Annotated in this window: 49 protein-coding genes (1 of these 49 cut by a window edge); 22 read left to right on the top strand and 27 right to left on the bottom strand. The window is 36.4% G+C overall.

Annotation, left to right across the window (positions count from 1 at the left end; all coding sequences use genetic code 11):
- Together pheT and recG are read right to left on the bottom strand one after the other, a co-directional pair.
- Positions 1-1978: the 5' portion of a phenylalanine--tRNA ligase subunit beta gene (gene pheT, locus ACIGAM_RS15465; protein ID WP_396512376.1), read on the bottom strand. The gene continues 449 nt to the left of window position 1, outside the view; the window shows 1978 of its 2427 coding nt (coding positions 1-1978); the start codon lies at positions 1976-1978; its stop codon lies off the left edge, out of view.
- A gap of 205 nt (positions 1979-2183) precedes the next feature.
- Positions 2184-4289, bottom strand: coding sequence for an ATP-dependent DNA helicase RecG (gene recG / locus ACIGAM_RS15460; RefSeq protein ID WP_396512375.1), 2106 nt, complete (start codon positions 4287-4289; stop codon positions 2184-2186).
- Between the two features lie 203 nt (positions 4290-4492).
- On the opposite strand from recG, the gene ACIGAM_RS15455 reads away from it, so the two are divergent.
- Entirely contained in the window at positions 4493-6562 is a 2070-nt protein-coding gene (locus tag ACIGAM_RS15455) for a M1 family metallopeptidase (protein WP_396512374.1), read from the top strand.
- Positions 6562-7485 carry a patatin family protein gene (locus tag ACIGAM_RS15450; RefSeq protein WP_396512373.1) on the top strand — a complete coding sequence of 308 codons (924 nt, stop codon included), beginning with the start codon at positions 6562-6564 and terminating at the stop codon, positions 7483-7485. Before ACIGAM_RS15455 ends, ACIGAM_RS15450 begins: the two co-directional genes overlap by 1 nt.
- Before the next feature lie 5 nt (positions 7486-7490).
- On the opposite strand, the gene ACIGAM_RS15445 is transcribed toward ACIGAM_RS15450, so the two are convergent.
- The 7 genes from ACIGAM_RS15445 to ACIGAM_RS15415 form a co-directional block, all read right to left on the bottom strand.
- A complete protein-coding gene (locus tag ACIGAM_RS15445; RefSeq protein WP_396512372.1) occupies positions 7491-7889 on the bottom strand; it encodes a hypothetical protein in 399 nt (132 codons plus the stop codon).
- 98 nt (positions 7890-7987) lie between these two features.
- On the bottom strand, positions 7988-9448 hold the full coding sequence (locus ACIGAM_RS15440) for a potassium/proton antiporter (protein WP_396512371.1): 1461 nt from the start codon (positions 9446-9448) through the stop codon (positions 7988-7990).
- Positions 9449-9548: 100 nt separating this feature from the next.
- Positions 9549-10067 carry a DUF3124 domain-containing protein gene (locus ACIGAM_RS15435; RefSeq protein ID WP_396512370.1) on the bottom strand — a complete coding sequence of 173 codons (519 nt, stop codon included), beginning with the start codon at positions 10065-10067 and terminating at the stop codon, positions 9549-9551.
- 159 nt (positions 10068-10226) lie between these two features.
- Positions 10227-10745, bottom strand: coding sequence for a hypothetical protein (locus ACIGAM_RS15430; RefSeq protein WP_396512369.1), 519 nt, complete (start codon positions 10743-10745; stop codon positions 10227-10229).
- Positions 10746-10748: 3 nt separating this feature from the next.
- Positions 10749-12362, bottom strand: coding sequence for an FMN-binding glutamate synthase family protein (locus ACIGAM_RS15425; protein WP_396512368.1), 1614 nt, complete (start codon positions 12360-12362; stop codon positions 10749-10751).
- 242 nt (positions 12363-12604) lie between these two features.
- Positions 12605-13885, bottom strand: coding sequence for an amidohydrolase (locus ACIGAM_RS15420; protein WP_396512367.1), 1281 nt, complete (start codon positions 13883-13885; stop codon positions 12605-12607).
- An 8-nt stretch (positions 13886-13893) separates the two neighbouring features.
- Complete coding sequence (locus tag ACIGAM_RS15415) at positions 13894-14439, bottom strand: DsrE family protein (protein ID WP_396512366.1); 546 nt, start codon at positions 14437-14439, stop codon at positions 13894-13896.
- 198 nt (positions 14440-14637) lie between these two features.
- Here ACIGAM_RS15415 and ACIGAM_RS15410 point away from each other — a divergent pair, with 198 nt between their 5' ends.
- Positions 14638-16965: an ATP-dependent helicase gene (locus tag ACIGAM_RS15410; protein WP_396512365.1), complete on the top strand. Its 2328-nt coding sequence runs from the start codon at positions 14638-14640 to the stop codon at positions 16963-16965.
- A 33-nt stretch (positions 16966-16998) separates the two neighbouring features.
- Here the strand turns inward: ACIGAM_RS15410 and ACIGAM_RS15405 are convergent, their stop codons facing one another.
- Positions 16999-17823, bottom strand: coding sequence for a UDP-2,3-diacylglucosamine diphosphatase (locus ACIGAM_RS15405; protein WP_396512364.1), 825 nt, complete (start codon positions 17821-17823; stop codon positions 16999-17001).
- 158 nt (positions 17824-17981) lie between these two features.
- Here ACIGAM_RS15405 and aroC point away from each other — a divergent pair, with 158 nt between their 5' ends.
- From aroC to ACIGAM_RS15380, 5 genes are all read left to right on the top strand, one after another.
- Positions 17982-19046, top strand: a complete 1065-nt coding sequence (gene aroC / locus ACIGAM_RS15400; RefSeq protein ID WP_396512363.1) for a chorismate synthase — start codon at positions 17982-17984, stop codon at positions 19044-19046.
- Between the two features lie 131 nt (positions 19047-19177).
- Complete coding sequence (locus ACIGAM_RS15395; protein WP_035899716.1) at positions 19178-19591, top strand: MbcA/ParS/Xre antitoxin family protein; 414 nt, start codon at positions 19178-19180, stop codon at positions 19589-19591.
- Between the two features lie 8 nt (positions 19592-19599).
- Complete coding sequence (locus ACIGAM_RS15390; RefSeq protein WP_396512362.1) at positions 19600-20052, top strand: RES family NAD+ phosphorylase; 453 nt, start codon at positions 19600-19602, stop codon at positions 20050-20052.
- 74 nt (positions 20053-20126) lie between these two features.
- On the top strand, positions 20127-21572 hold the full coding sequence (locus tag ACIGAM_RS15385) for a dicarboxylate/amino acid:cation symporter (RefSeq protein ID WP_396512361.1): 1446 nt from the start codon (positions 20127-20129) through the stop codon (positions 21570-21572).
- Between the two features lie 135 nt (positions 21573-21707).
- Entirely contained in the window at positions 21708-22841 is a 1134-nt protein-coding gene (locus tag ACIGAM_RS15380) for a hypothetical protein (RefSeq protein WP_396512360.1), read from the top strand.
- Here the strand turns inward: ACIGAM_RS15380 and ACIGAM_RS15375 are convergent.
- From ACIGAM_RS15375 to ACIGAM_RS15360, 4 genes are all read right to left on the bottom strand, one after another.
- Positions 22821-23483, bottom strand: a complete 663-nt coding sequence (locus ACIGAM_RS15375; RefSeq protein ID WP_396512359.1) for a haloacid dehalogenase type II — start codon at positions 23481-23483, stop codon at positions 22821-22823. The genes ACIGAM_RS15380 and ACIGAM_RS15375 overlap by 21 nt on opposite strands.
- Before the next feature lie 9 nt (positions 23484-23492).
- On the bottom strand, positions 23493-25409 hold the full coding sequence (locus tag ACIGAM_RS15370; protein ID WP_396512358.1) for a mucoidy inhibitor MuiA family protein: 1917 nt from the start codon (positions 25407-25409) through the stop codon (positions 23493-23495).
- Positions 25410-25482: 73 nt separating this feature from the next.
- Positions 25483-25881, bottom strand: coding sequence for a thiol-disulfide oxidoreductase DCC family protein (locus ACIGAM_RS15365; RefSeq protein WP_396512357.1), 399 nt, complete (start codon positions 25879-25881; stop codon positions 25483-25485).
- Positions 25882-28056 carry a DNA mismatch repair protein MutS gene (locus tag ACIGAM_RS15360; protein ID WP_396512356.1) on the bottom strand — a complete coding sequence of 725 codons (2175 nt, stop codon included), beginning with the start codon at positions 28054-28056 and terminating at the stop codon, positions 25882-25884.
- 136 nt (positions 28057-28192) lie between these two features.
- Here ACIGAM_RS15360 and ACIGAM_RS15355 point away from each other — a divergent pair, with 136 nt between their 5' ends.
- Positions 28193-28858 carry a uracil-DNA glycosylase gene (locus ACIGAM_RS15355; protein ID WP_396512355.1) on the top strand — a complete coding sequence of 222 codons (666 nt, stop codon included), beginning with the start codon at positions 28193-28195 and terminating at the stop codon, positions 28856-28858.
- A gap of 81 nt (positions 28859-28939) precedes the next feature.
- On the opposite strand, the gene ACIGAM_RS15350 is transcribed toward ACIGAM_RS15355, so the two are convergent.
- The 7 genes from ACIGAM_RS15350 to ACIGAM_RS15320 form a co-directional block, all read right to left on the bottom strand.
- Complete coding sequence (locus tag ACIGAM_RS15350; RefSeq protein WP_396512354.1) at positions 28940-29101, bottom strand: hypothetical protein; 162 nt, start codon at positions 29099-29101, stop codon at positions 28940-28942.
- Positions 29102-29189: 88 nt separating this feature from the next.
- Entirely contained in the window at positions 29190-30041 is an 852-nt protein-coding gene (locus ACIGAM_RS15345) for a substrate-binding domain-containing protein (protein ID WP_396512353.1), read from the bottom strand.
- Between the two features lie 4 nt (positions 30042-30045).
- The gene (gene ppk1, locus ACIGAM_RS15340; protein ID WP_396512352.1) at positions 30046-32097 is read right to left on the bottom strand and encodes a polyphosphate kinase 1; all 2052 of its coding nucleotides are present in this window, start codon (positions 32095-32097) and stop codon (positions 30046-30048) included.
- A 71-nt stretch (positions 32098-32168) separates the two neighbouring features.
- On the bottom strand, positions 32169-33041 hold the full coding sequence (locus tag ACIGAM_RS15335) for a nucleoside phosphorylase (RefSeq protein ID WP_396512351.1): 873 nt from the start codon (positions 33039-33041) through the stop codon (positions 32169-32171).
- Positions 33022-33978 carry a DUF1835 domain-containing protein gene (locus tag ACIGAM_RS15330; protein ID WP_396512350.1) on the bottom strand — a complete coding sequence of 319 codons (957 nt, stop codon included), beginning with the start codon at positions 33976-33978 and terminating at the stop codon, positions 33022-33024. The genes ACIGAM_RS15335 and ACIGAM_RS15330 overlap by 20 nt, the downstream gene beginning before the upstream one ends.
- Before the next feature lie 10 nt (positions 33979-33988).
- The gene (locus ACIGAM_RS15325; RefSeq protein WP_396512349.1) at positions 33989-34321 is read right to left on the bottom strand and encodes a translation initiation factor; all 333 of its coding nucleotides are present in this window, start codon (positions 34319-34321) and stop codon (positions 33989-33991) included.
- A gap of 3 nt (positions 34322-34324) precedes the next feature.
- A complete protein-coding gene (locus ACIGAM_RS15320; protein ID WP_396512435.1) occupies positions 34325-35275 on the bottom strand; it encodes an isopenicillin N synthase family dioxygenase in 951 nt (316 codons plus the stop codon).
- Positions 35276-35425: 150 nt separating this feature from the next.
- Here ACIGAM_RS15320 and ACIGAM_RS15315 point away from each other — a divergent pair, with 150 nt between their 5' ends.
- From ACIGAM_RS15315 to ACIGAM_RS15260, 12 genes are all read left to right on the top strand, one after another.
- Positions 35426-37435: a thiamine pyrophosphate-dependent enzyme gene (locus tag ACIGAM_RS15315; protein ID WP_396512348.1), complete on the top strand. Its 2010-nt coding sequence runs from the start codon at positions 35426-35428 to the stop codon at positions 37433-37435.
- Between the two features lie 144 nt (positions 37436-37579).
- Positions 37580-37738 carry a DUF1328 family protein gene (locus ACIGAM_RS15310; protein WP_081817355.1) on the top strand — a complete coding sequence of 53 codons (159 nt, stop codon included), beginning with the start codon at positions 37580-37582 and terminating at the stop codon, positions 37736-37738.
- 19 nt (positions 37739-37757) lie between these two features.
- Positions 37758-38243: a lipocalin family protein gene (locus ACIGAM_RS15305; protein ID WP_396512347.1), complete on the top strand. Its 486-nt coding sequence runs from the start codon at positions 37758-37760 to the stop codon at positions 38241-38243.
- Between the two features lie 88 nt (positions 38244-38331).
- A complete protein-coding gene (locus ACIGAM_RS15300; RefSeq protein WP_396512346.1) occupies positions 38332-39036 on the top strand; it encodes an OmpA family protein in 705 nt (234 codons plus the stop codon).
- A gap of 107 nt (positions 39037-39143) precedes the next feature.
- A complete protein-coding gene (locus ACIGAM_RS15295; protein WP_396512345.1) occupies positions 39144-40268 on the top strand; it encodes an NAD(P)/FAD-dependent oxidoreductase in 1125 nt (374 codons plus the stop codon).
- Positions 40265-40966: a methyltransferase domain-containing protein gene (locus ACIGAM_RS15290; protein ID WP_396512344.1), complete on the top strand. Its 702-nt coding sequence runs from the start codon at positions 40265-40267 to the stop codon at positions 40964-40966. The genes ACIGAM_RS15295 and ACIGAM_RS15290 overlap by 4 nt, the downstream gene beginning before the upstream one ends.
- Complete coding sequence (locus ACIGAM_RS15285) at positions 40942-42009, top strand: type III polyketide synthase (protein ID WP_396512343.1); 1068 nt, start codon at positions 40942-40944, stop codon at positions 42007-42009. Before ACIGAM_RS15290 ends, ACIGAM_RS15285 begins: the two co-directional genes overlap by 25 nt.
- Positions 42003-42809: an SDR family oxidoreductase gene (locus tag ACIGAM_RS15280; protein ID WP_396512342.1), complete on the top strand. Its 807-nt coding sequence runs from the start codon at positions 42003-42005 to the stop codon at positions 42807-42809. The genes ACIGAM_RS15285 and ACIGAM_RS15280 overlap by 7 nt, the downstream gene beginning before the upstream one ends.
- 29 nt (positions 42810-42838) lie before the next feature.
- Positions 42839-43855, top strand: a complete 1017-nt coding sequence (locus ACIGAM_RS15275; RefSeq protein WP_396512341.1) for a threonine aldolase family protein — start codon at positions 42839-42841, stop codon at positions 43853-43855.
- A 252-nt stretch (positions 43856-44107) separates the two neighbouring features.
- Positions 44108-47461: a DUF2126 domain-containing protein gene (locus ACIGAM_RS15270; RefSeq protein ID WP_396512340.1), complete on the top strand. Its 3354-nt coding sequence runs from the start codon at positions 44108-44110 to the stop codon at positions 47459-47461.
- An 18-nt stretch (positions 47462-47479) separates the two neighbouring features.
- Entirely contained in the window at positions 47480-50041 is a 2562-nt protein-coding gene (locus ACIGAM_RS15265) for a circularly permuted type 2 ATP-grasp protein (protein ID WP_396512339.1), read from the top strand.
- Positions 50041-50931: a transglutaminase N-terminal domain-containing protein gene (locus ACIGAM_RS15260; protein ID WP_396512338.1), complete on the top strand. Its 891-nt coding sequence runs from the start codon at positions 50041-50043 to the stop codon at positions 50929-50931. The genes ACIGAM_RS15265 and ACIGAM_RS15260 overlap by 1 nt, the downstream gene beginning before the upstream one ends.
- 6 nt (positions 50932-50937) lie before the next feature.
- Here the strand turns inward: ACIGAM_RS15260 and ACIGAM_RS15255 are convergent, their stop codons facing one another.
- The 4 genes from ACIGAM_RS15255 to ACIGAM_RS15240 form a co-directional block, all read right to left on the bottom strand.
- Entirely contained in the window at positions 50938-51396 is a 459-nt protein-coding gene (locus ACIGAM_RS15255) for a GNAT family N-acetyltransferase (protein WP_396512337.1), read from the bottom strand.
- 320 nt (positions 51397-51716) lie between these two features.
- Positions 51717-51947, bottom strand: coding sequence for a hypothetical protein (locus tag ACIGAM_RS15250; protein ID WP_396512336.1), 231 nt, complete (start codon positions 51945-51947; stop codon positions 51717-51719).
- A 274-nt stretch (positions 51948-52221) separates the two neighbouring features.
- Positions 52222-53532 carry a xylose isomerase gene (xylA, locus tag ACIGAM_RS15245; RefSeq protein ID WP_396512335.1) on the bottom strand — a complete coding sequence of 437 codons (1311 nt, stop codon included), beginning with the start codon at positions 53530-53532 and terminating at the stop codon, positions 52222-52224.
- A gap of 2 nt (positions 53533-53534) precedes the next feature.
- Positions 53535-55025 carry a xylulokinase gene (locus tag ACIGAM_RS15240; protein ID WP_396512334.1) on the bottom strand — a complete coding sequence of 497 codons (1491 nt, stop codon included), beginning with the start codon at positions 55023-55025 and terminating at the stop codon, positions 53535-53537.
- Between the two features lie 147 nt (positions 55026-55172).
- Here ACIGAM_RS15240 and ACIGAM_RS15235 point away from each other — a divergent pair, with 147 nt between their 5' ends.
- Positions 55173-55874: an NUDIX hydrolase gene (locus tag ACIGAM_RS15235; RefSeq protein WP_396512333.1), complete on the top strand. Its 702-nt coding sequence runs from the start codon at positions 55173-55175 to the stop codon at positions 55872-55874.
- Here ACIGAM_RS15235 and ACIGAM_RS15230 read toward each other — a convergent pair.
- Both ACIGAM_RS15230 and ACIGAM_RS15225 read right to left on the bottom strand, forming a co-directional pair.
- The gene (locus tag ACIGAM_RS15230; protein ID WP_396512332.1) at positions 55871-57022 is read right to left on the bottom strand and encodes a mechanosensitive ion channel family protein; all 1152 of its coding nucleotides are present in this window, start codon (positions 57020-57022) and stop codon (positions 55871-55873) included. The two genes, ACIGAM_RS15235 and ACIGAM_RS15230, sit on opposite strands and share 4 nt — an antisense overlap.
- A 138-nt stretch (positions 57023-57160) precedes the next feature.
- Positions 57161-57430: a GIY-YIG nuclease family protein gene (locus tag ACIGAM_RS15225; protein ID WP_396512331.1), complete on the bottom strand. Its 270-nt coding sequence runs from the start codon at positions 57428-57430 to the stop codon at positions 57161-57163.
- Positions 57431-57671: the final 241 nt, after the last annotated feature.

The following is a 57671-nucleotide window of genomic DNA, read 5'->3' as shown; positions in this document are numbered from 1 at the left end:
CTTCAGAAAACTGTGCATTTTTAACCGGCTTCACCGACCAATCAGATAAGCCTAAACGGTTTAAGACGCTCTCTACTATGCCTTTTAGATTAAAAAAGCTTGCAGGTTTTTGAGAAGCGTTCCAACTTTCAGAATTTACATTACCGCTTAAAAATAGGGTAAGATGTTTGTGCTCTTCTCTCCCGCCGGGATAGTTGTGATAGCTTTTTCCGAATTCAAAAAGTTTTAAATCGGGCTGGCGTCTATTTGTATTAAACGCTAAAACTTCAAGACCAGAAAATAAAAGTGATTGGCGCATTACCGAAAGATCTGTACTTAACGGATTGAGCATTTTAACGCTATACGCTGCTTTGAAAGCGTCATTTAAAACCGCATACTCAGGATTAGTTAATGAATTATTTAGCATCTCGTTAAAACCCTGAGCAGCTAATAAATTACCAGTAACCTGTTGAATCTTATAATCTGCAAAGCGACTGCTTTTAGATACGGAAGCATTTAGTTTTGCTTTGAATTTTATTTTATTATAACCATAAACGCGCAAAATTTCTTCAACTACATCTACTTCACGGGTTACATCATTGCGATAGGCAGGTATGGTCATACCAATACCAGATTCGGTGATGTTGTTTATTTTAATATCTAGTGATGATAAAATAGATTTGATAGTTTCCTTAGGAATTTCTTCACCTATTAATTTTTCGGCACGCTCAAAATTCAAAAATACCTGATGATCTTCAATCTTCTTAGGGTAGATGTCTATTACGTCACTGGTCACTTCACCGCCAGCTGTTTCTTGAATTAAAAGAACTGCTCGTATTAAGGCGTATTCGGTTAGGTTGGGGTCAATACCACGCTCAAATCTAAAAGATGCGTCTGTATTTAATCCATGACGTTTTGCACTTTTGCGTACACTCACCGGATTGAAGAAAGCACTTTCTAAGAAAATTGCCGTGGTGTCTTCAGTCACCCCGCTATTATCACCGCCAAAAACACCGGCAATGCATAGAGGTTTTTCAGAATCACAAATCATTAAATCTTCTTCGTGAAGATCACGTTCTACACCATCAAGTGTAGTAAATTTAGTGCCGGCAACAACTGTTTTTACATTTATTTGCTTTCCGCTAATTTTAGATAGATCAAAGGCGTGTAGCGGTTGACCCAATTCGTGTAACACGTAATTAGTAACATCTACAATATTATTTTTAGGTGTAAGACCTATAGCTTTTAGTCTGTTTTTTAACCAAGCCGGAGATTCTTTAACAGTAAGACCGCTGATGGTAATCCCACAATAGCGTGGTGCGCGTTCTTGATTTAAAACCTGAACGCTTATTTTTTGAGTGCGGTTGTCTATACGAAATGCACTTGTAGATGGTGTGATAAATTCACTATTAACGCCCATTTGTATCAAGCCTGCACGTAAATCGCGGGCAGTACCCATATGGCTCATCGCATCTGCACGATTAGGAGTTAGGCCTATTTCAAAAACTTCATCATCTTCAATATCATAAACTTCAGATAAGAGTGTGCCTGGCTTTAAATCATTGTCAAGAATTAAAATCCCCTCGTGACTTTTACCCAGACCTAATTCATCTTCAGCGCAAATCATCCCATTACTTACCTCACCACGTATTTTTCCTTTTTTGATTTTCCAGGCTTCGCCTTTTTCATCATAAAGTGTTGTACCTACCGTTGCAACCGGAACTTTCTGGCCCGCATCTACATTGGGAGCACCGCACACAATTTGTACAGGTTCGCCATCACCAAGATCTACGGTCGTGATTTTTAAACGGTCTGCGTTAGGATGTTTAATGCAAGTAAGTACGTGACCTACTACAATACCTTTTAGACCACCCTGTACACTTTGAAATGCATTAATACCTTCTACTTCAAGACCTAAATCTGTAAGTAAATTGCCGGTTTTCTCTGCTTCCCAATCAATATTAATGAACTGTTTTAACCAGTTATAGCTTATTTGCATTCCCCTAATTTTTGAAAGGGCAAATATAACATTTACGCTCTTTTTTTGAGCACATAGTTAAGTTTAATACCGTGTAGATAACTTCCTTTATTATTTCAAATTAAAATAGAAGCATAGCGAAGACCTTTAATAAATAAACTATTGGGTTTAAATAAAGAAAGCTAGTGAATTACGATTTGAATTATGCTTTTCATAAAACCGAAAGCTAGGAGATATAATTCCATATATTTTTAAATTTCATCAACTGCGCATACATCTGGCGTATGGGTTGATTTTCTTCTTTAAGAAGTTGTGGGTCTTCATTGAGAAGAGCAGAAGCATAACTTCTGGAGATTTTCATTATCTCATTATCTTTTATAATATCTGCAATTTTTAAGTTGAGCACGCCACTTTGCTGAGTTCCCATTATATCACCGGGGCCTCTAAGTTTTAAATCAACTTCGGCAATCTCAAAGCCATCATTAGTACTGGTCATGGTCTGTAATCGGGTTTTACTGTCTTCAGACAATTTATGCCCTGTCATTAAAATACAATAACTCTGGTCTGCACCACGACCTACACGACCGCGCAACTGATGTAGTTGAGAAAGGCCAAAACGCTCTGCACTTTCTATAATCATAACAGAGGCATTAGGGACATTTACGCCTACCTCAATAACGGTAGTGGCAACCATAATTTGTGTCTCGCCATTTACAAAGCGGTTCATTTCATAATCTTTGTCGGCAGGTTTCATCTGCCCGTGCACTATAGAAATTTGATAATCTGGCATTGGGAATTCGCGACTTATACTCTCGTAGCCATCCATTAAATCTTTATAATCAAGAGCCTCACTTTCTTGAATTAAGGGGTAAACCACATAAATTTGCCTTCCTTTTTTTATTTCATCTCTTATAAAACCGAAAACTTTAAGACGGTTGTTGTCATACCTGTGAAATGTTTTAATCGCCTTTCTTCCGGGAGGTAGCTCATCTATCACCGAAACATCTAAGTCACCGTAAACGCTCATAGCTAGCGTACGAGGTATGGGAGTGGCTGTCATTATAAGAATGTGCGGTGGTAACTCATTTTTATGCCAAAGTTTACTGCGTTGCGCTACGCCAAAGCGATGCTGCTCATCAATAACAGCCAATCCCAGATTTTTAAATTTTACTTTGTCTTCTAAAAGCGCGTGCGTTCCTATTAAAATATGAAGCGAGCCATTTTCAAGATTCTCGTGAATTTCTCTACGTGCTTTAGTACGTGATGACCCGGTAAGTAAAGCAATATTTATATCAAGACCTTCGCAAAGCTCAGTAAGTCCTTGATAATGCTGTATAGAAAGTATTTCTGTGGGAGCCATCAAACAGGCTTGAAACCCATTGTCTATAGCAATTAGCATAGTTAGTAACGCAACAATGGTTTTACCGCTACCTACATCGCCTTGCAACAGCCTATTCATTTGAGCGGGTTTGCCAAGGTCATTACGTATTTCTTTTACAACACGCTTTTGAGCACCGGTTAGATCAAAAGGTAAATTGTCGTTGTAAAAAGTACTGAAATTCGTACCTATTTGCTCAAAGGGATACCCTTTAATTTTTTGTTTATGTAGCTTGTTTTTGACTAAAAGTTGAAGTTGAATATAAAAGAGTTCTTCAAATTTTAAACGAAACTGTGCCTTTGCAAGATTTTCCTGACTTTGCGGAAAATGAATATTTAAGAATGCCGCTTTTTTAGGCATTAGCTTCAGTATATCGAGCATTGGTTTTGATAGCGATTCTTCAATATCATGCTGTACTTCCTGAAACAGCGTTTGTATAAGAATATTTACAACGCGGTTTGTGATCCCTCGGTTGGTTAATTTTTCGGTAGAAGGGTAGACAGGTTGCATAGCGACCCGAAGGCTTTTCTCGTGTTCTTCTAATAACTCTAGATCGGGGTGCGCAATTGAATATGCACTCCCAAAACGCTGTACTTTTCCAAAAACCACGTATGGAACATTGATTTTTAAACTCTCTCTAATCCATTTTACGCCCCTAAACCAGACCAGCTCCATCGATCCTGTTTGATCTTTAAAGGTTGCAACCAGTCTTTTTGCTCTGCCTTCTCCCGCACTTTTAAGATGTGTGATTTTTCCTATTATCTGCACATCTGCACTGGTAGGTTGCAGTTGACCTACTGTATAGTATTGAGTTTTATCTATGTAGCGGTTGGGAAACAGATTTAAAAAATCTTGATAGGTATGTATGCCCAACTCAGAACGCAGCAATGTCGCCCTATTAGGGCCTACGCCCTTGAGGTAATCTATAGGAGTTTGAAGCTTGCTGGAGTTCATAAGAACGAAGATATAAAACCCAAATATTTTATTCGCGTTTTACTCAATAATCGAGGTTAAAATCTATTATGTCTTGTCTTAAAAATAAGGTTGTTGATTTTCACGAGATAATGGTCTTTAGTCAAGCTAATTTACTTTGTTTTTAAAGGAGTAGTTTTAAAATCAAATCCTTAATTTGGCAGGCTATTAGATAGCATGACTTTATGAAATTGATTATTACGGTTTTTTTCGCTTTTTTAACAAGCGTAATTTATAGCCAGCAGACCGAAACGGTTGACTTTGAACGTATTTACGCACTCCTTGATTTTGATTTTGCAAACGGTACCGTTACCGGCGATATGGAAATTAAATTTACCATGCTTGAAGATGCAGACTTTGTGTACCTTAATGCAAAGAACATTACAAAATATGCTTCTACCTTAAACGGTAAATTAATAAGTACGCATACAGATGATGGGCGTATGATTTTTACTCGAAGTTTTATTAAAGGAGAGACGTATTCATTAATTTTAAATTATACCGCAAAACCAGATAAGGCGCTATACTTTGTAAACAATGGTGGTTTTCAGCAAATCTGGACGCAAGGGCAGGGCAAATACACTTCTAACTGGTTACCTAGTATAGACGATATGAATGATAAGATAGAATTTGACCTATCTATTATTGCATATCCCGGTCAAGAGGTTGTGTCTAACGGTGTTCTTGTAGAGAAAGAAGAAAAAGGAGATAAGTTTATCTGGCACTACGAGATGACAGAGCCTATGTCTAGCTATCTTGTAGCTGTTGTTCTTGGTGATTATAAAAAGATAAAATATGTTTCAGACTCCGGTATACCTATGGAGTTATACTATTATCCTTCAGATTCTTTAAAGGTTTTAACGACATATAAATATAGTAAAGAGATCTTTAATTACTTAGAAGAAGAAATAGGTGTTAAGTTTCCGTGGCCTGTATATAGACAAGTTCCTGTTAAAGACTTTTTATATGCCGGTATGGAAAATACGATGGCTACCATATTTAGCGATCAATTTGTAGTAGACCGTAATGGTTTTATAGATCGCAATTATGTAAGTGTAAATGCACACGAACTCGCACATCAGTGGTTTGGCGATTATGTAACTGAAACTTCAGGGACACATCACTGGCTGCAGGAAGGCTTTGCTACTTATTATGCATTGCTCGCAGAGCGGAAAGTTTTTGGGGATGATTATTTCTATTGGAAACTGTATCAATCTGCCGAAGAATTAAAGACACTTAGTGATAAAGGTAAAGGTGAGCGATTATTAGACCCTAAGGCAAGCTCTCTTACATTTTATCAAAAAGGTGCCTGGGCACTACATATCCTGCACGAAAAAATAGGGGATGAGGCATTCAAAGCCGGAATAAAAAGTTATCTGAATACTCATAAATTTAAAAACGTCACTACCGAAGATTTCCTGAAAGAAATGCGTATTGCAAGCGGCGAAGATTTAATTGATTTTGAAAAAGACTGGTTGCAGCAAACTGCATTTCAGGATAAAGCTGCATTAGAGGTACTAAAAAAGTCACCTTTAATCCAAAAGTATATGCGTGTTGTCGCAATGCGCAATGTTCCGTTTAGTAAAAAGCAAAACAAACTTTTAGATTTGTTGGCTTTACCTGATGAGTACACAGGACAAGAGGCAATTTACCAGCTTTCTGATGTTTCTCCGGGTGCGGCTTCTCGTATTTATGAGCGTGCGTTCTACACTAACAATCCCTGGGTGCGCCAGGCGATTGCTTTAACGGTGCAAAAAGTACCTGCAGAGATGAAAACTAACTATGAGAGACTGCTTAATGATGATTCTTATGTAACCCGTGAGCAGGCCTTACTTAATTTATGGACCTCATTTCCTTCAGATAGACATAAATATTTAAACCAGATGAAGGGCATACAAGGCTTTTCAGATTATAATATAGAAATCACCTGGCTTGCGCTTGCTATATCAACTTTAGATTATGAGGAGGCCTTCATACGTGATCACTTTTTTAGACTCACCCGTTTTACTGGAAGTAGATATTCTTATGCTATAAGACAAAATGCCTTTCAAAAACTATATCAGTTACAATTGTTTGAGCCTAAAAGTTTAGAAAATTTGATTGATGGTTGTTTTCATATAAATTGGAGATTTTCTGAGTCTTGCCGCGGAATTTTAGATATGCTTATAAAAGATCCTGAATGGAAAAAAGAACTTAAAAAGCTGAAGCTAAAAGAAGATAAGCAACAGAAATATCTAGACGAAAAATTGACCTAATGAGAGCTTTGGTAATTTCTGGTGGGGGTAGTAAAGGTGCTTATGCCGGTGGCGTGGCTCAATACCTTATGGAAGAATTAGGTCATAAATATGATCTTTTTTTAGGTACTTCTACCGGAAGTCTTTTAATTTCTCAACTTGCAAATAACAACATTCAGCGTGCGTATGAGGTTTACACAAACGTTAACCAGAACACCATATTTAATGTAAACCCGTTTAATATTAAATCTAAAGGTGATCGGGAATACGTATCTATCAATTACTGGAACACCGTCTGGCAATTTATGCGACGTAAACGCACTTTTGGTGAAAGCAAAAATTTACTTAAGAATATTAAAAAAAATCTTTCCCGAAGTGAGTTTGAACATATAAAAAAAACTGCGGCAGATGTAGTAGTTACTGTATCTAATCTGTCAAAGAATACGGTGGAATATAAGTCTATTCGAAACTGGAATTACGATGATTTTTGTGAGTGGATCTGGATTAGTTGCAACTACGTGCCATTTATGAGCCTGGTAAATAAAAATGGTTATGAGTATGCAGATGGGGGCTTTGGTTGTATTGTGCCCATACGAGAAGCGATACGCCGCGGCGCGACAGAAGTTGATGCCATAATTCTTGAGTCAGAGAATATGGAGTATAACAAGGTTCTGGGTAAAAATCCGTTTTCGTTAATGGTGAATTTATTTGGTTTTTTGATGGATCAGGTAGAATATCATGATGTAATTGTAGGTAAGCTTGCTGCTATTAATAAAGACGTACCTCTTAATCTGTATTACACGCCATCAAAACTTACCGAAAACAGTCTTATTTTTAATAAAAAATTAATGACTAACTGGTGGCAACAAGGTTGGGAATATGCCGCAGATAAAGCAAAACAAGCACAAGATAATAAGCTTAAGGAAATTTCAGAAACAGATTAAGTAGGTTAATTGACTGTGATGGTTTTTTCAATAAATGTATCTGTAGCGCTTTTAAAACGTAATGTATAAACGCCGGTTTCAGTAGGCGTAAAAGTATATAAAGCTACTCGTGTAGGTACATCCATCGTGCAAATACATCCTTTATAAATTGCTTCAACAGTTACGGTTATTGTATTTCCATCTATAGTTTCTGTAAATTCGTTAAACAAACCACAGCCATTAGTCACAGGAAAATACACTTCTAAGATTAAATCTTTATTTACCTCGGTTTCTGTTTGACCTTTAACATCAATGACTACAGCTTCAGCAGTGCTCTCGCAATCTTGATCTTCAGTATCTTTAGTAGTTGAGCATTGCAATGAAAGAAATGCTACAATAGCCAGTAATATAAATTTGAATTTCATTTGTGGTTTTAAAGCAGATGCAAAAATTAGAGAGAGGTTGCGTATTAGTTATTAGTTTATTTTCCGCTTTGCGAAAAAAGCAGTGAATACTTTAAAATTTATCTATTTAAACAGACTTCAACTTCTTCAATACCTTCTTCGTTTTCAGATAAAACAACCAGTGTATCGTTTTTATTGATCACCGTAGAACCTTTAGGCGTTAAAAATTTATCGTTGCGCTTTATCATAGCGATAATTGCAGTTTTAGGAAATCCTAATTCTACAATTTTCTTGTCTACAGCATAACATCGTGGTGTTATTACAATCTCTTTCATTGCAGTTTTTGGTATTTCAGAAATAAAACGTGCAACATCTGCCTGCGAGTCTTTTGCCTCAGGTAGAGCAACACCTAGCCATTTTGCAACTATAGATAGTGTAGTTCCCTGAATTAATACCGAAGTTACAGAGATGAAGAATACAATATTAAAAATCATATTCGCTTTCTCAATACCGGCCAGAAGCGGGTAGGTGGCAAACACAATAGGTGCTGCACCGCGTAAACCTACCCAGGAAATATACAGTCGTCTTCTCAGTTTCATTTTAAAGAATGCCAGACTTATAAACACACCTACCGGGCGAGCGATAAAAATTAAAAATAAAGAAACCACGATACCTATACCAAAGAAAGGAACGATCTCTGAAGGAAATACCAGTAATCCCAAAGTAAGAAACAGTACGATCTGCATAAGCCAGGCGAGCCCGTCAAACATTTTAAGAATAGTTTGCTTATGTATCAAATCTTGATTTCCTAGATAAACCGAACATATATATATTGCTAGAAAGCCGTTACCACCTATTGATTCTGTAGCAGAGAAGGTTATAAACATTAAGGCGATTACTAAAACGGGATATAAACCTTCAAAACCTAACTCAATTTTATTAATAATGAATTTACTGAGTTTACCAAAAACGAAACCGGCAATCCCACCTACAATCATTTGTTGTAAAAGCAAGGGAATAACAGAAAAAACACTTTGATCCTGATTGATTACAAGCGTCAGAAAAGCAATTGTAAGCACGTATGCCATAGGGTCGTTACTTCCGCTCTCTAATTCTAGGGTAGGTCTTAAATTGGTTTTAAGAGCCAGGCTTTTTGATCTTAATATTGAAAATACTGCAGCAGCATCTGTAGACGATACTATTGAGCCCAGAAGCAGACTTTCATAAATGGTAAAATCGGTTAAGTAAAAAACAAACAAACCAAGCGTTACAGCGGTAAAAAGAACGCCCAATGTAGAAAGTAGTAACCCTTGTCGTAAAATAGGTTTAACACTCGACCAGTGAGTGTCTAAACCCCCTGAAAATAAGATGAAGTTGAGAGATACGATACCTATAAATTGGGCGATCTCCATATCGTCAAATATAATACCTCCTATACCGTCTGAGCCGGCAGCCATTCCTATACCCAAAAATAACAACAAGGTAGGAACTCCAAATCTATAAGATGTTTTACCAACTACGATACTTATGAAGAGCAGCAGCGAACCTATTAAAACAATATTCTCAATAGTGATATTCACGTGTAGGGATTTTAAGTTGTAAAAATAGGAATTAAGCGTTAACGTTTAAATCTTAGCAGTAAATACTGAAATTAAGATTATAGTAGCGTTGCTTATAGCCTTATTTTATGCGTTTGCCTTGAGTTGTAAAAGAAAGGCCTTGCTGACCTCGGGTTGATATCATAATGGCTTCAAAAATAGGATCTGTAAGCGTGTCATTATTTAGCCAGTCAAAGATAAAATTTGCGCCGGTACCACCGGTATCATCAGATTCTTCGATAATAATATCTACCGTTTCTAAAGGTTTGATAAATATGGGATAATCAAAATAAGTACGTATAAGTTCGCCGGATGTGCTGTAATACGCTGCTTTCGTAAGGTAAATAGAGTCCTTGTCGCTGGTATTTCGCATACTTACAGTAACGGTAAGATCGTGCGTATTATGTTCTGATGTACTGTAAATCTCAGAGTAGATGCCCAGATAGGTTCGTGCTTCTGTTAATGAATCATCTACAGGTATTGTTGCACTCCTTTTTTTCCAGTTGATAGGATTTATAGAACTCATTTCTTTCTCCTGCTCACAAGAGCAAGTGATTAAAGCAATGAATAAAAATAGACTAAGTGATTTGATGAGTTTCATAAATTCAAAAATAGCATATCAAAAATTAGTAAACTGTTTTTATTAAGTATGTACATCGCTAATTTATAAATTAGTAGGACACAGCAGTTTTAAATTTAATTGAAGAATATAATTAGTCCTTAGATTACAGCGTTTCCCAATACTTCAATAAGCTTCTTTTTAATTCAAAAGTTCCTGTACCTCAGTCTTTAAATAGCTAAGAGCAACACTTATAGGATTTTCAGCCTCAGAAAAATTTGATATCATTTTCTCTCTTAATGCATGAGCATCTGCTACAGTGTTATCTAAGACAAGTTTGCGTAACTGGGCTATCAATGTGTTTTTTGAAGATTTAATAACATTCCAGCATTCATCAGACATGTAAATTTGCTGCGATAAATTATGCTCAAATTCTTGTTGTAATTGTGCGATAACAGATTCTACATAATTTTTTTTGTCTGTAGAATTAGGATGAACACGCAGTAATAATTGAAGCGGATTAGAGCGTTCTAAGAACAAGGTTAATCGCTCATAAGCCTGTAAACGTAAGGGTAGCGTTTCGGTTTGTAATTCTTTGTGTAATAAAAAACGTCTGCGTTTATCTTCATTTTTGAGAAAACCATCAAAAAAATAGTACGCTAATCCACCTACTACTAGTGCCGGTAATACCGGTATTAAAAAATTTAAAATATCATCCATAATCTAATAACGTACTTCTTTTTTAGTTTCTACTTGTATTTTTCTGCCTGCAGTTTCTTTATCATAATTGCCACCTAAATATTCACAATCTAGAATTTCATTCATTCCGTTAAAAGGAACTTCTACTTTGTGATAACTAAAACACGCAGCCAGTGTCTGTGTTAAGTTTTTGTCGCCCAGGCTCAAATCAACATCTTCGGTGGTTAATTGACAGGGATGCTCGTAGCCACAGGCGTGGGTAATTTCTATTAATTCCTTCCTGAAATTTTTAAAATAGAAATTGGTACGTACAGCTTTGTCTTCAATATTAATACCAGATTGTAGCCATTTATTTTGCGTAGCAACACCGCTGGGACAGGTGTTGTTATGACAGGCTTTTGCTTGAATACAACCTATTGAAAGCATAGCCTCACGTGCAACGTTAATAACATCAACGCCCATTGCAAAAGCCATTGCGCCTTTTGCGGGTAGCCCTAATTTACCACTACCTATAAAAACAATACGCTCTGTTAAATTGTGTTTTTTAAATATCTTATAAAGGTCGCTAAATGCATATACAAAAGGAAGAGAAACGTGATCTGCAAAACTAGGAGGTGCTGCACCGGTACCACCTTCGCCACCATCTACCTGAATAAAATCTGGACCTTTACCAGATTTTACCATGAGCTGAGCCAGTTTTTCCCAGTCCTGAAGTTTTCCTATTGCGGCCTTGATTCCTACAGGAAGCCCGGTAGCATTAGCAATATCTTCAACAAATTTTAATAAGCCTTCAACCCCTTCAAATGCAGAATGGGTAGCTGGGGAAATAACATCTTTACCCATAGGTACGTGACGTATTTCAGAAATTTCCTGAGTGATTTTTGACGCGGGCAAAACGCCACCTTTCCCGGGTTTTGCACCTTGTGATAGTTTTACTTCAATCGCTTTAACTTCTGGGTTTGCTTCAACTAAAGCAATTAATTTTTCCATAGAAAAATTACCGGCTTCATCACGTACTCCAAAATAACCGGTTCCTATTTGAAATACAACATCTGCACCCTGTTTATGATAGGGTGAGAGACCGCCTTCGCCGGTATTGTGATAAGCGTGCGCCAGTTTACAACCTTTATTAAGAGATTCTATAGCTCGGGCAGAAAGCGATCCAAAACTCATTGCCGAGATATTAATCGCAGAGCCAGGTCTGTAAGGTTTTCGGCGTTTATTATGAAGCCCCATTACTTTTGCACAAGGTAAAAAATACGGGTTTTTTGAATTGGGATGATCTAAAGGGGCTTTAAAACCCATCATCGCATTGTTTATAAAAATGTAATTGGCTTCGTAAATATTTTGATCTGTACCAAAACCTTCATAGTTATTTTCATTTTTTGCTGAAGCATAAATCCAGCCGCGTTCTATACGGTTAAAAGGAAGTTCTTCACGATTGCTTGCTACTATATACTGGCGTAATTCTGGGCCAATACTCTCAAGCATATACCGCATATGACCTACAATAGGAAAGTTGTGCGTTATGATGTGTTTTTTATTGAAAAAAATATCCCGAACGGCGATTACAATTAAAAACGCGATAAGCCAGATCCACCACGGAATACTAGACAAAAAAGAAAGAATTTCATTCATAGGTAGGTATTCATTACAGTTTTCAAACTTACAGATTTACAGACTTCTTTATTACGAGTTTGAGAAAAATTACTATAGAATAATGCTGCTTAGATCTTACAGATCTTAAAACCCAAGCGATACAAATAATTAAGATTTATAGCTAATGGATATTTGAAGTTTGAATACTTTCTTAAATTAATTAACCCACAAGTAGCATTACTTGTGGGTTAGATCAATGATTAATTACAACAATATAAGACCTATTTTTTATTAAGATAATCTAGCGTCAACTGGCTCATTACTTTAACTCCAAGCAACATACCTGCGTCGTCAATTTGAAAATCTGGTGTATGGTGTGGGTAGGCTTCTTTGTTACCCGGCGTCATCCCACCCAGAAAAAAGTATAAGCCCGGCACTTCTTCCTGAAAATAACTAAAATCTTCGCCGCCTGTTGTAGCTTTTACAAGGTTTACCTTATCTGCTCCTGCAACTTTTTGAAGCGTGGGTAGCATTTGTTCTGTAAGTGCCTCGTCATTATAGGTGATTGCAGTATTTGATTGAAATTCTATGGTCGCACTTCCTCCATAGGCTTTTGCAAGACCTTCAGTCATTTCTGTCATTCTGCGAATAATAAGTTCGCGCATATTAGGATCAAGCGTGCGTACTGTACCTATAAGCTCTGCACTTTCGGGAATAATATTAAATCGTACTCCAGAGGTTATTTTACCTACCGTAATCACTGCAGGTTCTACTAATAAATTTGACTCTCTACTTATTATAGATTGAAAACCGTCTATAATTTTAGATGAAATGTAAATAGGATCTACGCCTCCCCAGGGCTGTGAGCCATGTGTTTGTTTGCCATTTACTTTTACGACAAAGCGTTCTACAGCGGCCATAATACCACCCGGTTTGTAATTGATTTGACCTACAGGTGTAGCACTATTTATATGAAGGCCAAAAATCGCATCTACATCAGGATTTTTAAGAACCCCTTCTTTTATCATTAAAGAAGCACCACCTTCTTCTCCCGGTGGCGGTCCTTCTTCAGCAGGTTGAAAAATAAATTTTACGGTACCGTTAATCTTATCTTTATGCTTTGAAAGTATTTCTGCTACTCCCATTAGAATAGCAACATGGGTATCGTGACCACAGGCGTGCATTACCCCGGTTTCTGTGCCTAGAAAATTTGCAGTAACATTACTTTTAAAGGCTAAATCATTACGTTCTGTTACAGGCAATGCGTCTATATCTGCACGTAAGGCAACTACCTTACCCGGTTTTTTTCCTTTTAAGATACCTACAACACCGGTTTTTGCAATTTCTGTTTGAACCTCAATACCCAGCGATTTTAAATGTGCTGCAATTTTTGCAGCGGTCTCAAACTCCTGATTACTCAATTCTGGATGCTCGTGAATATCGTGGCGCCAGTTTATGACTTTATCTTCAATAGATTCTGCAGCTTTCATTATCGAGGCATCAGGAGACTGCGCAAATGCAGTTAAACCAATACTGAAGAAAAGAATGTTTAGTTTTTTCATATAGATTTTTAAAAAGAGATTAAAGCGTAGTTTAAATTTTGATAGTATATAAGTGCATTCATCGCAGATAATGCAAGTTGCGTATGTTGCCATCTTTTTTCTGATGTTATATCACGCGCTCCAGCAGTTTGACCGCATAGTACTACAGGTATTTTCAATTTATGTAACTGCTCTAAGAGTTCGATATTGGGATTGTCAACACCATATTTTTCTTTGTAAAAATCATTTTTTAGTAGACTAAAAGCAGCACTGCCGTGAATTACTAGCGCAGGTTTTAATTGGTTTTGTGGTACACCTGCAGCGTGGTTCATATTTAAAAAACGGGCTACAGTATTTAAATAAGGGTTGAGTTCTGAAGGGTTTTCTGGAGACTTCGAGATATCAAAAACTACTTCATACGTTTGAGTAATATCTAAAGGAATATCAAGTTTAGGAACAGTATAAGTAGATCCAAAATTAGTAATAAGAGATCCTGTGATTTTTTCTTGCGCTCGTAAATTTTGAGAAAAAACACTTATAAAAATAAAAAGAGCAAAAGCATATTTAAAGCGCATAGTGGATAATTATAGCTTAAAGATATTTAAAATTCATTAAAGGTTGTATCTCAAGTGCTAATTTCATTTTATTACAGAATTGTAGTGTATAGAAATCGTCTGTTTTTTACCTGATACTTTTTTTGATAACTATATGCATTATAGGTCGGGTAAAAAGCTAAGATTCCTTAATTTTCACTTCTTAAAAAATCTATTGTTTTGGAGGCACTTTTAGAAGGATTAAATGAAGCACAACGTGCACCGGTATTACAAAAAGACGGGGCGATGATGGTGATTGCCGGTGCAGGTTCTGGTAAAACGCGTGTACTTACGATGCGTATCGCATACCTAATGCAGCAGGGGGTAGATGCATTTAATATATTATCTCTAACGTTTACCAATAAGGCCGCTCGCGAGATGAAAACGCGAATAGGTACTATAGTGGGAAACAGTGAAGCTAAAAACCTGTGGATGGGTACCTTTCACTCTGTTTTTGCTAAAATTCTACGTATTGAAGGGCATCATTTAGGTTTTCCTCCAAACTTCACGATTTATGATAGTCAGGATTCTCAGCGTCTTATTTCAGCTATTATCAAAGAAATGGGGCTTGATAAAGATATTTATAAATACAAGCAGGTACACAGTCGTATTTCTTCCTTTAAAAACAGTTTGATAACCGTAAAGGCCTACTTTCAAAATCCAGAATTGATGGAAGCTGATGCGATGGCAAAAAAGCCACGTATAGGTGAGATTTACAAAGAGTACGTAGATCGTTGTTTTAAAGCAGGCGCAATGGATTTTGATGATTTACTGCTGCGCACAAATGAATTGCTCGCACGTTTTCCAGAAGTACTAGCCAAGTATCAGAAACGTTTTCAATATATTCTTGTAGATGAGTACCAGGATACAAACCACTCACAATATTTAATTGTAAAAGCGCTGGCAGACCGCTATCAGAATATTTGTGTGGTAGGAGATGATTCACAAAGTATTTACGCCTTCCGTGGTGCAAATATTAATAATATATTAAACTACCAGAAAGATTATGATGATGTAAAAGTCTATCGTCTGGAGCAAAATTACAGATCTACAAAGAATATTGTAGAAGCAGCAAACTCTGTTATTGAACATAACAAAACCAAGCTTGATAAAATTGTCTGGACGGCAAATGACGACGGACCCAAAATAATTGTGCACCGCTCATTAACAGATGGTGAAGAAGGGCGTTATGTAGCAAGTACCATATTTGAGCAAAAGATGAACAAGCAGCTCAAGCACAGTGATTTTGCTATATTATATAGAACTAATGCGCAATCTCGTGCGATGGAAGACGCTTTGCGTAAACGGGAAATACCGTATCGTATTTTCGGGGGATTATCGTTCTACCAGCGTAAAGAGATTAAAGATGTTTTAGCGTATTTACGAGTATTAACAAACCCCAATGATGAAGAAGGTTTAAAGCGTATAATTAACTTCCCTGCACGAGGTATAGGCGCAACAACCATAGACCGTCTGGTAATCGCTGCAAAGACGTATAATAAATCAATTTTTGAGGTGATGGAGAATATTCAGCACCTTGAGATACAAATTAATAATAGTACAAAAAACAAGCTCTACAACTTCGTCAATATGATTAAGAGTTTTCAGATTACTGCTGAAAACGCCGATGCTTTTGTTACTGCTGAAGAAGTAGCCCGTAAAACAGGATTGCTTCAGGAATTAAAAAAAGATGGCACGCCTGAAGGTATTGCACGTATCGAAAATATTGAAGAGCTGTTAAACGGTATTCGTGATTTTGTCGAAGGCCAGAAAGAAATCGTAGATGCGACCGGTTCACTCGCCGAATTTTTAGAAGATGTAGCCCTTGCTACAGATCTTGATAAGGAGGTAGATGATGTAGATCGGGTGTCTTTAATGACGATTCACTTGGCAAAAGGACTAGAATTCCCATATGTTTTTGTGGTAGGTATGGAAGAAGATTTATTCCCTAGCGGAATGAGTATGAATACCCGTAGCGAGCTTGAAGAGGAGCGTAGATTATTTTATGTTGCATTAACGCGTGCAGAGCATCAAGCTTATTTAACATATACCGAATCGCGTTATCGCTGGGGAAAATTGATAGACGCAGAACCCAGTCGTTTTATTGAAGAGATTGATGACTCATTTCTTGATATACAAACGCCTATGGAATCTTACAGGTATAAGCCCCTTGTAGATACAGATATTTTTGGGGAACCAGATAAAACTAAGTTACGACTTAAAAAACCGGTTGCCGGAAGCGCACCCACCGTAGGAAAACCTACACCGGGACAATTACAGAAATTAAGAAAATTAAGACCTGAAAGTACGAGTACACCATCTTTTAAAACAGATGATTTAAATGGAAATTTAAAAGCAGGAAGTAGAGTAGAACACAACCGTTTTGGTCACGGAGAAGTATTAGGAATTGAAGGAATAGGACAGGATCAAAAAGCAGAAATACGTTTTCAAACTGGAGGTATCAAGAAGTTGTTGTTGCGTTTTGCAAAACTGAAGATTTTAGAATAGACTAGAGGTAGTTTTAAAAAATCTAATAGTTTATTAGCTGAACATCTTTATCGAAGCCAAAAGAGCAACGGGATCAATTTCTGTATTCACCGAATCATCATCTGCAGTTACCGGTACGTTTTGCTTTTCGTATTCCATTAAAGACCATACGCCATTGTCATATTCTAAAGCAGTAAGATGCTCAATCCAGTCTCCACTGTTTAGGTAAATACAGTCTTTTTCTTTATAGAAAACTTTGCGTATTTGTGGTTGATGTATATGACCGCAAATCACGTAATCAAAGTCATTTTCAATAGCGAGCTGTGCAGCGGTCTCTTCAAAATTTGATACGAAGCTCACCGCTTTCTTTACACTGTTTTTAATTTTCTTAGAAAGAGAATATTTTGGTTTACCAAGTTTTGCAAGCCACCAGTTTATGAATCGGTTAAAAACTATTAGAAAGTCATAACCCCAGCCACCTAACTTCGCAATCCATTTAGTATGTTGTATAGAGGCATCAAAAACATCCCCGTGAAAAATCCAGGCTTTGCGACCGTCAAGATTTAAAACTAGTTTATCTACTATTGAAATATTCCCCAGATTCACAGGGCTAAATTTGCGTAATTTTTCATCGTGATTCCCGGTGATGTAAAATACTTCTGTTCCCTTAGCAGCAAGTGAAATTATTTTTTTAATCACCTGTAAATGCGATTTTGGGAAGTAGCGTTTTCTAAATTGCCATATATCTATAATATCCCCGTTAAGAACCAGCGTTTGTGGTTTAACACTTTGCAGATAATTCACGAGTTCTTTAGCGTGAGATCCATAGGTGCCTAGATGTACATCAGAAAGTACTACAAGTTCAACATTACGTTTCAAAAACTGTTATTTTAAACAAATAAAAGCCACGGATGTTACTACAGCTTTACGTGAATATTAAATTATTTTTTAGAATTAGTATTTAAGTGGTTAATTAGATGCCTTATCCCGCTAGTTTTTGGCTAAAACATTTTAATTTCGCCATTTAAATTTATGATATGGCAGGTAATACATTTGGTAAACTATTTACGCTAACAACTTTTGGAGAATCACATGGTGAAGCTATAGGTGGAATTATAGACGGTTGTCCCGCAGGAATAGAATTAGACTTAGATGCTGTTTACCGCGATATGGAGCGTCGCAAGCCGGGTCAGTCTAAAATTGTAACCCAACGAAAAGAGCCGGACTCGGTTCAGTTTTTCTCCGGAATTTTTGAAGGTAAGACTACTGGTACGCCTATAGGCTTCAATATTGTAAATACCAATCAAAAGTCTCACGACTACAGCCATATAAAAGACACCTACCGCCCTTCTCACGCAGATTATACTTATGATCAAAAGTATGGAGTACGTGATTACAGAGGTGGTGGCCGTTCTTCTGCACGGGAAACAGCAAGTCGTGTTGCGGCAGGGGCCATAGCCAAGCAAGTTTTAAAAGATGTAAAAATAAATGCATTTGTAGACTCGGTAGGCGAGATACATATGACAACCCCGTATCAGGAGCTTGATTTTTCTTTAATAGAATCTAACGATGTACGTTGCCCAGATCAGGCATTCGCCGAAAAAATGATTGATAGAATAAAAGAAATACGCAAAGAAGGAAACACTATAGGTGGTACCGTAATGTGTGTTATACAAAATGTACCGGTAGGACTGGGCGAACCTGTATTTGATAAGTTACACGCTGAGCTAGGTAAAGCAATGCTTTCTATAAATGCGGTTAAAGGTTTTGAGTATGGTAGCGGTTTTCACGGAGCTTCAATGAAAGGAAGCGAACATAACGATTTATTCAACGCAGACGGAAGTACCAAAACAAACCTGAGTGGAGGTATACAAGGGGGTATAAGCAACGGTATGGATATCTATTTCAGGGTAGCGTTTAAACCAGTAGCAACCATAATGCAAACACAGCCTACAATTGACAAAGATGGTAATGATGCAGAAATGCAAGGTAAGGGACGCCACGATCCTTGTGTAGTGCCCAGGGCAGTACCTATAGTTGAAGCAATGGCGGCTCTGGTATTAGCCGATTTCTTTTTAATTAATAAAGCTTCTAAAATTTAAGAATAACTTGATAAAGCATTAAAAACCTGAATATTTGTTCAGGTTTTTTTACGCACAGAATAAGGAAAAAATACTTTTTTGCTTAGGTAATTTTACCTAAATTTGAATAATAACAGTTAAAGGTCATAATTATGAGTTATTCAAAAATAGATCAGGATATTAATGAGGTCAATGAAGCTGCGGTTATGTATTACTTAGATAATACAGAGGTTAATTTAGCAACTTTAGATGCCTTGCGGGAGCGTTCTTTTTTTAATGAAGCTACACTTGCTGATTGGTTAAATATTAATGTAAAAACTCTTCGTAATTATAAAAATAACAACAGTGTTATTAAGGAACATGTGCAAGAAAAAATCGTCCTCTTAATGGCGTTATTCAATCACGGTAAAATGGTTTTTGGCTCATTTGAAAAATTTTCAGAGTGGTTAAAAAGTCCTAATTTCTTCTTTGATAAAAAGGCTCCTGCGGTATTTTTAAATACTTATAGTGGCACAAAGTTTATAGACAATCGCCTCACCGGGATGCAATATGGAGATAATGCTTAATTATTAATATGGAGCTTTACCGTATTGCAACAGAAAAATACGCCAATATACTTACTGCTTCTGGTGCTGCTGCAAGGTGGAATAAAGCCGGTGAGCAAATTCTGTATTCTTCATCTAGCCGAGCTCTGGCGACCCTAGAGCTTATTGTAAATTATCGTTCTATTGAGCCTGATGTAAAGTTTAAGGTTATGATACTTTCTTTAGCAGATGATAGTTCACTTATAGATTTTTTAGATAAAGAACGACTTCCTTTAAATTGGCGCGGAATTTTCGCTTATCCTGTTTTACAAAATCTGGGTTCATCTTGGTATCGCACACAAAATAGTCTCGCTTTACGTGTTCCTTCAGCTGTGATTCCTCAAGAATACAACTATCTTTTAAACACATCGCATCCTGCTTTTGCCTCAAAAGTCAAATTAGCTCATATTGAAGATTATTTTTGGGACGATAGGCTGGCATAAGCACCTGCTTCAGATTTAAATTCTGTTGATTTTGTTTATCTTTCCCAACAAGGAAAAAACACCTCTATTTTTATATGAAAAAACTAGCATTGCATTGGAAGATTATTATTGGTCTTGTCTTGGGTATTATCTGGGCTTTAATCTCTAGTCAAATGGGATGGAGCCAGTTTACTATAGACTGGATTGCTCCCTTTGGAAAAATCTTCATTAACCTTCTAAAGTTAATAGCTGTTCCACTTGTGCTTTTTTCAATAATAAGTGGTGTGGCAAATTTAGGAGATCCGGCTAGTTTAGGTAGAATGGGAGGGAAAACCCTTCTCGCTTATCTTATCACTACCGTGTTAGCCGTAAGTTTAGGTTTGCTTCTTGTTAATGTGATAGAACCCGGTAAGCTTGTTGATGAGCAGAGCCGTATAGATAACCGTATTAGTTATGAAATCTGGGCTGCAGATGAAGGTTATGTTATTAAAGACGGAGTTAATTATTTACAGGATCCTGAGTTTATGGAGCGTGCCAGAGAGATCTCAGATTTATCGCATAGTGAGCTTAAAGATGCTGCCGTAGATGATAAAATGAAAACCGCAGATGCAACTAAAAATGCCGGTCCGCTGCAACCACTTGTAGATATTGTACCTGATAATTTTTTTAATTCTCTTGCCGATAATGGTTTGATGTTACAGGTTATATTTTTCGGTTTATTTTTTGGGGTAAGCATGTTATTTATAGATCCTAAAAAGTCTGCACCTGTTACGCGTGCCGTTGATGGGATTATGGAGATATTTTTAAAAATGGTAGATCTGACTATGCAGGCAGCGCCATTTTTTGTTTTTGCCTTATTAGCTGGAGTAGTGAGCCAGATGGCTGGTAATGATATAGGTAAGGTGGTTGAAATATTTAAAGGTTTGAGCTGGTACTCCTTAACTGTTGTTCTAGGTTTAGCACTTATGATCTTTGTGATATATCCTATGATATTTAAAATATTTGTAAGAAAGGTTTCTTATTTTGGTTTTTTTAAAGCTATGGGACCTGCACAAACGCTTGCATTTTCCACATCAAGTAGCGCAGCAACACTTCCGGTAACGATGGAGTGTGTTGAAGATAATTTAGGAGTTGATAAAAAGGTAACCAGTTTCGTTTTGCCTATAGGAGCAACAGTTAATATGGATGGCACTTGTTTATATCAGGCTGTAGCCGTAGTTTTTCTTGCTCAGCTTCATATGATAGATCTTACTTTAGGGCAGCAGCTTACGATTGTATTAACCGCTACACTTGCATCAATAGGTTCTGCGGCGGTACCTAGCGCAGGTCTGGTAATGCTAATTATAGTTTTAGAATCTGTAGGTTTAAACCCAGCGTGGATAGGTATTATTTTTCCTGTAGATCGTATACTAGATATGTGTAGAACTGTAGTAAACGTTACAGGTGATGCAACGGTATCTTCAGTGATAGCAAAAGGTGAAGGTTTGTTTAATTACAATCCTAACAAAAGACCAGATGAAGCTTTCGATATTGAAGAATGATAATTAAATATCTAGTAATTAGGTTTTTACATTTTTTATTTCAAATAATTATACTTATTTTGGGAATCCCAATTTACTAACTGGTTATCTTAAATGACCGCTTAACTTACCATTTGCCGATCTAAATGTGTAAGTATGAGAAGAATTTTATTTTTATTTTTTATCGGAACGTATTTTTTGAATGCACAAGTTGGCATTGGCACTACAGAGCCTAGTACAGCAGCAATGCTTGAAGTAAGTAGTTTGTCTTCAGACGGTAGTTATAAAGGTTTTATGCCACCACGGGTCACTTCAGAAAGTGAGTTAAATTCTATCGCAAATCAGGCAAATGCCTCAGATATAGGGCTGCTCGTATTTTATAATAATGATGCTTTAGAGAATTGTTTGAAGATTTGGGATGGAACACAGTTTAAAAATGTTTATTGTATAAATACAACTTCTGAAATCACAGTAGCCTCATTTACTACATCTAAACAGACAATAACAGAAAATAGTGGAGGAATTCCTCTAGACTTTACCATTGAAAACCCTTCTCCCTTTAATAGTTTAATCTTAACAATTAGTGCCAGTGATTATAGCAATCTAGTCGAGGATGCTCCTGTTAAGATTACAATATCAAGAGGTTACAATACTTTTACTATAGCGTCAGCATTCAACTATTTAGATAATAGTCTCATACAAGGTAATTCTAATATAACATTTACAATAACAGAAATTTCTGGAGGAGATGGTACTCCTCAAATAGGATCTGAAAATACCCATAGTTTAGGAATTATAGATGATGATATTAAACTATGGATTAATGAATTTAGATATGAAAATACGGGTTCAGATATTGCAGCAGCAGAATTTGTGGAATTAGCTGGAAATGCATTAGATATTAGCGGTTATCAGATTGTACATTATAATGGCGCAGACGGAGAAATAATACGAACTGTTGTCTTTAGTGGAGCAATACCCGATCAACAAGCAGGATATGGCACAATTAGAACGACTATAACGCTTCAAAATGGGCCGGATGGTATTGCATTAGTAGATCCTTTAGGTAATGTATTGCAATTTATAAGCTACGAAGGTAGCTTTATAGCAAGCGAAGGTCCTGCTGCCGGTATGACAGCTTTTGATGTAGGTATTATCATGCCAACTACTGTTCCCGAAGGATATTCATTAAAACTTACTGGTATAGGGAATTCTTATAGTGATTTTGATTGGGACGGGCCGGACGTCGAAAGCCCCGGAGCTATTAATTTAGGTCAAACATTTAACTAAGGCGAGTAAGTTTTTACAATCATAATTAGGATTTTCTGCTAAAGGGTATTTAAACTTGCCTTCACGAGCGATAAAGGCAGTTTGTATACCGGCACGCTGTGCGCCTGTAATATCCCAGCCGTGAGCAGCAACTAAAAGAGTCTCTTCAGGTTTCGTATTCATTTTGCCTAGAACATATTGATAGGGTTTAGGATGCGGTTTAAAAGCCTGCGCTTCGTCTACACTATATACATTATCAAAAAGATGTTCGAGTTCAGCATTTACGATTTGTTCTCTAGCAACAGTAGAATTGCCATTGGTGAGTGCTACAAGCGTAAAACCTTTTTCTCTTAGTTTTGTTAGTGCTTCAAGCACATCTGTGTGTGGTTGGAGCTTTTTAATCATCCCAAGAATACTTTTAATCTCTTCTTCAGGGATTACTTTTTTAAACTTGGCGGCGGTCATTTCAAATGTTGCCTTGGCTATTTTGCTAAAGTCTTCGTGGTGCCCGGTCACTGCCTCTACCAGTGAGTAATGCAAAAGGGTACTAAACCAGATGTCAAAAGCAAGATCACTACTTAATGATGCGTTGATACGTCTTGCTAATGGTTTAAGATCTAATAAGGTCTCATTAACATCAAATATTATAAGTTTTGGTCTCAAATTTAATAGTTATAGGTTAATAGTAGTTCCTTTAGGATAGCGCACTTCATAACTAAAGTTCTTAGTTGAAGAAGCTTTAGAGGCAAGTTCTAAATTCCATTTAAGAATACCGGTTTTTTCATCATATTTTGCGTCACCAAAGGATTGATCTGATACTTTTATATCCTTATTTTGAGAAATCGGAATACGATCTTCAAGGAGCAAATTAATTTGAGAGCTTTTAGTATTGCGTACTGAAATTTCGAAAGCCTTAGCGATCACGCGCGAACCTCCTAAAAGTGATTTGCTTTTAAAATTATCTTTCTTTTCGCGTTTTACAATGATATTTGGGTCTATACCCAGAGAGATTTCAAGACTGTCTGTAGTTGCCAGCGGATTTATTGCTGTCTTTCCTGCATAACTTCCTTCAAAATATACATTGGCCTCACCCTGTAGTAAATCATAACCTTCCCAGTTTGTTACTGTAGCCGTTAGGAAAACATTTTCGTTAAGTTCTGGAGCTGCATAGTGTTGATAGTTTGCGGGTAATTCAAATGTATCAATTTCAATAGTTGTTATATCGATATTAGAAACTATTGTATAACGCTTTTTGATTTCAAAACGCGTATTTGTTAAGCTCTCTTGTTTAGTTTCAACATTTTCACTGTATGATTTTTCTGGAGCAAGTGAGCTGTTTCCTCTAATAGTAATTCCGGTTGCCTTTCCGCTTAATGCACGAGAAACATCATCACCTCCATAACCTACCACTACAACTTCATCAAGTGATTGACTGTCTTCTTCAAGCTGCACATTCATCATTGAGGCATAAACCGGTAAAGATTTATCTCTAAAACCTAGAGAGGAGAAGCTTATTTGCTGGCCGCCGTTAGGTTGTATCGTTAATCTGTATTTGCCATCAAAATCTGTAGTAGTGCCATTTGATGTGCCTGTTTGAATAACATTAACGCCGGGTAGTGGTGCGCCCGAGTTATCACTTAATATACCAGAAACACTGCGAATGGTAGGGTTATATTTAAGATTGCTGCGATTTACAGAACCTGTTCTACGGTAATTAGCGCTTACAAAGTTGAGGTATTTGGTTTCCAGATTGGGTTTTAAATTATTAGTATTGGGATCACCTGTAGACAGCACAAGTTTAACATCTTCCCAGTCGATACCACTTTGTTGATAAACACTGGCCTTGTAATTTAGCTGTATGGGGCTTGAAGTATTTGCAGCACGTATATCATAAAGAGGAAACCATCCTGCATTTTGAATGATATAGGTTAATTCTAAGTTTAAATTATTTGAGCGTTCACTTTGAAGTTTTACGGTAATCTCCCCACGCATTTCTTTTTGGGAATCATCAAGCTTAGACATTTGCTGGCGATAGTCCTCAATTTTTTGAGTTAAATCCTGAAGCTCTCGGTTATGTGTATAGATTATATTTTGAATTTCGGTACTGCGCTCCCGGTAATAGGTGCTTATTTGCTTTACTTTTTCTATAGAAAGATCTGTATTGTCACTGTTTATTCGTTGATTTTGAGATAGCAAGTTTAGCTCTCTGTTAAAGCCTTCAATTTTATTTTGAATGGAGCTCTTACTAAAAAGCAATTTGTCTAATTCAGATTTTAAACCTTCATATTCTGCCGAAGCAGCTTTCTTCTCCAGGTAATCAAGGTTAAAAGCGATTGAAAGAATACTAGCGTCCTCAAGACCTCTTATTTGTATACTATTTTCTAAAATGTCTGGAGAAAGATTATCAAAAATCAGTTGATTAACTCCGGGTTTAAGAACTACTGAAGCAGACCGTTCTATAGTAGCTCCTTGTAAAAAAACCGTTACTTTTTCAATTTTTGAAAATTGTGTTACAACAGGATTATCTGATGCAAATATACCGAAACTACAAAATAATAAACAGAGAAACAGCGTAGTCGTAACTTTCATAAGGAATATATTTTCGTTAAAAATAAAGGAAAAGTTTAGATAAAAATACCCGTTAAAGACAGATAGCTATTTTTTAATCTAGAAAACGGGATTTAAGTTCTGGTGTGGGGATCATACAGCTTTCTTTTTTGCCAAACCACTTGTATCTATTCTTGGCAATAAAATCATAAACGATATTTCTAATAAACCCGGGTACAATCATAAAGACATATAACAGTGGATAACCTTTATCTAAAAAACGAGATATTCGTAACGCCGCGGTTGACTTTACAGATGCTCTATCTCCCTCAACCAGAATTATAGAATCTGTTTTTTCAGGGTCAATATTGTGTTTTTGTAAAAGCCGCATACCGGTTTCACTTTGCAGCGAAGTAAATTTGAAAACACCACTTGAATCTTGCTTTATAATAAAGTTTATCGCCCCATTACATAGATTGCAAACCCCATCAAAAAGAATTATTTTAGAATTCATCTACTGTTTTACGCGTTGTACAAGTTCAAGTGTTTCTAAGTCTACATTTGTAGTAAACATTCCATAATCTACAATGGCTTTACCCTTTTCAATATTATGAATTGTACCTACTGCTCTGCCATCTGGCAACCGCACGCGGTCGCCCACTTTTAAAATTACCTTTGGTTTTGTTTGTTCTTCTAGAACTTCTTTATGCTTTTGTTCTTTTTTCTTTTCGCGTATAACTTCAACCTTTTTCTCAGCCTCTTGTTTTATGCGATTTTCACGAGCCTTTTGTGCACGTTTTTCTTTTGCAGATTGTTTAGCTCTCTTTGAATTTTCAATTTGAACAACTTTAAATAACTCGTCTATAAGAAGTTTTTTATTCTTATTAGTATAAAACTTATCGCTGATGTCGTTAAGCTTTTGCCCTAGATAAATTAGACGCTGGTTACTGTCATAAAGCTCCTGATAGCTCTCTAATTTTTCCTGAATTTTTGTATTTATTTTAGAAAGTTCTTGCTTTTCTTTTGCCGCCTCCTGCTCTTTAGTTTTTAAAGATGTTGTTGTTTTAGCAAGTTTACTGCGCTCTTTCTGTAAATCTGCAATACTCTTGTCAAAACGTATTTTGCCGCGTTCGACCTTCTTTTTAGACCTGTTAATAAGAGAATATGGGATTCCGTTTTTTTGCGCAACTTCAAAAGTAAATGAGCTACCGGCTTCACCTACGTGTAACTTGTAAAGTGGTTCTAAAGATCGGGAATCAAAAAGCATATTGGCATTTGTGATTGCTTCCGTCTCATTAGCCATCATTTTTAAATTTGCATAATGCGTTGTAATAATGCCATAACTACCGCGCTCATAAAATACTTCTAAGAAGGTTTCGGCTAAAGCACCACCTAATTCAGGATCACTACCGGTACCAAATTCATCAATAAGAAAAAGTGTATTCTCGTCACACTTTTTCAGAAAATAGTTCATATTTTTTAATCGGTAGCTATAGGTACTTAAATGGTTTTCTATACTTTGATTGTCACCTATATCTGTAAGAATCTTTTTAAAAAGGCAGAATCTTGAATATTCATGAACCGGAATTAATAATCCGCTTTGCAGCATTATCTGTAATAAACCTACTGTTTTTAGGGTGATACTTTTACCACCTGCGTTAGGACCACTTATAACAATTATACGGTTTGCCTGATCTAATGTTATATCCTGCGGAAAGGTTTTTTGACCTCTTTTCTTATTATTTATTAGAAGTAATGGGTGATAAGCATCTTTAATTTGCAGCTCACGGTCTTGCGTGATTTTTGGTAAAACTCCATCAAGTTTTTTCGCGTATTTGGCTTTTGCCGAAATCACATCTATTGTGCTTAACAGTTTTTGATAATCATCTAGTAGCGGACTAAATGGTCTTACATAATCCGTTAATCCTTTTAAGATGCGTTTTACCTCTTCCTGCTCATCGTACTGCAGGTTGTTAAGTTCGCGCTGGTGATTTTGAGTCGCTTCAGGCTGAATGTAAACAATGCTTCCGGTTTTTGAATTTCCCAGAATAGAACCTTTAACTTTACGTCTGTGCATTGCTGTTACGGCAAGTACCCGCACGTTGTCAACTATAGACTCACGTATCTCATCAAGATAACCGTACGATGCGTATTGCGATAATGCTGAAGCAAAACTACTGTTGATTTTTCCTTTAACAATATTAATAGATCTTCTTGTATTAAGAAGCAGGGGAGAGGCATCATCTTTTATCTCACCAAAGCGATCTACAATTGTATTTATCTCATCTGTAAGTGCTGTAGTATACTCTGTGTCCTCAACCGTTTTAAAGAGTGTGGGGTAGTAGGACTGAAATTTTCTAAAGTATCTTAAATGAGTATTAGCCGTCTCAGATAAACTTCCTATTTTTCTAAAACTACCCACCTCAAGTGTGGTATCTTCAATACCCAGCATTTTGAGTTCGTGGTCAAGTGCATCAAAACCGTGATTAGGTATAGGCGTCTCGTGAGTATCTGAACTTATATACTCCTGCGTTTGATTAAGTGCAAAAATTGTCTTCTTAAAGCTTCTTTGCGGTATTAACTTAAGTGCCTTGAGTTTACCTTTGTCTGTGATGCACAACTCACTTACCTGAGCACAAACGGTATGAAATTCTAAATCAGCAAGTGTTTTAGGGTGGATTTTTATCATAGCAATGCCTATTTTAAGGCCAAAAATAACTGAGTTTTTTTTAAATTTAATTAGAATGAATAGACAAGATTTGAATATTAAATCAGTCTGTAAAAGTTCATTAAAATTACACTAGACTTACAAATTTAAGATATTCATGAACGTTGACATACACCCAAGCTGGAAAGCTGTATTAGAACCAGAATTTGATAAACCATATTTTAAATCATTAATAGATTTCGTGAAGCTAGAATATAGCCAACATAAGTGTTATCCTCCCGGAGGTGCCATATTTAAAGCGTTTGAGTTGTGCCCCTTTGAAGAAGTTAAGGTGGTTATACTGGGCCAGGATCCCTATCACGGTAAGGGGCAGGCACACGGTTTGTGTTTTTCGGTACCTGAAGGGGTTGCTGTACCGCCTTCTTTGGTTAATATATTTAAGGAAATAGCTTCAGATTTAAAAAATCCTATTCCGCAAAGCGGAAATTTAGAACGATGGGCTAAACAAGGGGTTCTACTTTTAAATGCGACATTAACCGTTAGAGCACATCAAGCGGGCTCTCATCAAAAGAAAGGATGGGAGGCATTTACAGATCATACAATATCTGTGTTATCCCAGCAGCGGAAAGAAGTTGTTTTTCTACTATGGGGTGGTTATGCAAAAAAGAAAGCTAAAAAAATAGATATAGACAAACATTTAATTTTAGAAAGTGGACATCCTTCTCCGTTAAGTGCAAACCGGGGATTTTGGTTTGGGAACCGGCATTTTAGTCAAACAAATGAATACTTACAAAGTGTTGGCAAGTCTCAAATAAACTGGTAATACTATAAAATAAAAAAGGCTCAATTGGTTAAATTGAGCCTTTTAAGAAAGGGTTTGATTTGAGATATCATCAGAAGTAATTTATGAAGCTTGTTCAAAAACTACCCGCTGATTCAAGGTTGTTTGTTTAGGGGCTACACGCTTCTGCGATTTCTCTACTTTAGGACCACCTGCCACACTAAATTTAAAAAGAATTAAATTAATGACAAGTAAACATCCTAAAACGATTAGAAAAGTAACCATAATTGTAATGTTTAAAGTAATATATTAATATTCCGCAAAGATTGACCTTTTTTTTAACTTATGAAATCTTTGTGCTGTAAAACTTTCATTAATTGAGAGTTAAATAAAAATCAACGTCTTGCTCTTTATCGATCATATTGAGACCTTTAAGATGTACTTGTACATTTTCAAGTTCAGTGGTTTCAATTTGTGATTGTGACCAATTTGTTTTAGAAATCCAGACTTTTATATCTTCTAGCTTTTGATTGTACCGCTCAGAAAGTAACATTTCTATTTTTGGTATTTCTTTAAATAATACTGTTTTGTTATTAAGCACTTCTAAAAATACCTCAAGAGTGTCGTTTTTAGTATTAATTGCATCTGTAGTTGCCGCAATTACAAAACTAGACCATGGAGTGGGAAAGTCGCTTACTCTTTTAAATATACCAGAATCTACTAAAGGTTTAGTTGTAAAATGTTCCCACATAAAATAATCTGCATCACCATTTGTTAATGATTGTACAGCATTGTCAAGATTATTAACAACTACACAATTAATAGCAGAACTTTCCCAGCCTAGTTGTTGTGCTTGTATATAAGCCATGACATGGGATCCTGAACCGAATCTACTTATGGCAGGTCTTGTATCTTTTAAATCATCTAGAGTTTTAAAATTACTTCCTCCAGCAACATGAACACCCCAAATTAAAGGACTAGACACATAGTTTTGAATGATTTTAGAGGGGTTTCCTGCAGCAATATCTTTAACGACTCCTTCAGTAAGTATAATTGCGACATCAATGTCACCTGCTCGTAATGCAGCATTCATGGCACCCGTACCTCCTGCATATTCAACCCACTCGACTACTATCCCGGCATCTGCAAATAGACCCTCTTCAATACATAGATGTATAGGTAAATTAAAATGTTCTGGCACTCCACCCACTTTTAAGGTATTCATCTGCTTAGTTTTTATTTTTTAAGTAATCATAAATTGCATATTGAGAACGTATTTCAGGCTCACTATCTTCACGCTTTACATATAGATTCTGCTCGTTAGCGTCCTGTATTCTCGCTTTACAATTATCATTTAATTGTAGTGTGAAAATATCTTTTAACTCTGTAAATAGTTCTTTATCGTAAATTGGGGTAAGCACTTCTATTCTGCGATCCAGGTTACGTGTCATCCAGTCTGCAGAGCCTATATACATTTGCTCATCACCATTATTGTGAAATAGATAAATGCGACCGTGCTCAAGATATCTGTCTATTATAGAAGTGATAAATATATTTTCACTCAGGCCTTTTACTCCGGGAATTAAACTGGTAAATCCTCTTATGATAAGGCGTACTTGCACACCTGCCTGGCTGGCTTTGTACAACAATTCTATCATATCTTTGTCTTCAAGACTATTCATCTTAGCAGTGATTTTTGCCGTCTTTCCGGCTTGAGCTGCTTCAATTTCAGAATGAATTAATTTTTCAAAAGTGCGTCTTGTGGTAAATGGAGATATAAGTAAATGCTTATTCCTTGGAATTATTAGTTTTCCCTCAAGAACCTCAAAAACTCTACTTAACTCTTTTGTGATTTTATTGTTAGCGGTAAATAAACCGTGGTCGCAGTAAATCTTAGAAGTATCACCGTTAAAGTTACCTGTTCCTATATAGGCGTATCGTTTAGCTTTATCATCTTCTACTCTAATAACCATTAGTATTTTAGAATGCACTTTAATGCGCGGATAGCTGTAAATAACTTGTGCCCCTTTTTCTTCAAATTTTCGGCCCCAGGTAATGTTATTTTCTTCGTCAAAACGTGCTTTTGCTTCTATGAAAATGGTAACCTGTTTTCCGTTTTCAATAGCTTTAAGTAGAGAGGTAGTAAGAACAGACTCATCTGCAACCCTATAAAGTGAGATTTTAATATGCGTAACTGCATCGTCTGAGGCGGCCTGTTCTACAAAACGTTCTACGTAACCAAAGCTCATGAATGGGAAATGAAGCAAATGATCTTTAGCACGTATAGCTTCAAAATAATCTGTAGCCTTTTCTAAAGCCTTTAGCTTTATTACAGGCTTTTTATCGTAATGTAAATCAGGATTTCCTGTAGGATCTGGAAATTTAAAAAAGTCATTAAAATTATGATAACGACCTCCCGGCATCATATCTATTTTTCCCAACTTCAAAAGCTTACGAAGCTTTTTAGCCACTGGTTTTGGCATACTCGCGTCGTAAAGTAATCGAGTAGGTTGACCTTCTTGTCGTTGCTCTAATGATTTGTAAATGCGTTCTGCCAGTATCCCTTCTAATTCATCATCTATATAAAGCTCTGCATCTCGTGAGAGCTTAATTTCAAATACACCGTCTATAGTTTCTGAATTAAATATCGATGAAATCTCGTGTCTAATTATGTCATCAAGAAAGGTGATGTAATAGATATCTTTATGTTTTCCTAATTCAATAAAACGGTCGTTAGTATCTGTAGGAATTTTTATAAACCCTATTTTTTTAGAGTCTGAAAATGTTACACAAAAATAAAGATTTTGGTTTTCAAGAAATATCTCTTTGTCTTTACTTGGATCAAAAAGAATGGGCTTAATTGTATTTTTTAGATGGGTAACGTACCAAATATTTGCTACTTTTTTCTGAATAGGTGTATAGTCTTCTGAAGCTATAAGAACAATATTATTTGCAGCAAGTTCTGGCTTAATCTCATTGTTGAAAATATGGCCAAAAACTTCTTGCTGTTCCTTAACCTTGGCAATGATTTCCTTAACCGTTTTATTAGGTCTAAGCGCTAACTTTTTTCTAATACTTTTTTCAACGCGTTTAATTTGCCGTAATTGACTCACGCGTACTCTAAAATATTCATCAAGATTTGAAGAATAAATAGCTAAAAACTTCATACGCTCAAACAGGGGATTGAAGCGTTTGTCTTGTGCTTCCTGTAAAACGCGGGCATTAAAACTGAGCCAGTTTAAATCTCTATGTTTTAAGTTGTCAGCTAGTTCTGAATCCATGTATTCGTTTGTTTTTTTTCAAAAATACGAAAGGCTTCTGCTGTCTGAATTAAGCTTTTGTTAAAAGAAAATTATAGTACTGCTATACGCTCTAAGGCATTACTAATCATTGCTTCGATAGTTTTATTACCGTTTTCACTAAAGGTACCTTGAATACGATTTGCCATAATCGCATTAATAGAAATCGCACGATGGCCTAAGAGCGCACTTAATGCATAAATGCCTGACGTTTCCATTTCTAAATTTGTAATTGTTTCAGAATTGAACTCAAAATTTTCAATTTTTGCATTAAGTTCTGGGTCTGCTAATGCAAGTCTGAGCGTCCTACCTTGTGGACCGTAAAAACCTATATTAGTAGCCGTAATTCCTTTAAACGTATCGGGGGTAGAAAAGTGTTTGATTAAAGTTTTGCTACCGTAAACACAATAAGGTTTACTCTTTTCTGAGCTCCAGGTCGTATGCGTTACAAATGCATTTTCAATATCGTGATCTCTAAGATTAGCTGAATCGTAGTAATGAATCAAACCGTCTAGTCCTAAGGCTTTCTCACTAATCAATATAGAATCTACAGGAATGTGCTTTTGTATAGCTCCACTGGTTCCCAGACGTATGACGTTTAAAGCGGTATGCTTCTCTTTTATTTGGCGCGTTTTAAGATCAATATTTACAAGAGCATCAAGTTCGTTTAGTACAATATCGATATTGTCTGTACCAATTCCTGTAGAGATAACGGTGATACGCTTATCTTTAAAATAACCGGTTTGGGTTTTAAATTCTCGTTTATGCCTTGTAAGTTCTATGGAATCAAAAAACTGGGTTACAGTTTCTACACGATCAGGGTCTCCTACGGTTATAATGGTATCGGCTATTTCACCTGGTAAGAGATTAAGATGGTATATGCTTCCATCAGCATTAAGTATTAATTCAGAGTGTGGGAGTTGCATTCTCACTGTGTTTAATTAGTTTATGATTTGCAGGGTCATAGCGATATTTATATTTAGCTGTACCGCCAAACTGCATATCATTTTTCAGTAAATCATAGAAGTCTTTTGAACCTTGTAAAACCTGTGTTCCTTTTTCAGTAAGGATTAAAATACCTTCTTCGAGTTTAAAAAACGGTTTTAAATTATTAATCATACTAATAATTTGTGTATCGCCATACCCATAATATCCTTGATAGTTTAGCGCGTAGCCACATAATTGATGTTCAGAATTGATTTGATGAAGATCTATAAGTTTTAGAATATTTGTTTCAAGTGTATTAAGCCCTGTATTTATATTTGGAAAACGCTCTATATGTGCACGTATGCAGCTTGATAGGTAGTTGAAATTAGATTTTTTACTTATTTCGGCCTTAAGCTCGATGGGTTTTTCATCACAATAGAGCTTCCATATATGATGAGCTACATCTAAATCTTCAGGAGTAAGTTTTAATTTGTTATCATAGTGTAAGACCAATTGCTCGTCGTTTAACTCTGACAAGCCTTTAAGTTGAGCCAGACCTTTAACCCAACCGCTACATACCATATATATAGGAGATGTTTTTTTATTTTGAATAAGGTAGCTTAGAGCAGCAAGCATATTTATATGACAAAACAGATCAAATTCAAACCAAAGTACAATCTTGTCGTAATTATTTATTACCGCAAGTTTATTAAGCTGGCTAACAAATTTATCATCATAGTCCTCGCTCTCTATATGGTACTGTTTCTTTAAGAATATTTTTCGCTGAGATATAAATTCTTTAGAGCCTACAATAACAGGTGTGGGGCCTTCGCAAAGCATTTCTCGCCAAACGATAACATCGCCGTTAAGATTTAAATTTTCAAGACGTGATGTTAGATTATCACCGTTTGTGATATGTAATACAGAATTTCCCATAGCTTAGCAATTAACCTCCTACCCGTTTTGTTTTAAAGCCTTTATCTTTTAAGAAAGACATTATTTTATCACGGTAATCTCCTTGAATTATTATTTTTTCTTTTTTAAAACTACCGCCAACACCAAGCATCGTTTTTAGCTCTTTTGCTAAAATTTTGAAGTCATTATCTGCACCAGTGTAGCCTTCTATAATGGTAATAGGTTTTCCTTTACGTTTTTCATATTTACATAAAAGCGGATCGTCCTGCATCCAGATATTAAGGTCATTTACATCCTCTGTATCTGTTGAAGGTTCTGGTTCGTGATCTGGAAATAAGTTTTTTAACTGGTCAGAAAGATCCATAAATTATTTTTTAATCAAGCCTATCTCAACTAAGCGCTGGTGTAAAAACTCTCCTGCTGTAATATCTTCAAAAGCCTTAGGATGTTCCTCACTTATACATTCTTCTAAACAATTAAGAGGCATCTCACTACGCGGATGCATAAAAAAAGGAATAGAATATCTTGGGGTGTCCCATTGTTCTTTAGGTGGGTTTATAACCCGGTGTATTGTAGATCTTAGCTTATTATTAGTTAGCCGTTCTAACATATCACCTACATTAATTACGAGTTCATCTTCGTTAGGTATGGCATCTATCCACTCGCCATCTTTGCGTAGTACCTGTAATCCTCCTGCAGAAGCTCCCATTAAGAGTGTTATTAGATTGATGTCTCCATGTGCACCTGCACGCACAGCTCCCTTAGGCTCTTGTGTTATAGGAGGATAATGAATAGGCCTCAAAATGCTATTACCGTTCTTAGCCCAATGGTCAAAATAAAATTCATCTAACTCAAGGTATAATGCAAGAGCTCTTAAAACATATATTCCGGTTTTTTCAAGCATTTTATAGGCCTGCATACCCGTTTCATTAAAGGTTTTTAATTCTTTAACCTGTACGTTTTCTGGATACTCTTCGATAAGATTAGCGTCTGCATCTGCTTCCTGGCCAAAATGCCAAAATTCTTTTAGATCACCTTCCTTTTTGCCTTTGGCGTGTTCTTTACCAAAAGAAATATAGCCGCGTTGACCACCTAGACCTTCAATCTCATAACCTTGCTTAGTATCTTCTGGCAGATCAAAAAATGATTTTACGTCTTTATAAAGGTCATCTACTAACGCATCATTCAAAAAATGATTTTTTAGAGATACAAAGCCTATTTCTTCATAAGCTGTGCCTATTTCATTTACAAATTTCAACTTTCGATTTTGATCTTCACTAAGAAAGTCTGCTAAGTCTACACTTGGGATATTATTCATAACAAATTGTGATTCAATAAAAATTTGACTTTCAAATATAAGATTTTCAGGATGCAAATAATTTAAACTAAACTTAAATAAATAGGCTTTGATTGATAATTCCAAAAAATAATCGGGATATTAGTTACTTTTAGATAATCAAACTCAATTATGATATCTGACTTTAATGCTCCTATAATGTTGAATTTTGAACGTGGCTTACTAGATGATGAAACGCTTATAAGTCTTTATAAATCAATTATTAAGCCCAGGCTTATCGAAGAGAAAATGCTGGTTTTATTAAGGCAGGGAAAAATATCAAAATGGTTTAGCGGTATAGGGCAGGAGGCTATCGCTGTAGGAGTTACAGCTGCATTAAATGATGATGAATATATTTTACCGATGCACCGAAATCTGGGAGTATTTACGGGTAGAAATATTCCTTTAGATCGTTTGTTTAGCCAGTGGCAGGGTAAAGCTAATGGTTTTACTAAAGGCCGCGATCGTAGTTTTCATTTTGGGACTCAAGAATACAAAATTATAGGAATGATCTCGCATCTTGGACCCCAACTAGGCGTTGCAGATGGCATTGCACTTGCGCACAAATTACGATCAGAACAGAAGGTGACTGCCGTTTTTACGGGTGAAGGAGGTACTAGTGAAGGAGATTTTCACGAAGCGCTTAATGTTGCTTCTGTCTGGGATTTACCAGTTCTATTTTGTATAGAAAATAATGGCTATGGCTTATCAACTCCCACAAGCGAGCAGTACAGATGTGAGAATCTGGCAGATCGTGCACTTGGTTATGGTATAGAGAGCCATATAATAGATGGTAACAATATTATAGAAGTTTACGATCGTATATGCAATGTGGTTGCCTCAATGCGCACTAACCCAAGACCTGTTTTAATAGAGTTTAAAACCTTTAGAATGCGCGGGCACGAAGAAGCCAGTGGGATTAAATATGTCCCAGACGATTTACTAAAGCATTGGGCCGCTCTTGATCCTGTTGAGAATTTTAAATCGTTTTTGCTGGCGGAAAACATAATCTCTTTAAAAGATGATGCGGCATTTAGATCAGAAATAATTATTGAAATTGAACAGGTTCTTTCTAAAACTTTTGCTGAGGACGATATTAGTTCTTCAGAAGAAAAAGAACTCAAGGATGTTTATGCCCATTCAAATTTTAAGGCTGTAATTCCTAAGCAAAGTTCAACTGAGACTATTCGGTTTATTGACGCAGTTACACAAGCCTTAGATTTAAGCATGCCAAAGAATGAGAACCTCATTATAATGGGGCAGGACATTGCAGAATATGGTGGTGTATTTAAGGTTACTGAAGGTTTTGTTGCTAAATATGGAAGAGAACGCGTACGCAATACACCCATTTGCGAATCTGCAATCGTTGAGGTAGCTATGGGTTTAGCTATTAATAATTTTAAGGCTGTTGTCGAGATGCAATTTGCAGATTTTGTAAGTAGTGGTTTTAACCCAATAGTAAATTATTTGGCCAAATCACACTACAGATGGGGGCAAAAAGCAGATGTAGTTATACGTATGCCTTGTGGAGCAGGAGTAGGTGCAGGACCTTTTCACAGTCAGACAAATGAAGCCTGGTTCACTCACACTCCCGGGCTAAAAGTAGTTTACCCTGCATTTCCTTACGATGCAAAAGGATTGCTTACCTCATCTATAGAAGATCCTAATCCTGTGTTATTTTTTGAACATAAAGCACTTTATAGAACTATAAGACAAGAAGTGCCTACAGCTTATTACAATTTAGAGATGGGCAAAGCAGCACTTTTAAAAACTGGTCAGCAGCTTACTATAATTGCTTATGGCGCAGCCGTACACTGGGCACTTGAAGTTTTAGAAACAGAAGGCGAATTGTCTGTAGATTTAATAGACTTAAGAACGCTTGTTCCCTTAGATTTTGACACGATATCAGAGTCGGTTAAAAAAACAGGAAAAGTCTTATTAATATCTGAAGATTCTTCTTTTGGTACCCTTATGGCAGATATATCTGCAAAAATAGGGGAAGAGTTATTTATTTATCTTGATGCCCCTATAAAGCGCTTAGGCAGTTTAGATATGCCAATACCATTTGCAGCTGCCCTTGAAAATTTATATCTACCTAAGAATAAAATACAACTTGCTATAGCCGACTTAATCGCATACTAATGTTAATTTTTTATTGAATTATAATCCTAAGTTTAATTTTGTTAACTCATTTTAACAGCGGCTAGTTAAACACTATTAATAAATAAAATTACAATCTAAGCTAACATTACTTTTGAACCATTACTAACCAAAAAATCAAAAATTATGTTACGTTGGACAGTTATCTTTATCGTTATTGCAATAATCGCAGCAATCTTCGGATTTGGTGGGATTGCATCTGGTGCTGAAAGCATTGCCAAAATTTTATTCTTCATTTTTATCGTATTATTCTTAATTAGTCTTTTATCAAGATTATTTAAATAATATAAACGCTTATTCAATTATGAAAAAAGTAATCACATTAGTTTTAGTTTGTTTAGTTCTTGCATCTTGCGGTACTAGTAAAGTTGTTAAAGAATCTAGAAAAACTTTAAAAGGGTATTGGAATCTTGATAACATTAATTATAATAATGCAACCGGTATTTATGATGTTACTCTATTTGGAGACGCATCTTCAGAATGCTTCGTAGGAAGTACCTGGAGATTTATTCCTAATAATAACTTTGGGAACTATGAGATAAACGGAAGCAAATGTTCTGATGGTCAGCGATTCTTCGTTTGGAGTATTCCAGATCAACAAGAAGGTTCAACATCTTATGATATCCTGTTAAAACCTACAGATTCTAAGATGAAGTCTACTATGAACAATGCAGGTTTTAGATTGAATATAAACTATTTATCTGAAAATCAATTAACATTTACTCAGACAGTTCAAGTAGATGGAAAACCGTTTACTATTGTGATGAATTTTTCTAAAATTTCTGAATAATAAAAATTTTACAAATAATGCTTTCATTTTAAGTGTCTTAACTTATTTTGAAAGCATTATTTTTATATTAACTTTTAATACAATAATTATGAAATCTATATTAAGAAATGTTTCTGTTTCAGCTATTGCTATTACAATGCTTACTGGCTGTGAGGCTACTAAAAATGCAAATAATCAGCAAAAAGGTAGTGTTATAGGTGCTGCCGGTGGAGCTATTATAGGTGCTGTTATAGGTAATAACGTAGGTACTAAAGGTGACGGTGGTGCATTAGGTGCCGTGATAGGTGGTGTTGTAGGTGGTGCTGCAGGTAACGTACTTGGTAAACGTATGGATAACCAGGCAAAACGTATCGAAGAAGAAATTCCTGGAGCTCAGGTAGAGCGCGTTGATGATGGGATCATCGTAAATTTTGATGAAAATAGTGGGGTTTATTTTGCAACTGCAAAGTATGATATCAATGCTGCTTCTCAACAAACTTTAAATGGTCTTTCTAAAGTAATGAAAGAATATCCTCAAACTAATGTTCTCGTAGTAGGTCACACAGATAGTAGTGGTGCTGCAGATTACAATATGACATTGTCTAAAAACAGAGCTCAGGCAGTTACTAATTATTTAACTTCTCAAGGTATAAGTGCGGGTAGATTTACTACACAATGGTACGGTGAGGAGCAAGCTAAGTATGATAATAATACAGCAGAAGGACGTTCTAAAAATCGTCGCGTAACTTTAGCAATTGTACCTAACCAGGAAATGGTGAACGAAGCTAAAAAAGAAGCTGGCGAAGGACAATAGATAAATAAAAACTTACGCTTTATGTGAGTTAAATTAAAAAACCTCATTGTGATTTTACATCTCAATGAGGTTTTTTTATGACTTAGAATGAGTATCTTGATACTGCTTTGAAAAAACCGATTAAAATAGCCATCATTGGCGGTGGACTCACGGGTCTCACAGCTGCTTTGCACCTTTGTAAAGCAGGTTTCCATATTCAACTTTTTGAAAAAGAGGGTTATCCCAGGCATAAAGTCTGCGGTGAATATATTTCTAATGAGATTTTACCTTATTGGCAGTCTTTAGGTATAGATCCTTTTAAATGGGGAGCTGTTGCAATATCAAATTTCGAATTTACGACAACTAACGGGCAACCCATTCAAACTCAGCTTCCGTTGGGTGGTTTCGGAATAAGCAGGTATACTTTAGATTTTAATCTCGCTGCAGAAGTTAAAAAGGCAGGTGCAAAGCTCGTTCGTGCACAAGTAGAATCGATTATTTTTAAGGAAGATTCTTTTGAATTACAGGTGCTTTCGGGAGCTGTTTATAATGCAGATTTTGTTACTGGGGCATTCGGGAAACGTTCAAATCTAGATATTTCGCTTTCGCGGAATTTTATAAAAACCAAAACACCCTGGTTGGGAGTCAAAGCCCATTATCTAGCTCCGGTTACAGAGAACACCGTAAGTCTGCATAATTTTAAGGGCGGATACTGCGGAATTTCCAAGGTTGAAAATAACAAGGTGAATGTGTGTTACCTAACACATTTAGATGCATTTAAAGCATCAGGAAATCTTGAAGGTTTTCAAAAAAATGTTCTCGAGCAAAATCCCAGATTAAAATCCTTTTTTGCGAGTGCAGCGCCTGTATTTGATAAACCTTTGAGCATTAGTCAGATTTCTTTTCAATCTAAAAATACGGTAGAAGACCACGTGCTTATGTGCGGTGATAGTGCAGGACTTATTCATCCGCTTTGTGGCAACGGTATGGCAATGGCAATAACCGGAGCACAAATTTTAGCCACATGTATTCAAGAATTTGTAACATCAGATTGGAGCAGATCTCAACTAGAGCATACGTACACTACACGGTGGAACAAGGAATTCAATTCCAGATTAAAAACTGGTAGAATTTTACAGGGTTTATTGCAAAATGAGACCGCTATACACTATGGTCTACAGGCGATGCGTAAATTTCCATTTTTAATGAAACAAATAATAAAATCAACTCATGGTAAACCGGCAAGCCTTTGAAAAGTAGAATACTTACTCCAGAATTAATGGATGACCCGTCACTAGACGAGGTGACGCTTAAGGCTGCCTTAAAAGATGTTACATTGGTTAATAAATGGTTAGGCGGTCAACAAATTACGATTGATGGGCTTAATTATTTTTTTAGAAAATTTCCGCAAGACTCTTATAAAATTGTTGATTTGGGTTGTGGTGATGGGGAGATGTTACGTACAATAGCAAGCTATACCCGTAAACACAATATAAATGTAGAACTACTGGGTCTAGATTTAAATGAGAAAAGTATTAAACTCGCTAAAGAGAAATCTAAAGATTATCCTGAAATTCACTTTAAAAAGCAGAATATATTAACACTTGACCATGCATCTTTTCAATGCGATATTGTTGTGTCGGTTTTAACGATGCATCACTTTACAAATAAAGAGATACTTGTGTTTATGCAGCAGTTTTTAGCGCTTTCAAAATTAGGTGTGGTCATTAATGATTTGCAGCGTAGTAAGATTGCTCATTTTTTATTTAAAGGCTTTAGCGGTGTATTTATGAAAACACATATAGCACGACACGATGGCTTAATCTCTATTAAGCGCGCATTTAAAAAGAATGAATTATTAATGTTTACAAATAAGCTTCCCGTGAGTTCATTTCATTTAAAATGGCGCTGGGCTTTTAGATATTTATGGATTTTAGAAAAACAGAAGTGAAAATAGCCGCTGTAGGAAAAGCGATCCCGCAGTATCATAGGGAAACCCAAGATATCATGCCGCTTTTAGACATTTGGTTAGAAGGGCAGGAAGAGCGTTTTCGGCGTAAGGTAAAAAAGATTTTTAGTAATGCTGCAGTAGACAAACGCTACAGTATTATGGCCCCTGAAGAAGTATTTACAGCCTCGTCTTTTGAGGAAAAAAACGATATTTATGTTCGGGAAGTTATTAAACTTGGGGAAACTGCACTTACCGAAGCTTTAGAAAAAACAGGTTGGGATGCTCAAAGTCTCGACTTTATTATAACGGTGAGTTGCACTGGGATAATGATACCATCGCTAGATGCATATTTAATTAATAAGCTTAACCTGCGTCAAGATATTACCAGGCTGCCAGTTACCGAAATGGGGTGCGCAGCAGGTATTTCTGGTATCTTATATGCTAATGATTTTTTAAAAGCGAATCCGGGAAAACGCGCTGCAGTAATTGCGGTAGAGAGTCCCACGGCTACCTTTCAGCTTGATGATTATTCTATGGCAAATGTAGTGAGCGCGGCAATATTTGGTGATGGTGGCGCTTGTGTTTTGCTATCTTCAAGAGAGGAAGATGAGGGGCCTAAAATTAAAGCGACCGGGATGTATCATTTTTATGAAGCAGAACATATGATGGGTTTTAAACTTACTAATACCGGGCTTAAAATGATTTTAGATCAGAGCGTTCCTGAAACTATTGCAAGTCATTTCCCGGCAATTATAAATCCGTTTTTAGAATCTAATAATCTTACGATTGAGCAGATTAATCATTTGATATTCCACCCCGGTGGAAAAAAAATAGTTCAGACAGTAGAAGGATTATTTGGCGAGATGGGTAAAAATATTGATGATACTAAAGAAGTTTTACGTTTGTATGGCAATATGAGTAGCGTAACAGTGTTGTATGTTTTAGAGCGCTTTTTAACTAGAAAAATTCCTAAAGGTGATTACGGCTTAATGCTTAGTTTTGGTCCGGGATTTTCTGCACAACGTATCTTATTAGAATGGTAAATTTTGAATTTAATGCAGCTCCGGGATCTAATTCCTGGGCTCTTATATTAGGCGGAAGTAGTGGTTTAGGTTTTGCATCGGCAAAAAAACTAGCACAGCACGGCCTTAATATTTGTATTGTACACAGAACCCGCCGTAGTAAGTTAGTAGCATTCGAGGCTGAATGCGATATTCTTCGCGAAACTGGCGTTCAAATCATAAGTTTTAATAAAGATGCTCTTCACGAACAAACCAGAGCAGAACTCATTACTTTTTTTACTGAAAAGCAAGCGACGCTTAAGCTCTTATTACATAGTATTGCAAAAGGTAATTTGAAACCTATTTATAGTTCAGATTCTTCCGCAGCGACTCTTACTGGTAACGATTTTATGCTCACCGCAGAGGCAATGGCGGTGAGCTTATACGACTGGGCAAATGCTTTCGCGAAAGCAAACCTCTTTGAAAAAAATGCATCAATACTTACATTTACCAGTGAGGGAAGTACAAAACCGCTACCTAATTACGCCGCAGTCTCTATGGCTAAAGCGGCTTTAGAGGCTATTGTGCGCAGTCTGGCTTATGAATTTGCACCCTTACAAATCACCGCAAATTGCATACAGGCAGGTGTTACAAACACCGAAAGTTTACAATTAATTCCCGGAAGTGAAATTTTAATAGAACAAGCGCTTGCCCGCAATCCTCAAAAGCGATTAACAACCCCTGAAGATGTGGCTAATGTAGTTTACTTACTAACTAGACCCGAAGCAAACTGGATTAACGGAGCCATTATTCCTGTAGATGGTGGTGAGCATCTTAGATAACCAGATTAGACAACCTAAATTAGAATACAATGAAAATAGATTTGCGTAGCGACACTTTAACTAAACCTTCGCAAGGTATGCTAGAAGCTATGATGCGAGCAGAGGTAGGTGATGATGTGTATAAAGAAGACCCTAGTGTAAATAAACTTGAAGCTCATGTAGCAGAGCTTTTTGGGATGGATAGTGCGCTGTATTTCCCTACCGGAAGTATGACAAATCAGGCAGCCATAAAAATACATACCCAACCGGGAGAACAGCTTATTGCAGATAAATACGCACACGTTTACAATTATGAAGGTGGTGGTGTATCTTTTAACAGTGGTGTATCGTGTAGATTATTAGATGGCCATAGGGGGATGATCACTGCAGATCAGGTTGAAGAAAGTATAAATCCGCCAGATTTTTACCACAGTCCACTAACTTCACTGGTATGCCTCGAGAATACTACAAATAAAGGGGGTGGCGCCTGCTATGATTTTAGAGAAATACTAAAAATACGCAAAGTGTGCGATGACCATGGTCTAGGCCTGCATCTTGATGGAGCCCGTTTATGGAATGCTCTAGTCGTAACCGATGAGTCTCCTAAAGATTATGGAGCAGCATTTGATACTATTTCAGTTTGTTTATCAAAAGGTCTGGGAGCACCTATGGGATCTGTTCTTGTAGGTAAACAAAAATATATGGACAAGGCGATGCGCGTGCGTAAAGTATTAGGAGGTGGTATGCGTCAGGTAGGTTTTGCAGCGGCGGCTGGCCTTTATGCTTTAGAGCATAATTGGCAGAGAATGGATGAGGATCATAAAAAGGCTCAGGAGCTTTCTGTAGCACTTATGCATCATCATGATGTGGCTCACGTAGAATCGGTAGAAACAAATATTTTGATTTTCAATTTAAAAGCAGAAGTTGACGAATTACAGTTTATTGAAAAACTAAAAGCTGCAGATATTTATATAAGTGCCTTAGGAAAAGGAAAGTTGCGTATAGTAACGCACTACGATTACACACCCGAAATGCACGTGAAATTTATTGATTTCTTAAAAAAATAGAATTAACGACTTCAATTTATGGAGAACATCTTTAATTAGTATAAGACACATAAATGAAACATTTTTATAGGATTTCAGCTTATAAAATTGTTTATTATAAAGTCTGTTAGTCGTTTTTTACCAATTCGCTAAAAATTTGATTTCAACTTATATTTTTTATGCATCCTGCTTAATTAACTCAAGGGTGTGTTATATTTATTACTGATTTGTTTATTCAGATAGGGTACTTATAATTTATTAAAATAGCTGTTTATGGCGTTAAAAGTCGTTATTTCTCATAAAACCAAATATAAATATGACAAGCGCATAGCATTATCGCCGCACATATTTAGATTACGACCTGCCCCACACAGCAGAACTCCTATTGAAGCGTATTCTTTAAAAATAAAGCCTGAAAATCATTTCTTTAACTGGCAGCAGGATCCATTTGGGAATTATCTGGCACGTGTAGTTTTTCCTGAGAAAACAGATGAGTTATCTATAGAAGTAGAAATTTTAGCTGATTTAAAAACGATAAATCCATTTGATTTTTTTGTCGAAGAATCTGTTGAAGATTTTCCGTTTCGATATTCAGAATCCTTAAAGAAAGAGTTATTACCCTATCTTGAAGTAACAGATAAGGGCCCTTTGTTAGCAGAATTTTTAAAGACGATAGATACCTCAAAACAACTAACTATATATTTTCTAATAGGTATTAACAGGCATATAAATGAATACCTAAACTATACCGTGCGTATGGAGCCCGGTGTTCAAACCTGTGAAGAAACGCTTGAAAAAAAATTAGGCAGCTGTCGTGATTTTGCCTGGCTTCTCGTACAAAGTTTGCGCCATTTGGGTATGGCAGCACGTTTTGTGTCAGGGTATTTAGTACAACTAAAGTCTGACGAAAAATCACTTGACGGGCCATCTGGTCCCGAAGAAGACTTTACAGACTTGCACGCATGGGCAGAAGTTTATGTGCCTGGTGCAGGGTGGATAGGTCTTGATGCAACATCAGGATTATTGGCTAGTGAAGGCCATATTCCTTTAGCGTGTACACCTTCTTTTGAAAGTGCCGCACCGGTTGTGGGTTTTTCAGATCCTGCAGAAACAGAATTTGAATTTGATAATTCTGTTACCCGTATTTTTGAATCTCCGCGCGTTACAAAACCATATACCGAAAGTCAATGGAAAGCCATTTATAATCTAGGATTTGAAGTAGAGAATGAATTGCAAGAGAATGATGTGCGACTTACAATGGGTGGCGAGCCTACTTTTGTTTCTATAGATGATATGGAGTCTGAGCAGTGGAATACTGCAGCAGACGGTCCTGAAAAGCGCAAACTTTCTGAAGACTTATCAAATAGATTATTACAAAAATTTGCACCTGGTGGTATGTTTCATCATGCACAAGGTAAATGGTATCCCGGTGAACCTATACCGCGCTGGGCTATAGGAATGCACTGGCGTAAAGATGGTTTGCCTATCTGGAAAGAAGAACGCCTTATGGCTTCTTTCACTAAAGAATATGATCTGCCAGAAGGAATAAGCAAAACCTTCTTACAGGGATTGGCATTAAATTTAGGCGTGCGGTTAGAATACATTATACCGGCTTATGAAGATGTGTTCTACTTTATGTGGGAAGAGGGTAAATTACCAGTAGATGTAGATCCTTTTAAAGGCGATGATACCGCAACATCTGTACGTAATCGTCTTAATAAAATATTAGAACAGGGTCTCGATAAAAAAATAGGTCACGTAATGCCTCTTGCTAATATACGCGGCAAATGGGTGACAAATGCCTGGGAATTTAGGCAGAAAAAATTATTTCTTATTCCTGGAAATTCACCGGTAGGATATCGCTTGCCTTTAAATTCATTAATACAAGATCCTGAGATTGCTTCACAGGATATTTCAGAGCCTGATTTATTTGATAAACGAAAACCATTTGACAAATATGGTGAAGCTCTTGAACAGCGTTTAGCTTCCGCGGAAGCAAAAAAAGGAAAAAAAATAGATTACAACGCAGATAAAAAAGAAAAAAATCCATTTGCGCGTACTGCTATTTGTGCTGAGGTTAGAGAAAAGCGCTTATATCTTTTTCTACCACCTCTTGACGATGCAGAGACATTTTTAGATCTTATAGCTTCAATTGAAGCTACCGCAAAAAAACTAAATATACCTGTTTTAATAGAGGGGTATGAGCCTCCTCGTGATATACGTTTAGAAGTATTAAAAGTCACACCAGATCCCGGTGTAATTGAAGTAAATGTACACCCGTCTAAGACCTGGGGCGAGCTTACAAATACGACTTTAACACTGTATGAGGAAGCGAAAAAGAGTCGTCTGGGTACCGAAAAATTTATGTTAGATGGTAAACATACCGGCACTGGTGGTGGTAATCACGTGACTTTAGGAGGTACAACACCTTCAGATAGTCCGTTGTTACGCAGACCAGATATGCTGCGTAGTCTATTAACCTTTTGGCAACATCACCCGGGATTATCATATTTATTCTCAGGTGGTTTTATAGGTTCAACGAGCCAGGCACCGCGTATAGATGAGGGCAGAGCCGAAAATTTATATGAGTTAGAAATAGCATTTTCGCAGATTCCTGAAGGAGAAGAAGTTCCGTTTTGGTTAACAGATCGCTTATTTAGGCATTTATTAACAGATATTACAGGAAATACACACCGCGCAGAATTTTGTATAGATAAGTTGTATTCGCCAGATTCTTCATCGGGCAGATTGGGTATTTTAGAACTTCGTGCTTTTGATATGCCACCGCATCCTCAAATGAGTTTAATGCAAATGCTACTTGTGCGTACACTGGTTTCCTGGTTTTGGAAAGAGCCTTACAAGCATAAACTAGTGCGCTGGGGAACTCAACTTCACGATAAGTTTTTGATGGAGCATTATGTTAAAGAAGATATCAAGGATATCGTGACCCAATTGAATGCTGCCGGTTATCCATTTGAACTAGATTGGTTCGATCCGTTTTTTGAGTTTCGTTTTCCACTTTATGGGTTGGTTGAAATTAAAGATATGCAGGTAGAACTGCGCGCAGCAATTGAACCCTGGAATGTTCTTGGGGAAGAAATGACAGGTGGTGGTACAGCACGTTATGTAGATTCATCACTTGAGCGTGTTCAAATAAAAATATCAAACTTTAACGATGAGCGTTATGTAGTTACCTGCAACGGTGTAAAAGTTCAATTGAGCAGTACCGAGGTTAAAGGTGAGTATGTAGCCGGTGTTCGTTATAAAGCCTGGGATCCCTGGTCTGCTTTGCACCCAACTATAGGGGTAGATACACCATTAGTTTTTGATGTAGTTGATTTATGGAATAAGCGTTCTATAGGTGGCTGTACTTATTTTGTGTCACACCCTGGCGGAAGAAGCTATGAAACCTACCCAATTAATAGCTTAGAAGCAGAGTCACGCCGTATAAACAGATTTTGGGAGATGGGGCACACGCAGGGAACAATAGATCCTTCTGAAACAGAGCCTAACAGTGGAGCTGTAAAACGGAGTTTAAAATCGACACAATCAGAAAAAACATTTAATTTTAAAGAACTTCCTGTTAATCCAGAATTCCCACATCTATTGGATTTACGTAAAAAATAATTATACACCACCCTACATATGACCGTGGCTACAGACGCTTGGTTTACTAAGTATTTTACAGACAACACCTACGATGAGATGTTTAAACCAGATCTTAGCGTTAAGGGGGATTGGAATACGCTTTTAGAAAATTTTAAACAAATAGGTGTTGAGGGATTAACTCAACGTCAAAACGATATTAACTGGCTTCTTGAGGAAAATGGTGTCACCTATAATGTCTATAATGATCCTAACGGTCTTAATAGACCCTGGAATTTAAATGTTGTACCATTTTTATTAGATATTAAAGAGTGGCAGCAAATAGAAAAAGGACTTAAACAACGGGCAGATTTATTAGACAAGGTTCTTAAAGATGTTTATGGGGAGCGTAAATTAATTAAAGAAGGTATTGTACCCCACGAAGTAATTTATGGGCATCGGGGCTTTTTGAGACAATGTGATAAAATAAACTACAAAATAGACAGACATCTGCTATTGTATGCAGCAGATTTGGCACGCGGTAGCGATGGTAGAATGTGGGTTGTTAATGACCGGTCACAGGCGCCTTCAGGTATGGGTTATGCTTTAGAAAACAGATCTACTGCTAACCGTGTTTTTGCAGATGTTTTTGCAGATATGAATATCAAGCGACTCTCAGAATTTTTTAAAGAATTTAATGAGTTACTAGTAGAAGCTTCTCCTGAGAAAATTGAAAATCCCAATATTGTTATTCTAACTCCGGGATCACATAATGAGACGTATTTTGAGCACGCCTATTTAGCGTCCTTTTTAGGGTATCCACTGGTTCAGGGAAATGATCTGGTCGTTAGAGATGGTCATTTGTATATGAAATCTTTAAAAGGGCTTAAACGCGTGCACGTCGTACTGCGTAGAGTAGACGATGTATTTACAGACCCATTAGAATTGCGTGAAGATTCACATCTGGGCGTAGCCGGTTTACTTGATGTGGTAAGACGTCAGAATGTTGCTATAGTAAATCCTATAGGAAGTGGTATATTAGAGAACCCAGGTCTAATCCCTTTCATGCCGGCTATTTGCAGGTTTTTCCTGAAAGAAGAATTGCATCTTCCACAAATTGCATCCTGGTGGTGCGGTCAGGAGAAAGAACGCAAATATGTACTTGAGAATCTCTCAAAGCTGGTGATCAAACCTATAGATCGTACAAACCGAGAACACATTCATTTTGGCGAATTGCTTTCAGAAAAAGAATTAGAAGCGCTAAGAAAAGAGATTGAAAAGAAACCTTACCATTTCGTAGCACAAGAACACATTAGTTTTTCTACAACACCTAACTTCAGTAAAGGAAGTTTTGAACCGCGAAATATGGTTGCGCGTACGTTTACGATGGCAGGCAAAAATGGATATAATGTTATGCCAGGAGGTCTCGTACGGGTTGCTTCAGAACGGGATAACCTAAGAGTTTCTAATCAACGAGGTGGTACCAGTAAAGATTTTTGGATTATAGGAAATCATAAGAACGAGGAGCAACCTAGTTTTAATTGGAATAGAAAATCTGCAGTTTCTGTAAGTGGCCTTGATGATCTACCAAGTTTAACTGCTGAAAATTTATACTGGGCGGGAAGATATGTGGGACGTACTTTAGTAAATGCGCGTTTTCTAAGAATGGTACTCAAACAAATGAATTCTACTGAAGCTAGTCCACAGCAGGCAGGAGCTGTTAAATTAGATACACTATATAAAGCTGTAACCCAAATGTCGGGGACTTTTCCTGGCTTTATGGAAGATAGTGCTAAGGGTAAATCTGCTTTAGAAAACCCACTTGAAGAGATATTATCTGTTGTGCTAGATCGTAATCGAGTAGGAAGTCTTGCTAATACGATGAGTATGTTTAGCAATTCCTATTACTCAATTCGTAATTTGTGGAGTAGTGATATGTGGCGGGTTTTCGAAAATATTCAGAAGATTTGGCGCAATCTTGAAAATGAGAAAGACATTACTATTACAAAGCTAATTAGAGCACTTAATCAATTAATTACAAGACTCATTGCCTTTATGGGACTCATTGAGGAAAGTATAATGGTAGATCAAGGCTTATTGCTTTATTTTATAGGTTTACAGCTAGAACAAAGTATGCTTACGATTACAAAATGTCGTGCTTTGCTAGTTATAAAACAACCGGGACAAACTGAATACGAAGTTCTGGAGTCGTTACTTAGTAGTCACGAGAGTTTAAATATTTACCGGTATAGCTACCGTTCCTATATACGTATAGAACCCGTGATAAGTTTATTACTTATGGATTTGCATTACCCAAGGTCATTAGCATTTCAACTAGGGCGTCTTCAAAAAGATATTGGTAGATTACCGCATTCTATAAAATCTGATGTTTTAATGAATTACGAAAAATATGTCTTTGAGGCTTTTGCTAGTCTTCGCCTGGCCAGTTCAGAATCGTTATCTAAAATAAATAGTGAGGATAGCTTAATAAGAGAGGACCTTGATAGTTTATTAGAAAAGTTAAGCGATTTACTCTTTCAGACGTCACAATCTATATCAAACACCTACTTTAATCATACTTATAAGCAAAGTCAATTAGTTGACCAAAACTTCCCGTTGTAATGCTCTATTCAATCTCACACACCACAAAATACGATTACGATGCACCGGTAAGTTACTGTCATAACATCGCTGTATTAAAATCAAGACGTTCACTTGGTCAGGAATTATTAGAATATAAAATTCATATAAGTCCTGAAGCAGATGAAATTTCAGAACGTGTTGATTTTTTCGGAAATTATATAACCCGCTTTTCAATTCAAAAAGAGCATAAGCAACTAAAGGTTACTACTGTAAGTAAAATACGCAGGGAGTATGAGCAATTTAAAAATGATTTTAGATCTGATGCCTGTTCTAAAGTTACATTAGAGCAAGCAAAATTATTACTCAGTAAAACCGAACCAGATATTTTAGAAGCAAAGCAATTTGTTCTCGAGTCTATTTTTATTAAAAAAACAAATGAAGCTATTCTTAGTTATGCTAAGGAAAGTTTTAAACCTGGACGTTCTGTATTTGAAGCAGCAGAAGAGTTGATGCAGCGCATTTATATAGACTTTGATTTTGTTTCAGGCTTTACAAGTGTAAGTACTCCTATAAATGAAGTAATGAAAAATCGTAAAGGGGTTTGTCAGGATTTTGCACAAATTGCAATTGCCTGTATACGATCTATAGGATTACCTGCGCGTTATGTGAGTGGTTATATAGAAACCTTGCCACCTCCGGGACAGCAAAAACTAGTGGGTGCAGATGCCAGCCACGCGTGGTTTTCTATATTTATTCCTGGTTTTGGATGGGTAGATTTTGACCCTACAAACAATCAAATTCCCGGCGATCAACATCTTGTTGTAGGATGGGGAAGAGATTATTATGATGTACCACCTTTAAAAGGTGTCGTGTATGGTAGCGGTAAAAGCAAATTAAAGGTTGAGGTAGATATATCGCGAGTAATCTAGATTATTTTAAGCACCAGCTAAGTATTTAATAAAGCACATACTACCACCTACACCACTATATTGCCCGTAATTTGGAATAATATCGTAATGTCTTCTTTTGTAAAGAGCGATTGCAGGAGGTTGAAAAATTCCTGTTTCTAAAATACATTTATTATAACCCAGTTCTGCTCCCCAATTTTCTAAAGCTTCTAATATCAAACTAGCGTAACCTCGTTTTCTATACAGAGGTTTAGTATACATTCTTTTGATTTCTAGACTTTTTGGCCCGTATTCTCTGAAAGCCCCACAACCCACAGCGATCCCACTTTCATACGCTATGATCACATTATTAATACGTTCTAAAGAATTAAATTGATTGTAGAACGCGTGATCTTTACCGTCTGTCAATTTGAGGGTTTCGTCAAGTTCTTTTATCAATTTTAAGAAATCAGCATTTTTAGAGTCTGTACGGATTAGATTTAGCATATTTCTGAAAGATCAAATTGGTTGGTTGAGCTCGAAAGATACATTTCCTTACGGCGAATTTCAAGAATTACTAATATTATTTACAGTTTAAATCTGAAAAAAGAATTGTGAGAAATTGGTTAATAGTTTTAATAATAGTCTTTTAACAAGAAAGGGGCAAAAAAACAATAGAACTATAGCGTAGTTATGAAAACTAGTTGAAACTTGAAGTAAATCAAACAAACAGAAAACCCTTTAATTAGATAAATTAATTGAGCTTATTTTTATTTAAAAGAAGAAAATATTATTCGATCGTAGAGTTAATGATAGTGCAAGAATTATTACTTGTTAAATTCAGGAAGAATTACTAATTCTCCCACAGAGAGCCCTAAACAGTAAAGTTCTTTTTTGATACGCTCATAAACGCTAGGTTTATAATAATCTACAGAGATGGTGTTTTTATTAAGGTTAATCTCTAGAACACGAACCTCCATAATACGATTTAAGCACTGTTTAATAACATCTTGAGTGCACTCTATATTATTTTCGATAATTTTAAATGTCGCCTTCATTACTCGTGATTTTATATATAACCATATTATGGGTATAAAATTACGATAGACTTTTTTAATAAAATACTCAAGTTCTTTTTAAAAGTTTTGATAGACAGTTAATTAATGTTAAAAAATCAACTAAACCGATTAATCAAATGTTAGGGACTATTACATTTTATTCAGTACAAAGTTGCTAAATCATTATTGGTGGTAATTAAATGATACATTCTTTATATTGTAAATAAAAAAAGGCATCGATAAGGATGCCTTTTTTTAATAATAATAGAATTAACTAGAATGAATTTGCAACAATCTGCTCATACAATTCTTGTTGACCGCTAGTGGCTTTAGGTTCTCCATTACTTCTACCTATATCACTTAATTGCTCTAGTGATAGTGCTCCTTTTTCAAAAGCAGCTCCGTTTCCTGAATCAAATGACTCGTAACGCGTTTTGCGTAATGCTTTATAATTTGTGTTCTCTAAAATATGATCTGCTGCGATTAAGCCGCGGGCAAATGTATCCATCCCGGCTATGTGAGCAATAAATTTATCATTAAGATCTGTAGAGTTTCTGCGTACTTTAGCATCAAAATTAATTCCACCGCCTTGAATGCCTCCACCTTCTAAGATCACGAGCATAGACTGTGTTATTTCAAATACATTAATAGGAAACTGGTCTGTATCCCATCCGTTTTGATAATCACCGCGATTTGCATCAATACTTCCAAGCATACCGGCATCTACTGCTACCTGTAATTCGTGCTCAAAGGTATGACTTGCTAAAGTAGCGTGGTTAACTTCAAGATTCAGTTTAAAATCGTCTTGTAACCCGTATTTATTGATAAAACCCAATGTTGTAGCTGCATCAAAATCATATTGATGCTTTGTAGGCTCCATAGGTTTTGGTTCAATTAAGAAATTACCTTTAAACCCTTGTTTGCGACCGTAATCTTTACACATATTCAAAAACTGACCAAGATGATCAAGCTCGCGATTCATATCTGTATTTAATAAACTCATGTAGCCTTCACGACCACCCCAGAATACATAATTAGAGCCATCCAGTTCTATAGTAGCATCTAGTGCAATTTTAAGTTGAGCACCTGCATAAGCTAATACGTCAAAATTAGGATTAGTACCCGCACCGTTCATATATCGCGGATTGCTAAAGAGATTAGAAGTACCCCAAAGTAGTTCTATACCACTATCTTTTTGTTTTACTTTTGCATAATCTACCAGAGCTCGCATTCTGTTTTCAAACTCTCCAAGAGTAGGAGACTCATCAACAACATCTATATCATGAAAGCAGTAGTAGGGGAGTCCCAGCTTTGTCATAAATTCAAAAGCAGCATCCATTTTGTCTTTTGCACGCGCCACAGGATCTGAATTTTTATCCCATTCAAACGTTTCAGTAGGTGCTCCAAAAGGGTCGCTACCTCTATTATTTAAAGTATGCCAATAAGCCATAGCAAATCGCATATGTTCTTTAAGCGTTTTTCCGGCTACAACTTTGTTTTCATCATAATATTTAAAAGCAAGAGGATTGTCACTTCCTTTACCTTCAAACTGAATTTTACTAACGTCTTTAAAATACGTACTCATAATTAATTATTTATTTGAATGTTATTTTTCCATAGAGCATACCATTCTGCATAAGTTGAACTCAAAGTTGCCGTGGGTTCTATGGTATTAATTCTTTTTAAACTTTCATTTGCTTCATTCAATGTCTTGTAATGACCAAAACCAAAAGCAGCGCCTCTGGCAGCACCCTCTGCTCCGTTAGTTTCGTAAAGCTCAAGGGTGGTTTGAGTTGTATTTACAAAAATCTCTCTAAAGACCGGACTCAAAAATAGGTTGGCATTAGTGGCTTTAACTAGATTACCGCCGGCACCTATCTCCTGCATAATTTCAAAACCGTAATTCATCGCAAAGACAATTCCTTCGCACGCAGATCTCACAAGATGCGCAGTTTCGTGTCTGTTAAAATTGAGATTTTGTAATCCTGAAGTTGCTTCTTTATTATTAAAAATACGTTCTACACCATTTCCAAAAGGGTAGAACCGAAGGCCATCGCTCCCAGCATCTACTTTTGAAGCTTCTTTATTTAAGAAGTCATAAGAAACTAAATGCTCTGATCCCCCAGAAACTATTTTGCGAAGCCACTGGTATAAAATACCAGAGCCATTTATACACAACAAAATACCGTTACGCTTTTGTACTTCGGTATTGTTCACATGTAAAAATGTATTAACCCGGTTATTTTTATCAAAAGCATTTGTATCACTAACCGAATAAATCACCGCAGAGGTTCCTGCAGTGGTTGCAATCTCCCCGGGTTCATTAACATTTAAAGAAAGTGCATTATTAGGTTGATCACCGGCTCTATAGGTTATCTGTACATCATCTGCCAGGCCTAGCTTGTTTGCTATTTTAGGGAGTATGGTTGCCTGATTCTCAAAATTAGATACAATCTTAGGAATCAGATGTGCCGGTAATCCCATAGCGTCTAGGACCTCTGTAGCGAGACCTCCTTTGTTAAAATTCCAAAGAGCTGCTTCAGAAAGGCCAGATTTACTCGTCTGGGCTACACCAGAAAATTTAGCTGCGATATAATCTCCCGGAAGCATCATATGTGCTGCTTTTTCAAAGAGATGTGGCTCATTTTCTTGAATCCATTTTAATTTTGAAGCAGTAAAATTACCAGGACTGCCTAATATCTTTTCCTGAAAAAAAGAAGAACCTTTTTTAGTATAAATTTTATTGCCTATAGGAGCTGCTCTACTATCGCACCATATTATTGAAGGTCGCAAAACATTAAGATCACGGTCTGTTAGAACCAGGCCATGCATTTGATAGGAGATACCGATAGCTTTTATATTTTTGATTTCTATACCATCAGACTTAAGCTGCTCTATGCCTTTGCAAATGTAATCCCACCAGAGTTCAGGATCTTGCTCTGCCCACCCTTGCTTGGGGGCAAACATTTGCATCTCTTTATCTGGCACAGTAGCATTTGCTATCCCTTTTCCCGTATTACCATCAAGAACGGCCAGCTTAATTGATGAGCTTCCTAAATCAATTCCTAAAAAATACATTAGTGTTCAATTAATAGTTAATAATGTAAAAATAAACACTCTTATAGTTTATTTGACTACAAGTATATACATAAAAATCTATTCCACATAATTTTTATAAATTTAGAGCCCTAGAAAATCAACTAATATACATTCAATTTAAAGTTAATGAGTACTGATCACCAAGAGTCAAAAGCTGTCATATTAGACAGCATAACTATAGATTGTGTAATATTTGGTTTAAACGAAGGCTCTCTTGAAGTACTTCTTGTTCAACATGCAGATGGTTTAAATAAAAATAAGTGGGCACTTCCCGGTGGTTGGATTTATGAGAATGAAAGCATAGATGCTGCTGCCAATAGACTTTTACTTGAACTTACCGGTATTGAAGATGTTTACTTAGAACAGTTAAAAGCTTTTGGAGATCCTCAGCGTTTCCCATTATCCAGGGTTATAACTATAGGATATTATGCTTTGATAAAAGAGGAAGACTATGATCTTACGCCGGGATTTACAGCAGTGAATGTTGCCTGGTTTAAAGTGTCTGAAGTAGAAAACTTAATATTTGATCACTCTCAGATTCTAGAAACAGGTTTAAAAAGATTAAGACGTAGAATACGTCAAGAGCCAATAGGATTTAACTTGCTTCCGCAGAAATTTACTTTATTGCAATTAATGCATCTTTATGAGCAAATTTTAGGTAAAGAAATGGATAAGCCTAATTTCAGAAGAAAAATATTAAAGATGAATTTGTTGACTCCATTAAATGAAAAGGAGAAAGATGTATCTCATCGAGCAGCTAAGTTATATCAATTTAATCCCGACACCTACCAAAGTTTAATAGAAAAGGGTTTTAATTTTGAATTTTAAGCATCTCGTTCTTCCTTTTCTACGCTAACTTGGTTTGTATTTTGAGATTTACCTTTTAGTACTTCTAATTGGGTTTCTTTAAAAATAAGAGTTCTGTGAGGAAATGGTATTTCTATACCTTCCTTATCAAATCGTTTTTTAATGCTTTCATACAAATCACATTTCATAGAAAACGCCTGATTGTAATTACTTGCCCACGCCCAGGCGCGTATGGTAACTGAAGAATCTCCTAACGCTATAACCCGCACAACAACTTTGTTTTCTTCATTGTATTTCTCGAGTTCGCTACGGTGATCAATTAGGTTGGGATGATCCTCACACTCTTCACGCATAATACGCTTTGCAAGATCGATATCACTATCGTAAGAAATGCCCACCTCAATCCACTGGCAGCAAATATGAGTTCCTAAATCATAATTAATGAGCTTTTCTTTATTAATAATGGCATTAGGTATTACTATCATTTTGTTCTCATAGTTGCGTATAACAGTATGCCTAAGTGTTATATCTGTAACTGTACCTACCATAGATTCATCAACTTTAATTATATCACCCAGTTTAAAGGGTTTGAAGAATATTATAAAAAGACCGCCTACTAGATTAGAGAGTGCTTCTTGCGAAGCAACACCAGCAACTACAGCTATGATACCAGCACCACCTAAAGCGGTAGCTGCAAAACTACGCATAGATTCAAAAGCTATAAGCATAAGAATACCACCTAAAAAGTAAACTGCAAAAATGGCGATATACCTTAAAAACTTATAGCTGGTGGTGTCTTCATTATTATTAACTCTGTGTTTAATGCTTCTTTTAAACCAGGCTTGTACCAGCGACGCTGCAAAGAGGGTCAGAACTGCCACAATACCTAAATACAGAACGATATAAAAATTTTCTCTTGCGGTTTTATACTGTTCTTCATCAATAAAAATAAAACCCAGAGCCATAATCCCTAAAACCAGCCAAAGTGCGTTGAGAATTTTTTGAGCAAGGTGAATATTAGAAGGTGCTTCATTAGGATATTTGGTTAACGTACGCTTTTCTAGCCACTGGTAAAGTCTTTTAGTTAAAAACCGAAGCGTAAACACGATGGCAATAACAATGGCAGCATATATAATCGCCTCCTTATGGTTTGTCCAGAATTCAATCATAGTTCTATATTGAAGAATAGAAGCATATGCAGATTAATATAAAACCGCTAATGCTTCTGGTGAATTTTTAGATAGTATTAAGCTTTCAAAATTAAGGTTAAATAATTTCTATGGAAACAAAACAGAATCTATTCCTACTTAAAAAATTTGATAGGAAAATACATAAGCTATAAGGACAATATTGATAAACCCTTGCCCAGATTTAAAGAATTTTTCCTTTTTAAGTGCTTCTTTTTTAGAATTAAAAACCTCGATATAAATAACCATCCACGGTCTGTAGGCTTTAGTCCATCCCTTGTTAGCTAATTCATTATGGGATTTAAATCTAGATATTAGATCTGTAGTAACTCCAGTGCAGTTTTTTTTAAACTTTTTAGAATATAAAATGTAGACAATGTGTTCTGACATAACTAGAAATAAGAAAGGCTTCACATTGCTGTGAAGCCTTTAGTAGCGAGAGGGGGGCACGATCCCCCGTCCGCCTCTGGCGGATATAAAACCTCCGAACTATTTTTTTAAAAATGTATCTATAATTTTAGCTTTCCTAACACGACCTTGCCCAGATTTAAAGAATTTTTCCTTTTTAAGTGCTTCTTTTTTAGAATTAAAAACCTCGATATAAATAACCATCCACGGTCTGTAGGCTTTA

Source organism: Leeuwenhoekiella sp. NPDC079379, assembly GCF_044542075.1.
In the GTDB taxonomy this organism is placed as follows: Bacteria; Bacteroidota; Bacteroidia; order Flavobacteriales; family Flavobacteriaceae; genus Leeuwenhoekiella.
This window is presented reverse-complemented; position numbering and strand designations above follow the sequence as displayed.

Coding starts and splice junctions, on each gene's coding strand:
- recG (WP_396512375.1), bottom strand. CDS start 4,289: ATGAACTCCAGCAAGCTTCAAACTCCTATAGATTACCTCAAGGGCGTA.
- ACIGAM_RS15455 (WP_396512374.1), top strand. CDS start 4,493: ATGAAATTGATTATTACGGTTTTTTTCGCTTTTTTAACAAGCGTAATT.
- ACIGAM_RS15450 (WP_396512373.1), top strand. CDS start 6,562: ATGAGAGCTTTGGTAATTTCTGGTGGGGGTAGTAAAGGTGCTTATGCC.
- ACIGAM_RS15445 (WP_396512372.1), bottom strand. CDS start 7,889: ATGAAATTCAAATTTATATTACTGGCTATTGTAGCATTTCTTTCATTG.
- ACIGAM_RS15435 (WP_396512370.1), bottom strand. CDS start 10,067: ATGAAACTCATCAAATCACTTAGTCTATTTTTATTCATTGCTTTAATC.
- ACIGAM_RS15430 (WP_396512369.1), bottom strand. CDS start 10,745: ATGGATGATATTTTAAATTTTTTAATACCGGTATTACCGGCACTAGTA.
- ACIGAM_RS15425 (WP_396512368.1), bottom strand. CDS start 12,362: ATGAATGAAATTCTTTCTTTTTTGTCTAGTATTCCGTGGTGGATCTGG.
- ACIGAM_RS15420 (WP_396512367.1), bottom strand. CDS start 13,885: ATGAAAAAACTAAACATTCTTTTCTTCAGTATTGGTTTAACTGCATTT.
- ACIGAM_RS15415 (WP_396512366.1), bottom strand. CDS start 14,439: ATGCGCTTTAAATATGCTTTTGCTCTTTTTATTTTTATAAGTGTTTTT.
- aroC (WP_396512363.1), top strand. CDS start 17,982: ATGGCAGGTAATACATTTGGTAAACTATTTACGCTAACAACTTTTGGA.
- ACIGAM_RS15395 (WP_035899716.1), top strand. CDS start 19,178: ATGAGTTATTCAAAAATAGATCAGGATATTAATGAGGTCAATGAAGCT.
- ACIGAM_RS15390 (WP_396512362.1), top strand. CDS start 19,600: ATGGAGCTTTACCGTATTGCAACAGAAAAATACGCCAATATACTTACT.
- ACIGAM_RS15385 (WP_396512361.1), top strand. CDS start 20,127: ATGAAAAAACTAGCATTGCATTGGAAGATTATTATTGGTCTTGTCTTG.
- ACIGAM_RS15380 (WP_396512360.1), top strand. CDS start 21,708: ATGAGAAGAATTTTATTTTTATTTTTTATCGGAACGTATTTTTTGAAT.
- ACIGAM_RS15370 (WP_396512358.1), bottom strand. CDS start 25,409: ATGAAAGTTACGACTACGCTGTTTCTCTGTTTATTATTTTGTAGTTTC.
- ACIGAM_RS15365 (WP_396512357.1), bottom strand. CDS start 25,881: ATGAATTCTAAAATAATTCTTTTTGATGGGGTTTGCAATCTATGTAAT.
- ACIGAM_RS15360 (WP_396512356.1), bottom strand. CDS start 28,056: ATGATAAAAATCCACCCTAAAACACTTGCTGATTTAGAATTTCATACC.
- ACIGAM_RS15355 (WP_396512355.1), top strand. CDS start 28,193: ATGAACGTTGACATACACCCAAGCTGGAAAGCTGTATTAGAACCAGAA.
- ACIGAM_RS15350 (WP_396512354.1), bottom strand. CDS start 29,101: ATGGTTACTTTTCTAATCGTTTTAGGATGTTTACTTGTCATTAATTTA.
- ACIGAM_RS15345 (WP_396512353.1), bottom strand. CDS start 30,041: ATGAATACCTTAAAAGTGGGTGGAGTGCCAGAACATTTTAATTTACCT.
- ppk1 (WP_396512352.1), bottom strand. CDS start 32,097: ATGGATTCAGAACTAGCTGACAACTTAAAACATAGAGATTTAAACTGG.
- ACIGAM_RS15335 (WP_396512351.1), bottom strand. CDS start 33,041: ATGCAACTCCCACACTCTGAATTAATACTTAATGCTGATGGAAGCATA.
- ACIGAM_RS15330 (WP_396512350.1), bottom strand. CDS start 33,978: ATGGGAAATTCTGTATTACATATCACAAACGGTGATAATCTAACATCA.
- ACIGAM_RS15325 (WP_396512349.1), bottom strand. CDS start 34,321: ATGGATCTTTCTGACCAGTTAAAAAACTTATTTCCAGATCACGAACCA.
- ACIGAM_RS15320 (WP_396512435.1), bottom strand. CDS start 35,275: ATGAATAATATCCCAAGTGTAGACTTAGCAGACTTTCTTAGTGAAGAT.
- ACIGAM_RS15315 (WP_396512348.1), top strand. CDS start 35,426: ATGATATCTGACTTTAATGCTCCTATAATGTTGAATTTTGAACGTGGC.
- ACIGAM_RS15310 (WP_081817355.1), top strand. CDS start 37,580: ATGTTACGTTGGACAGTTATCTTTATCGTTATTGCAATAATCGCAGCA.
- ACIGAM_RS15305 (WP_396512347.1), top strand. CDS start 37,758: ATGAAAAAAGTAATCACATTAGTTTTAGTTTGTTTAGTTCTTGCATCT.
- ACIGAM_RS15300 (WP_396512346.1), top strand. CDS start 38,332: ATGAAATCTATATTAAGAAATGTTTCTGTTTCAGCTATTGCTATTACA.
- ACIGAM_RS15285 (WP_396512343.1), top strand. CDS start 40,942: ATGGATTTTAGAAAAACAGAAGTGAAAATAGCCGCTGTAGGAAAAGCG.
- ACIGAM_RS15280 (WP_396512342.1), top strand. CDS start 42,003: ATGGTAAATTTTGAATTTAATGCAGCTCCGGGATCTAATTCCTGGGCT.
- ACIGAM_RS15275 (WP_396512341.1), top strand. CDS start 42,839: ATGAAAATAGATTTGCGTAGCGACACTTTAACTAAACCTTCGCAAGGT.
- ACIGAM_RS15270 (WP_396512340.1), top strand. CDS start 44,108: ATGGCGTTAAAAGTCGTTATTTCTCATAAAACCAAATATAAATATGAC.
- ACIGAM_RS15265 (WP_396512339.1), top strand. CDS start 47,480: ATGACCGTGGCTACAGACGCTTGGTTTACTAAGTATTTTACAGACAAC.
- ACIGAM_RS15260 (WP_396512338.1), top strand. CDS start 50,041: ATGCTCTATTCAATCTCACACACCACAAAATACGATTACGATGCACCG.
- ACIGAM_RS15255 (WP_396512337.1), bottom strand. CDS start 51,396: ATGCTAAATCTAATCCGTACAGACTCTAAAAATGCTGATTTCTTAAAA.
- ACIGAM_RS15250 (WP_396512336.1), bottom strand. CDS start 51,947: ATGAAGGCGACATTTAAAATTATCGAAAATAATATAGAGTGCACTCAA.
- xylA (WP_396512335.1), bottom strand. CDS start 53,532: ATGAGTACGTATTTTAAAGACGTTAGTAAAATTCAGTTTGAAGGTAAA.
- ACIGAM_RS15240 (WP_396512334.1), bottom strand. CDS start 55,025: ATGTATTTTTTAGGAATTGATTTAGGAAGCTCATCAATTAAGCTGGCC.
- ACIGAM_RS15235 (WP_396512333.1), top strand. CDS start 55,173: ATGAGTACTGATCACCAAGAGTCAAAAGCTGTCATATTAGACAGCATA.
- ACIGAM_RS15230 (WP_396512332.1), bottom strand. CDS start 57,022: ATGATTGAATTCTGGACAAACCATAAGGAGGCGATTATATATGCTGCC.
- ACIGAM_RS15225 (WP_396512331.1), bottom strand. CDS start 57,430: ATGTCAGAACACATTGTCTACATTTTATATTCTAAAAAGTTTAAAAAA.